This window comes from Candidatus Blochmanniella vafra str. BVAF (assembly GCF_000185985.2).
GTDB classification, from domain to species: Bacteria; Pseudomonadota; Gammaproteobacteria; order Enterobacterales; family Enterobacteriaceae; genus Blochmanniella; species Blochmanniella vafra.
Window position 1 is genome coordinate 634,386 of sequence record NC_014909.2, and the last position, 57,671, is coordinate 692,056.

At 29.5% G+C, this 57,671-nt stretch carries 46 protein-coding genes and 7 tRNA genes (2 of these 53 cut by a window edge); 7 read left to right on the plus strand and 46 right to left on the minus strand.

Features of this window, described 5'->3' with window-relative positions; translation table 11 throughout:
- The 17 genes from rpoC to aroK form a co-directional block, all read right to left on the minus strand.
- On the minus strand, positions 1-3,565 hold the 5' portion of the coding sequence (rpoC, locus tag BVAF_RS02765; RefSeq protein ID WP_013516861.1) for a DNA-directed RNA polymerase subunit beta'. 686 nt of this gene lie to the left of the window's left edge; 3,565 of the gene's 4,251 nt are visible here — the first part of the coding sequence; its start codon is at positions 3,563-3,565; its stop codon lies off the left edge, out of view.
- A 114-nt stretch (positions 3,566-3,679) separates the two neighbouring features.
- Positions 3,680-7,717: a DNA-directed RNA polymerase subunit beta gene (gene rpoB / locus BVAF_RS02770; protein WP_013516862.1), complete on the minus strand. Its 4,038-nt coding sequence runs from the start codon at positions 7,715-7,717 to the stop codon at positions 3,680-3,682.
- Positions 7,718-7,924: 207 nt separating this feature from the next.
- A complete protein-coding gene (rplL, locus tag BVAF_RS02775; RefSeq protein ID WP_013516863.1) occupies positions 7,925-8,305 on the minus strand; it encodes a 50S ribosomal protein L7/L12 in 381 nt (126 codons plus the stop codon).
- A gap of 97 nt (positions 8,306-8,402) precedes the next feature.
- A complete protein-coding gene (rplJ, locus tag BVAF_RS02780) occupies positions 8,403-8,891 on the minus strand; it encodes a 50S ribosomal protein L10 (protein WP_236608343.1) in 489 nt (162 codons plus the stop codon).
- Positions 8,892-9,239: 348 nt separating this feature from the next.
- On the minus strand, positions 9,240-9,953 hold the full coding sequence (gene rplA / locus BVAF_RS02785; protein WP_013516865.1) for a 50S ribosomal protein L1: 714 nt from the start codon (positions 9,951-9,953) through the stop codon (positions 9,240-9,242).
- Complete coding sequence (gene rplK, locus BVAF_RS02790; protein ID WP_044026220.1) at positions 9,950-10,387, minus strand: 50S ribosomal protein L11; 438 nt, start codon at positions 10,385-10,387, stop codon at positions 9,950-9,952. The genes rplA and rplK overlap by 4 nt, the downstream gene beginning before the upstream one ends.
- A 133-nt stretch (positions 10,388-10,520) precedes the next feature.
- On the minus strand, positions 10,521-11,063 hold the full coding sequence (nusG, locus tag BVAF_RS02795; protein WP_013516867.1) for a transcription termination/antitermination protein NusG: 543 nt from the start codon (positions 11,061-11,063) through the stop codon (positions 10,521-10,523).
- Positions 11,064-11,074: 11 nt separating this feature from the next.
- Positions 11,075-11,449 carry a preprotein translocase subunit SecE gene (gene secE / locus BVAF_RS02800; protein ID WP_013516868.1) on the minus strand — a complete coding sequence of 125 codons (375 nt, stop codon included), beginning with the start codon at positions 11,447-11,449 and terminating at the stop codon, positions 11,075-11,077.
- 130 nt (positions 11,450-11,579) lie between these two features.
- Positions 11,580-12,764 carry an elongation factor Tu gene (gene tuf / locus BVAF_RS02805; protein WP_013516869.1) on the minus strand — a complete coding sequence of 395 codons (1,185 nt, stop codon included), beginning with the start codon at positions 12,762-12,764 and terminating at the stop codon, positions 11,580-11,582.
- A gap of 108 nt (positions 12,765-12,872) precedes the next feature.
- On the minus strand, positions 12,873-15,002 hold the full coding sequence (gene fusA / locus BVAF_RS02810) for an elongation factor G (protein WP_013516870.1): 2,130 nt from the start codon (positions 15,000-15,002) through the stop codon (positions 12,873-12,875).
- 163 nt (positions 15,003-15,165) lie between these two features.
- A complete protein-coding gene (gene rpsG / locus BVAF_RS02815) occupies positions 15,166-15,636 on the minus strand; it encodes a 30S ribosomal protein S7 (protein ID WP_013516871.1) in 471 nt (156 codons plus the stop codon).
- A gap of 123 nt (positions 15,637-15,759) precedes the next feature.
- Entirely contained in the window at positions 15,760-16,131 is a 372-nt protein-coding gene (gene rpsL / locus BVAF_RS02820; RefSeq protein ID WP_013516872.1) for a 30S ribosomal protein S12, read from the minus strand.
- Positions 16,132-16,943: 812 nt separating this feature from the next.
- Complete coding sequence (locus BVAF_RS02825; RefSeq protein WP_013516873.1) at positions 16,944-17,528, minus strand: anthranilate synthase component II; 585 nt, start codon at positions 17,526-17,528, stop codon at positions 16,944-16,946.
- 205 nt (positions 17,529-17,733) lie between these two features.
- Entirely contained in the window at positions 17,734-18,732 is a 999-nt protein-coding gene (trpS, locus tag BVAF_RS02830) for a tryptophan--tRNA ligase (RefSeq protein ID WP_013516874.1), read from the minus strand.
- 283 nt (positions 18,733-19,015) lie between these two features.
- Complete coding sequence (gene rpe, locus BVAF_RS02835) at positions 19,016-19,684, minus strand: ribulose-phosphate 3-epimerase (protein ID WP_044026140.1); 669 nt, start codon at positions 19,682-19,684, stop codon at positions 19,016-19,018.
- A 280-nt stretch (positions 19,685-19,964) separates the two neighbouring features.
- Positions 19,965-21,062 carry a 3-dehydroquinate synthase gene (gene aroB / locus BVAF_RS02840; RefSeq protein WP_044026222.1) on the minus strand — a complete coding sequence of 366 codons (1,098 nt, stop codon included), beginning with the start codon at positions 21,060-21,062 and terminating at the stop codon, positions 19,965-19,967.
- Between the two features lie 55 nt (positions 21,063-21,117).
- Positions 21,118-21,678 carry a shikimate kinase AroK gene (gene aroK / locus BVAF_RS02845; protein WP_013516877.1) on the minus strand — a complete coding sequence of 187 codons (561 nt, stop codon included), beginning with the start codon at positions 21,676-21,678 and terminating at the stop codon, positions 21,118-21,120.
- 949 nt (positions 21,679-22,627) lie between these two features.
- On the opposite strand from aroK, the gene BVAF_RS02850 reads away from it, so the two are divergent.
- Positions 22,628-23,245: an NfuA family Fe-S biogenesis protein gene (locus BVAF_RS02850; RefSeq protein ID WP_320408528.1), complete on the plus strand. Its 618-nt coding sequence runs from the start codon at positions 22,628-22,630 to the stop codon at positions 23,243-23,245.
- Between the two features lie 168 nt (positions 23,246-23,413).
- Here BVAF_RS02850 and asd read toward each other — a convergent pair whose 3' ends face one another.
- A complete protein-coding gene (gene asd, locus BVAF_RS02855) occupies positions 23,414-24,529 on the minus strand; it encodes an aspartate-semialdehyde dehydrogenase (RefSeq protein ID WP_013516879.1) in 1,116 nt (371 codons plus the stop codon).
- A gap of 224 nt (positions 24,530-24,753) precedes the next feature.
- Here asd and BVAF_RS02860 point away from each other — a divergent pair, with 224 nt between their 5' ends.
- A complete protein-coding gene (locus BVAF_RS02860; RefSeq protein WP_013516880.1) occupies positions 24,754-25,347 on the plus strand; it encodes a YhgN family NAAT transporter in 594 nt (197 codons plus the stop codon).
- Between the two features lie 384 nt (positions 25,348-25,731).
- Here BVAF_RS02860 and BVAF_RS02865 read toward each other — a convergent pair whose 3' ends face one another.
- The 4 genes from BVAF_RS02865 to dapF form a co-directional block, all read right to left on the minus strand.
- Entirely contained in the window at positions 25,732-26,538 is an 807-nt protein-coding gene (locus tag BVAF_RS02865; RefSeq protein WP_013516881.1) for a Cof-type HAD-IIB family hydrolase, read from the minus strand.
- 170 nt (positions 26,539-26,708) lie between these two features.
- Positions 26,709-27,650, minus strand: coding sequence for a magnesium/cobalt transporter CorA (gene corA / locus BVAF_RS02870; protein WP_013516882.1), 942 nt, complete (start codon positions 27,648-27,650; stop codon positions 26,709-26,711).
- A 1,022-nt stretch (positions 27,651-28,672) separates the two neighbouring features.
- Entirely contained in the window at positions 28,673-29,389 is a 717-nt protein-coding gene (gene yigB, locus BVAF_RS02875; protein WP_013516883.1) for a 5-amino-6-(5-phospho-D-ribitylamino)uracil phosphatase YigB, read from the minus strand.
- 37 nt (positions 29,390-29,426) lie between these two features.
- Complete coding sequence (gene dapF, locus BVAF_RS02880; RefSeq protein WP_013516884.1) at positions 29,427-30,260, minus strand: diaminopimelate epimerase; 834 nt, start codon at positions 30,258-30,260, stop codon at positions 29,427-29,429.
- Positions 30,261-30,824: 564 nt separating this feature from the next.
- On the opposite strand from dapF, the gene hemC reads away from it, so the two are divergent.
- Both hemC and hemD read left to right on the plus strand, forming a co-directional pair.
- Positions 30,825-31,757, plus strand: a complete 933-nt coding sequence (gene hemC, locus BVAF_RS02885) for a hydroxymethylbilane synthase (protein WP_013516885.1) — start codon at positions 30,825-30,827, stop codon at positions 31,755-31,757.
- Positions 31,758-31,787: 30 nt separating this feature from the next.
- The gene (gene hemD, locus BVAF_RS02890; RefSeq protein ID WP_013516886.1) at positions 31,788-32,537 is read left to right on the plus strand and encodes a uroporphyrinogen-III synthase; all 750 of its coding nucleotides are present in this window, start codon (positions 31,788-31,790) and stop codon (positions 32,535-32,537) included.
- 120 nt (positions 32,538-32,657) lie between these two features.
- Here the strand turns inward: hemD and BVAF_RS02895 are convergent.
- The 19 genes from BVAF_RS02895 to rpmE all read right to left on the minus strand — a co-directional run bounded on the left by BVAF_RS02895 (position 32,658) and on the right by rpmE (position 49,323).
- A tRNA-Pro gene (locus BVAF_RS02895) sits at positions 32,658-32,731 on the minus strand.
- Between the two features lie 94 nt (positions 32,732-32,825).
- Positions 32,826-32,911, minus strand: a tRNA-Leu gene (locus tag BVAF_RS02900).
- A gap of 76 nt (positions 32,912-32,987) precedes the next feature.
- Positions 32,988-33,060 (minus strand) — tRNA-His (locus BVAF_RS02905).
- Between the two features lie 105 nt (positions 33,061-33,165).
- Positions 33,166-33,239, minus strand: a tRNA-Arg gene (locus BVAF_RS02910).
- A gap of 210 nt (positions 33,240-33,449) precedes the next feature.
- On the minus strand, positions 33,450-34,709 hold the full coding sequence (gene rho / locus BVAF_RS02915) for a transcription termination factor Rho (protein WP_013516887.1): 1,260 nt from the start codon (positions 34,707-34,709) through the stop codon (positions 33,450-33,452).
- A gap of 421 nt (positions 34,710-35,130) precedes the next feature.
- Entirely contained in the window at positions 35,131-35,475 is a 345-nt protein-coding gene (trxA, locus tag BVAF_RS02920) for a thioredoxin (protein WP_013516888.1), read from the minus strand.
- Between the two features lie 227 nt (positions 35,476-35,702).
- The gene (gene ilvC, locus BVAF_RS02925; protein WP_013516889.1) at positions 35,703-37,199 is read right to left on the minus strand and encodes a ketol-acid reductoisomerase; all 1,497 of its coding nucleotides are present in this window, start codon (positions 37,197-37,199) and stop codon (positions 35,703-35,705) included.
- 51 nt (positions 37,200-37,250) lie between these two features.
- Positions 37,251-38,783 carry a threonine ammonia-lyase, biosynthetic gene (gene ilvA / locus BVAF_RS02930; protein ID WP_013516890.1) on the minus strand — a complete coding sequence of 511 codons (1,533 nt, stop codon included), beginning with the start codon at positions 38,781-38,783 and terminating at the stop codon, positions 37,251-37,253.
- 55 nt (positions 38,784-38,838) lie between these two features.
- The gene (gene ilvD / locus BVAF_RS02935; RefSeq protein ID WP_013516891.1) at positions 38,839-40,701 is read right to left on the minus strand and encodes a dihydroxy-acid dehydratase; all 1,863 of its coding nucleotides are present in this window, start codon (positions 40,699-40,701) and stop codon (positions 38,839-38,841) included.
- Between the two features lie 93 nt (positions 40,702-40,794).
- Positions 40,795-41,718: a branched-chain amino acid transaminase gene (locus tag BVAF_RS02940; protein ID WP_013516892.1), complete on the minus strand. Its 924-nt coding sequence runs from the start codon at positions 41,716-41,718 to the stop codon at positions 40,795-40,797.
- A gap of 72 nt (positions 41,719-41,790) precedes the next feature.
- Positions 41,791-42,030 (minus strand): acetolactate synthase 2 small subunit, encoded by a 240-nt coding sequence (gene ilvM / locus BVAF_RS02945; RefSeq protein WP_013516893.1) that lies wholly within the window; start codon positions 42,028-42,030, stop codon positions 41,791-41,793.
- 41 nt (positions 42,031-42,071) lie between these two features.
- Positions 42,072-43,754 carry an acetolactate synthase 2 catalytic subunit gene (ilvG, locus tag BVAF_RS02950; protein ID WP_013516894.1) on the minus strand — a complete coding sequence of 561 codons (1,683 nt, stop codon included), beginning with the start codon at positions 43,752-43,754 and terminating at the stop codon, positions 42,072-42,074.
- Positions 43,755-44,597: 843 nt separating this feature from the next.
- Positions 44,598-44,670: transfer RNA gene (locus tag BVAF_RS02955), tRNA-Trp, on the minus strand.
- A 42-nt stretch (positions 44,671-44,712) separates the two neighbouring features.
- Positions 44,713-44,786 (minus strand) — tRNA-Asp (locus BVAF_RS02960).
- Positions 44,787-44,987: 201 nt separating this feature from the next.
- Positions 44,988-45,060, minus strand: a tRNA-Ala gene (locus BVAF_RS02965).
- A gap of 248 nt (positions 45,061-45,308) precedes the next feature.
- Complete coding sequence (gene murI / locus BVAF_RS02970; RefSeq protein WP_013516895.1) at positions 45,309-46,154, minus strand: glutamate racemase; 846 nt, start codon at positions 46,152-46,154, stop codon at positions 45,309-45,311.
- A 326-nt stretch (positions 46,155-46,480) separates the two neighbouring features.
- Complete coding sequence (metF, locus tag BVAF_RS02975; protein ID WP_013516896.1) at positions 46,481-47,377, minus strand: methylenetetrahydrofolate reductase; 897 nt, start codon at positions 47,375-47,377, stop codon at positions 46,481-46,483.
- A 390-nt stretch (positions 47,378-47,767) separates the two neighbouring features.
- On the minus strand, positions 47,768-48,925 hold the full coding sequence (gene metB, locus BVAF_RS02980; RefSeq protein WP_013516897.1) for a cystathionine gamma-synthase: 1,158 nt from the start codon (positions 48,923-48,925) through the stop codon (positions 47,768-47,770).
- 155 nt (positions 48,926-49,080) lie between these two features.
- Complete coding sequence (gene rpmE / locus BVAF_RS02985; RefSeq protein ID WP_013516898.1) at positions 49,081-49,323, minus strand: 50S ribosomal protein L31; 243 nt, start codon at positions 49,321-49,323, stop codon at positions 49,081-49,083.
- Positions 49,324-49,808: 485 nt separating this feature from the next.
- Here rpmE and BVAF_RS02990 point away from each other — a divergent pair, with 485 nt between their 5' ends.
- Both BVAF_RS02990 and tpiA read left to right on the plus strand, forming a co-directional pair.
- On the plus strand, positions 49,809-50,564 hold the full coding sequence (locus tag BVAF_RS02990) for a ferredoxin--NADP(+) reductase (RefSeq protein WP_013516899.1): 756 nt from the start codon (positions 49,809-49,811) through the stop codon (positions 50,562-50,564).
- Between the two features lie 272 nt (positions 50,565-50,836).
- On the plus strand, positions 50,837-51,652 hold the full coding sequence (gene tpiA, locus BVAF_RS02995) for a triose-phosphate isomerase (RefSeq protein ID WP_013516900.1): 816 nt from the start codon (positions 50,837-50,839) through the stop codon (positions 51,650-51,652).
- A gap of 41 nt (positions 51,653-51,693) precedes the next feature.
- Here tpiA and pfkA read toward each other — a convergent pair whose 3' ends face one another.
- The 5 genes from pfkA to BVAF_RS03165 all read right to left on the minus strand — a co-directional run bounded on the left by pfkA (position 51,694) and on the right by BVAF_RS03165 (position 55,797).
- Complete coding sequence (gene pfkA / locus BVAF_RS03000) at positions 51,694-52,659, minus strand: 6-phosphofructokinase (RefSeq protein WP_013516901.1); 966 nt, start codon at positions 52,657-52,659, stop codon at positions 51,694-51,696.
- Between the two features lie 324 nt (positions 52,660-52,983).
- Complete coding sequence (gene cysE, locus BVAF_RS03005) at positions 52,984-53,721, minus strand: serine O-acetyltransferase (protein ID WP_013516902.1); 738 nt, start codon at positions 53,719-53,721, stop codon at positions 52,984-52,986.
- A 32-nt stretch (positions 53,722-53,753) separates the two neighbouring features.
- A complete protein-coding gene (gpsA, locus tag BVAF_RS03010; RefSeq protein WP_013516903.1) occupies positions 53,754-54,791 on the minus strand; it encodes an NAD(P)H-dependent glycerol-3-phosphate dehydrogenase in 1,038 nt (345 codons plus the stop codon).
- Positions 54,792-55,042: 251 nt separating this feature from the next.
- Positions 55,043-55,309 carry a glutaredoxin 3 gene (gene grxC / locus BVAF_RS03015; protein ID WP_013516904.1) on the minus strand — a complete coding sequence of 89 codons (267 nt, stop codon included), beginning with the start codon at positions 55,307-55,309 and terminating at the stop codon, positions 55,043-55,045.
- A 5-nt stretch (positions 55,310-55,314) separates the two neighbouring features.
- Positions 55,315-55,797 (minus strand): rhodanese-like domain-containing protein, encoded by a 483-nt coding sequence (locus BVAF_RS03165; RefSeq protein WP_013516905.1) that lies wholly within the window; start codon positions 55,795-55,797, stop codon positions 55,315-55,317.
- Positions 55,798-56,869: 1,072 nt separating this feature from the next.
- Between BVAF_RS03165 and rfaD the strand changes: the two genes are divergently transcribed.
- A protein-coding gene (gene rfaD, locus BVAF_RS03025) for an ADP-glyceromanno-heptose 6-epimerase (protein ID WP_013516906.1) crosses the window boundary here: on the plus strand, positions 56,870-57,671 show its 5' portion. Its footprint extends 173 nt past the window's final position; the window shows 802 of its 975 coding nt (coding positions 1-802); the start codon lies at positions 56,870-56,872; the stop codon falls past the right edge of the window.

The following is a 57,671-nucleotide window of genomic DNA, read 5'->3' on the forward strand; positions in this document are numbered from 1 at the left end:
AAGCATCTCCATCTGCAGATGAAATCATTAACCGACGTTTTCCTTTCGTTTCCCTTCCAAAAGAAATTACTCCACTAACTTCTGCTAAAATAGCCGAATCCTTTGGCCGACGCGCTTCAAAAAGATCAGCAACTCGAGGCAATCCACCAGTAATATCTCTAGTTCCGCTAGTTTCATGCGGTAATCTAGCCAATACATCTCCAGATATAATTCTGGATCCATCAACTAACTGTACTACACTTCTTCCAGGTAAAAAATATTGCGCTGAAATATCTGTTCCTGTAATAAGAATATCATACCCATTAATATCCACTATTTTTATAGCAGGTCTTAAATCTTTAGCACTACTTACTCGTTCAGATGTATCTAACACTACAATAGAAGTCAAACCAGTAAGCTCATCAGTTTGATTAACAACACTTTGACCATCTAACATATCAATAAATTTAACAAATCCACTTACCTCTGCAATTACTGGCATAGTATGAGGATCCCAATAAGCTACTACTTCTCCGCTAATTACTAGCTCTCCATCTTGTTTTATTACCGTAGATCCATACGGAATCTTATAACTTTCTTTAGTTCTATCAAACTTATCTACAACATTTAATTCAGCATGCCTGGAAGTGATAATCAATTTACCTTGAGTATTTAAAACAAACTTAACATGCTTTAATCTAATAGTTCCTTTATGTTTAACTTGAATACTCGATTCCGATGCTACTCGAGAAGCCGCTCCACCAATGTGAAAGGTACGCATAGTCAGCTGAGTTCCTGGCTCTCCTATAGACTGAGCAGCTATAACCCCTATAGCTTCACCTTTATTAACTAATTGTCCTCTTGCTAAATCTCGACCATAACAACTTGCGCATACTCCAAAATCGGCATCACATGTCACAACAGACCGCACTTTCACTATATCAATAGAATGTTGATCTAGGACATCACACCAAAATTCATCTAATAAAGTATTTCGGGTAATTAAAACTTTATTATTATCATTCGATTCAAATACATTATCTAATAATACCCTACCTAAAACACGCTCTCTTAAAGATTCTTTTACATCCCCTCCCTCAATTATAGAACTCATAGTAATTCCAGAAAAAGTATTACAATCATCCTGAGTCACTACTAAATCTTGAGCAACATCTACCAACCGACGAGTTAAATAACCAGAATTTGCAGTTTTTAAAGCCGTATCAGCTAACCCTTTTCTCGCCCCATGTGTAGAAATGAAATACTGTAACACATTTAATCCTTCTCGAAAGTTCGCAGTAATAGGAGTTTCGATAATTGAACCATCCGGCTTAGCCATTAATCCCCTCATTCCCGCAAGCTGTCTAATTTGAGCTGCTGACCCTCTTGCTCCAGAATCAGCCATCATAAAAATATTATTAAAAGACGCTTGCGTTTCTTTTATCCCATCACTATTTATCACGGTTTCAGTTGCCAAATTATCCATCATAGCTTTAGACACTTGTTCATTAGCCGAAGCCCAAATATCAATCACTTTATTATACCGTTCCCCAGCAGTAACTAACCCTGTTTGAAATTGGTCTTGAATTTCTGACACTTCAGATTCTGCTGCTTCAACTATATCAACTTTCTTAACAGGGATAATCATATCATCAATTCCTACAGACGCTCCAGAACGAGCAGCATATAAAAATCCAGTATACATAATTTGATCAGCAAAAGTTACGGTTGATTTTAACCCTAAAACTCGATAGCAATGATTTAACAAAATAGATATAGATTTCTTCCCTAATACCTGGTTAACTAAAGAAAAAGGTAAACCTTTTGGAACTATCATCCAAAAAATAGATCGTCCTATGGTGCTATCAACCACACTTGTTTTACTTACCCAAATTCCATGTTCTTGTAAATCATATTCAGTAATACGAATTTTAATTTTAGCGTGTAATTCTGCTATTCCTAAACTATATAACCGTTCTGCCTCTTTTTCACTAGATAGCACCATTCCTTCTCCTTTAGCATTAATACGCTCTCTTGTCATGTAATACAAACCTAACACCACATCTTGAGATGGAACAATAATAGGTTCACCATTAGCCGGAGATAAAATATTATTAGTAGACATCATTAAAGCTCTAGCTTCTAATTGCGCCTCTAAGGTCAACGGCACATGTACTGCCATCTGATCTCCATCAAAATCTGCATTATAAGCTGCGCAAACTAATGGATGTAATTGAATAGCCTTTCCTTCTATTAAAATTGGTTCAAATGCTTGAATACCTAACCTATGTAATGTAGGAGCCCTGTTTAACATAATAGGATGCTCTCTAATTACATCTTCAAGAATATCCCATACTACCGATTCTTCTCTATCTACCATTTTTTTTGCAGATTTTATAGTACTAGCTAATCCTTTTGATTCCAATTGTCCATAAATAAACGGTTTAAATAATTCTAAAGCCATTTTTTTAGGTAATCCACATTGATGCAATTTTAAATATGGACCAACAGTAATCACTGATCTTCCAGAATAATCAACACGTTTACCTAATAAATTTTGACGAAAACGACCTTGCTTTCCTTTAATCATATCTGCCAAAGATTTTAAAGGCCGTTTATTTGCCCCAGTAATAGCTCTTCCTCTACGTCCATTATCTAACAAGGCATCAACTGCTTCCTGTAACATTCGTTTTTCATTACGCACTATAATTTCTGGAGCAGATAAATCTAATAAACGTTTTAATCGATTATTACGATTAATCACTCTTCGATATAAATCATTCAAATCAGAAGTAGCAAAACGTCCACCATCCAATGGAACTAATGGTCTCAAATCAGGAGGAAGAACTGGTAATACACTCAATACCATCCATTCTGGTTTGTTATCAGAATATAAAAATGACTCAATTAACTTTATCCGTTTAGATATTTTTTTTCTCTTAGTTTCTGAATTATTATCTGCTAATAATTCTCTTAAATATTCACATTCATTTTTTAAATTTATATTTTTTAATAAAATTTGAATTGCTTCCGCCCCCATTTTAGCCTCAAATTCATCACCAAATTCTTCTAAAGCATCCAAATATTCTTCTTCAGTTAAAACTTGACGACATTCAAGACTAGTCATTCCTCCTTCAACGACTACATATGATTCAAAATATAAAACACGTTCAATATCACGTAATGGCATATCTAATAATAAACCTATACGAGAAGGTAGTGATTTTAAAAACCAAATATGTGCAGTGGGTGATGCTAATTCTATATGACCCATACGTTCTCGACGAACTTTACTTTGAGTCACTTCTACTCCACATTTTTCACAAATCACTCCCCGATGTTTTAAACGTTTATATTTACCACACAAACATTCATAATCTTTAATAGGACCAAAAATACGAGCACAGAACAAACCATCCCGTTCAGGCTTAAAGGTTCTATAATTAATAGTTTCTGGTTTCTTCACCTCTCCAAATGACCACGATCTAATCATGTCTGGAGAAGCGAGTTCAATCTTAATCGCATTAAATTCTTCTATTTTATTGCTATTATGTATCTTATTGAAAAAACCAAATAAATCTTTCACAAACGATCCCTTATCTCGAAACCACCCCATCCTTACTGTATATATACTACAGTAAGATATATAATTTATTTAATATACAATAAATATATGATGCATATCAACATACATTTAGATCTATTCTTCCAACTCAATATTAATTGCCAAAGAACGAATCTCTTTCAACAAAACATTAAAAGATTCGGGCATTCCCGGTTCCATTGAATGATTACCATCTATAATATTTTTATACATTTTAGTTCTACCATTTACATCATCTGATTTTACTGTTAACATTTCCTGTAAGGTATATGAAGCCCCATAAGCTTCTAATGCCCAAACTTCCATCTCTCCAAAACGTTGGCCTCCAAATTGAGCTTTTCCTCCTAATGGCTGTTGAGTTACTAAACTATAAGACCCAGTAGAACGAGCATGCATTTTATCATCTACTAAATGATTTAATTTTAGCATATACATGTAACCTACAGTCACTTGTCTTTCAAATACTTCTCCAGTACATCCATCAAACAACGTAATCTGACCAGATTCTGGTAATCCAGATAATTTCAATAAATCTTTTATTTCTTGTTCTGTAGCGCCATCAAAAACTGGAGTAGCAATAGGCATACCTTTCTTCAAATTTTTGGCTAATTCCAGAATCTCTACATCTGAAAAATTATCAAGATTAACATTCTGCCTCAACCCTTTACCTAAATCATAAGCCTTTTGAATAAATTCTCTTAGTCGATAAACTTCTTTATGTTGTTGTAATAAATAATTAATTTTATCGCCTATACCTTTTGCTGCCATTCCTAAATGAGTTTCCAAAATTTGACCAATATTCATCCTAGATGGAACTCCAAGAGGATTTAATACTATATCAACCGGAACTCCGTATTCATCATACGGCATATCTTCTACAGGATTAATTTTAGAAATAACCCCTTTATTGCCATGACGCCCTGCCATTTTATCCCCAGGTTGTATATGACGCTTTACCGCTAAATATACTTTGACTACTTTTAATATCCCTGGAGCTAATTCATCTCCTTGAGTGACTTTTTGATACTGAGCCTCAATTTTTTTTTCAAACAAACTCTTCAAATCTAAATATTGATTATATAACTGAAACAATTGATTGCGATTTACTAAATCATTCAATTCCAATTTTAACCAAAACCTACGTTCCATTTTTAATAATCGTTCTTCCTCTACTTCACCGCTATTAAGTAATAACTCATAAACACGATCAAATAAAGCAGACTCAAATATCTTAAACTCTTCTTCTAAATCCTTTTTAACTTGATTCAATTTCATTGATTCAATTTGTAAAGCACGTTTATCTTTATTCACTCCATCTCTAGTAAATATCTGTACATCAATAACCGTACCACATACTCCATTAGGAACTCGTAAAGACGAATCTTTAACATCAGAAGCTTTTTCTCCAAAAATAGCACGTAGTAACTTTTCTTCTGGTGTTAATTGTGTTTCTCCTTTAGGAGTAATCTTGCCTACTAAAATTTCTCCCCCTATCACTTCTGCTCCTATATATACAATACCAGACTCATCCAATTTAGACAAAGCTGTTTCCCCCACATTAGGAATATCAGCTGTAATCTCCTCAGAGCCTAATTTCGTATCCCTAGATATACAAATTAATTCTTGAATATGTATACTGGTAAATCTGTCTTCTTGCACAACCCTCTCTGAAACTAACATAGAATCTTCAAAATTATATCCGTTCCAAGGCATGAAGGCTATACGCATATTCTGCCCTAATGATAATTCTCCTAAATCAGTAGATGGACCATCCGCTATCACATCTCCAATACTAACTCTTTCTCCTAAAGAAACACAAGGTCTTTGATTAATGCAAGTATTTTGATTAGACCTAATATATTTTGTTAAACTATAAATATCAATGCCTGATTCTTCAGAATTTAATTCACCTAAATTAACATGTATTATAATCCTAGATGAATCCACATATTTTACAACACCTCCACGATTAGCTACTACAGTGACTCCAGAATCTACCGCTACAGCACGTTCCATACCAGTGCCAACTAAAGGTTTCTCACTTCTAATCAAAGGAACAGCTTGACGTTGCATATTTGCTCCCATCAAAGCTCTATTTGCATCATCATGTTCAAGAAAAGGAATTAACGAAGCAGCAACTGACACTATTTGTTGCGTAGAAACATCCATATAATCGATTTGATCTTTTCTAAATAATCCTGATTCTCCTTTATTACGACAAATAATAAAATCATCAATAAATTGACCTTGAAAATTAAGATTAGTATTTGCTTGAGCAATAATAAAATCACCTTCTTCAATTGCAGATAAATAATGAATATTATTACCAACCACTCCATTATTTACTTTACGATAAGGAGTTTCTAAAAAACCATATTCATTAGCTCTAGCATACACAGATAAAGAATTAATCAAACCTATATTCGGTCCTTCTGGAGTTTCAATAGGACACACTCTTCCGTAATGGGTAGGATGCACATCACGTACTTCAAATCCAGCTCGTTCTCGAGTTAATCCTCCAGGACCTAATGCAGAAATACGTCGCTTATGTGTAATTTCAGATAATGGATTATTTTGATCCATAAATTGAGATAATTGACTAGAATTAAAAAATTCTCTAACTGCTGCAGAAATTGGCTTAGCATTAATTAAATCCTGAGGTGATAACATATGTACATCTCCTAAAGATAATCTTTCTTTTACTGCTCGTTCTACCCGTACTAACCCAATTCTAAATTGATTTTCTGCCATTTCTCCAACAGATCGTATTCTTCTATTTCCTAAATGATCAATATCATCCACGTCCCCTTTTCCATTTCTAATATCAATTAATTTTTTTATTACATCAACAATATCTTTCTTTGTTAAAACACCCAAACCTTCAATACTGTTACGTTGTAATGAACGATTAAACTTCATCCGACCAACATTAGACAAATCATAACGTTCTTCTGAAAAAAATAAACTAGAAAACAAATATTCAGCCGCATCTTTAGTAGGAGGCTCACCAGGACGCATAACTCGATAAATTTCTACTAATGCATCAAATCGAGTAATAGTAGTATCAATACGTAAAGTTTCAGAAATATAATTTCCACAATCTAAATCGTTGCTAAATAAAACTTCAATGAAATTAAACCCCGATTTTATTAAGTTGTTCAATATTTCATAAGAAATTTCTGTATTGGCAGACACTATTAATGCCCCAGTACTACTATTAATATAATCTTTTATAAGCACCTTACCTAATAAATACTCAACAGGAATCTCAATTTTTGAAATATTATCAAATTTTAATTTATTAATATGCTGAGTCGTAATACGACGTCCTTTGTCTACGTATACTGTATCATTTACTCTAACTTCAAACAATGCTGTTTCACCCCGCAACCTATCAGGTATTAAATGCATATACCATCTATTTCCAACAACTTCATATACTACTACATCAAAAAATATATTTAAAATCTGATCATTAGTATAACTTAATGCTTTTAAAAGCACCGTCACTGGTAATTTACGTCTACGATCAATTCTAACAAATAAATTATCTTTTAAATCAAACTCAAAATCTAACCAAGATCCTCTATACGGAATAATACGAGCAGTATATAATACCTTTCCAGATGAATGAGTTTTACCTTTGTCACTATCAAAAAATACACCTGGGCTTCTATGTAATTGAGATACAACAACGCGCTCGATTCCATTAATAATAAAAGTACCATTATTAGTCATTAATGGGATTTCTCCCATATACACTTCTTGTTCCTGAATTTTTTTTGCTATGACGTTACACGACCCTGATCCATCTTTTTCATAAACAACTAAACATAACTGCACTCGCAATGAAGCAGAAAAAGTAACTCCACGAGCTTGACATTCTTTTACATCAAATACAGGTTCGCCCAATGTATAATCAATGTACTGTAATTCAGAATTACCATTATAACTCTTAATAGGAAAAACAGACTTAAATGCAGCATCTAATCCATACTGACCATTTAAATCTTTATTAATAAATTTTTCAAAAGAATCTAATTGAATAGAAAGTAGATATGGAATATCTAAAACTTTAGGTCTTTTTCCAAAATCTTTACGAACCCTTTTTTTTTCGGTATAAGAATACACCATATGTTCCTCAATTAATAAAAGTTACTACTATTACAATTACTTATAAAAATTAAAATACAAAATTAATTTAAATTAAAATACAACAATCTTTTTTTACATAACAAAAAACATAAATTAATTTTTTATTCTTATGTAAAATTAATTAAATTTTAATTATAAGTAACCTGTTTTATTTAAAACATTAAATACCTCAAAACAAATATACAATCACTTAATTTCAATTTTTGCACCAATTTCCTCTAACTGTTTCTTTAAATCTTCTGCATCAGTTTTACTCATTGATTCTTTTAATGTTACTGGTGCAGATTCTACTAATTCTTTAGATTCTTTCAAACCCAATCCAGTAATACTACGTACCATTTTAATAACAGGAATTTTATTATTTCCAACAACACTTAAAATCACAGTAAACTCAGTTTGTTCTGGCTCTGTTGGTTGTGATGATTCCGTTATTTTAGTTTCATTATTAGTTATGAATGGACCAGAAACAACCCCAAATTTCTTTTCTATCATAGAAACTAACTGCATTATATCCATAACAGACATTTCTGAAATACCATCTAAAATTTCTTCTTTTTTAAGAGACATAAATATTCCTAATATAAAAATACAAAATAAAAATAAAAAAAACATAGTAAATAAGTATTATTTATCATATTTACATATGATTAATACTGATATTTAATTATGACTTTAATTTTTTTTGACTAGATAATCTTTTTAAGATATTAATCAAATTTCCTATACTAATTCTTCTTAAAATTAATATTAATCGTAATAAAGAATCTTTATGATCAGGTAAATTAGATAATAAATCAATCTGCTCTGAACCTATAAAATTACCTTCAAAAGCCGCTCCTGCTATTTTAAAACATTCCCTCTCTTTAAAAAATTTTACTAAAATATGACCAGCATCTCTTGGATGTTTAGTAGAAAAAGCCACAACATTACTCCCCACAAAAACCTTAGATAAACATTCAAAAGATGTATCGACAACAGCTTTCTTTAATAAGGAATTAGGAACAACTTTTATATACACCCCTAAATCCCGAGATTCTTTTCTTAATTCATTCATAATACAGGCCGTTACTCCATGAAGAGATGCCACTACCACAGACAAAGCAGATTTAAAATTTTCTTTAATTCTATATACAATTTCCTCTTTTTTTTTCATACTTAAAACCATGTATTATACCTATTTTCAATTATTAAAAATTTCCCTTCTTTTACTCATCTTGATCAAAAAATACCTATACTATTACTAAATAATTCATTATGCACTATACAATGTGTTATATTTACCTTACTTATCCTATCATGCTAATACCTAATTTTTTATTTTTTCTACTCAAAATTAAACTAACAACTACCTTATTTACTACATATATGCTAAATTAAGTGTATTGTACAACTTATTATTCATTTTATCACCTATAAATAAAAAATCATTTACTTATAAACAAACAACTCAACCAGCCAAATAATACAAAATACAGAAAACAATTATCACAATTGTACAAAACTAATATATCACCATACTAAAACTATTTTTATCTAAAATTACTGATTTACCCATAGTAGTAGAAATAGATATTTTTTTGATATATGTTCCCTTAAATTGAACTGGCTTAACTTGTTGTATAGAAGCAATTAAGGTTTCTAAATTTTCTTTAAGATCTATAATACTAAAATCAATTTTTCCAAAAATTGCATGAACAATACCATTTTTATCATTTTTATACCGAACTTGCCCTAATTTAACATTCTTTATAGATTCCTGAATATCTGAAGATATAGTGCCCATTTTAGGATTAGGCATTAACCCCCTAGGCCCTAAAATTGATCCTAATTTACTAACTATATGCATCACATCAGGAGAAGCAAGAACTACATCAAAACCTACACACCCATCTGCTTTAATTTTATCATATAAATCTTCTAATCCTACTAATTCTGCCCCTGCATCTTTTGCTAACTTAATCTTATCTTTTCCCTGAGTAAAAACAGCAACCCTTACACTTTTTCCGATTCCATGTGGCAATATAACATTACTACGTATACTTTGATCAGATTTACGCGCATCAATACCTAAATTAATTGCGGCTTCTACACTTTCTATAAACTTAGCTTTTACAGTATTTTTTAACAATTTCAGTCCATCTACAATACTATACTGCACTCTCGTCCCATTACGACGAGATAAAGTTCTTTTAATTCCATCTCCTATTTGTTTCATAAATTCTCTTCCACTACTTCTAATCCCATAGATCTAGCTGTTCCTATAATAGATTTAGATACTGCTTCTAAATCTACCCCAGTCATATCAACAAATTTAATTTTAGCAATATCATTTATTTGAGCACGTGATATTTTTCCAGGATTTAAAATCTTAGCATTTCCCGAACTTGATTGCATACCAACAGCTCGTTTTAATAAAAAAGCTGTTGGAGGGGTCTTTACAATAAATGAAAAAGAACGATCTGAATATACAGTAACAACTACAGGAACAATTAAATCAGTCTCCAATTTAATTGTCTTGGCATTAAATTCCTTGCAAAATTGAATAATATTTACTCCTTGTTGGCCTAATGCTGGACCAATAGGAGGACTGGGATTTGCTGAACCAGCAAAAATCTGCAATTTAATAAATGCTTGTACTTTCTTTGAAATCATAACAATATACTACTTACCTAAATCTAACAATCTTTTTTTATAATTATCAAAACTCATCTTTAGAAAACAGAACAAAACCCTGTATTTATTCAGTTATAAATAAATTCATAATTTTTATATTCAAAACAAATCAAGATTTTTCCACTTGAGAAAAATCTAAATCTACAGGAGTAGCACGACCAAAAATAGAAACCGACACTTTTAATCTATTTTTTTCATAATCTACTTCTTCTACTACTGCATTAAAATCTGAAAAAGGCCCATCACTAACACGAATTAACTCTCCAGGTTCAAATAAGGTTTTAGGTCTAGGCTTATCTCCTATTTGTTGCAACCTATATATAATATTATCAATCTCTTTATCACCAATAGGAGCTGGTTTATCACAAGTCCCCCCTACAAACCCCATAACCTTTGGAATACTCCTAACTAAATGCCAACTAGCATCATTCATAACCATTTGAACAAGAACATACCCCGGAAAAAATTTCCGTTCACTTTTTCTCCTTTGTCCAGCTCTCATTTCAACCACTTCCTCTGTAGGAACCATTATATCCCCAAACATAGAACCCATATTCTTTAATTTAATATATTCATTTAACGAATGAACAACTCTATTTTCAAATCCAGAAAAAGCCTGAACAACATACCAACGTTTCTTTACACTATCCATTACATTATGCATTATAACCTCAATCCAAATGATATCACATGTAATAAAACAGTATCTAACCCCCACAATACTAAAGATACAATTACAGTGACTACAACAACAATTAAAGTAGTATTTAAACTATCCTGATAAGTCGGCCAAACCACTTTCCGTAATTCAATACTAGACTCTTTTAAAAATATAATTAACAACTTCCCTATCTTTGTGATTAAAAAAATACCAATTGCCACCGCTAAACAAAAAAATACCATCATTTTTTTTATGTAAAAATTGTAATCATAAAAAAAATAACTTGCAATACAAGATAAACACAATAAAGAAACAATCCCAATCCATTTAATTATTTCTATAAATTCTATTTTTTTCTTTAATCCCTGAATATTCATTTTTATTGCTATACTCAATTTAATCAAATATCTATCCAAAAACTAGCTTACTATAGACTTACTGTACATCAAAATATTTCAACAAACATACACATAAATAAATAAAAACCTTCCATCTCTCCACACAAAATTAAGCCATCACTTTAGATACTATTCCTGCTCCTACAGTACGACCTCCCTCTCTAATTGCAAAACGCAATCCATCACCCATAGCTATAGGAACAATCAAATTTACAACCATCTTTACACTATCACCAGGCATAACCATTTCAACTTCCTTAGGCAATTCAATAGTTCCAGTCACATCAGTAGTACGAAAATAAAATTGAGGCCTATATCCTTTAAAAAAAGGAGTATGCCTTCCCCCTTCATCTTTGTTTAAAATATACACTTCCGATTCAAAATGAGAATGAGGTTTTATACAACCAGGTTTAGATAATACCTGCCCCCTTTCTACTTCGTCTCGTTTAGTTCCACGTAAAAGAACCCCTACATTTTCCCCTGCTCGACCCTCATCTAACAACTTTCTAAACATTTCTATTCCAGTGCACGTAGTTTTCACGGTATCTCTGATTCCTACTATTTCTACCTCTTCTCCCACCTTAATAATTCCACTTTCAACACGACCAGTTACCACTGTTCCCCTTCCAGAAATTGAGAAAACATCCTCTATTGGTAATAAAAATGGTTTATCTATTAATCTCTTAGGTTCAGGAATATAACTATCAAGAGCATTAGCTAAATCTAATATTTTCTTAGTCCATACCTCTTCACCTTCTAATGCTTTTAAAGCTGATCCTTGAATAATTGATGCATTATCCCCAGGAAAATCATACCTAGACAATAATTCTCTAACCTCCATCTCAACCAATTCTAACAATTCTATATCATCTACCATATCACACTTATTTAAAAATACCACAATATGTGGTACCCCTACTTGACGGGCTAATAATATGTGTTCACGAGTTTGAGGCATAGGGCCATCAGTAGCAGCCACAACCAAAATAGCTCCATCCATTTGTGCTGCTCCAGTAATCATATTTTTTACATAATCCGCATGACCAGGACAATCAACATGAGCGTAATGTCGAAGTCCAGTATCATATTCAACATGAGACGTATTAATAGTAATACCCCTAGCCTTTTCTTCAGGAGCATTATCTATTTGATCAAAAGCTCTAGCACACCCTCCATATTTTTTTGCTAAAACAGTTGTTATAGCTGCAGTTAAAGTAGTTTTACCATGATCAACATGGCCAATTGTACCTACATTAATATGAGGTTTGATACGTTGAAATTTTTCTTTGGACACCTCTACACTCCTTAATCTCTATTTATTTATACAATACCCATCTTACCAAAAATATTATATCTACATAACTAATTCACTAATTAATTTAAATATATAATATAATCCTCACTATCTAATTCTACGAGTTTCTATAATTGATTGAGCTACATTATAAGGTACCTCATTATATTTAAAAAACTCCATAGAATGAGAAGCACGTCCTTGCGTTTTAGAACGTAACGTAGTAGCATACCCAAACATTTCAGATAATGGAACATGAGCGCATATGATCCTACCTATAACAGTAACACTCTCTAAATTAATTATCATCCCTCTTCGACGATTTAAATCAGAAATAACGTCCCCTACATAATCCTCTGGGGTCTCAATTTCTACCTTCATAATAGGTTCTAACAAAACAGGATTAGCCTTCATAAACCCCTCTTTAAAAGCCATAGATCCTGCTATTTTAAATGCTATTTCTGAAGAGTCAACTTCGTGATAAGATCCGTCAAAAACAGTCACACAAACTCCTACAATAGGGTAACCCGCTAAAACACCATTACTTATTTGTTCCTGCACACCCTTATCTATAGCCGGTATAAATTCTTTAGGAATAACCCCCCCTACAATTTCACTAGAAAATTTATAAATAGCGTCTCCTCCTCCTATTATATTAGGATTAATAGGTTCTATACGTAACCACACATGGCCAAACTGACCTCTACCCCCGGATTGACGAATAAACTTTCCTTCTTGCTGTATTGCAGCACGAATTGTTTCTCTATAAGCAACCTGAGGCCTTCCTACATGAGCCTCTATATTAAATTCTCTTTTCATTCGTTCTACTAAAATTTCTAAATGTAACTCACCCATACCTGCAATAATAGTTTGTCCTGAATCCTGATCTATCCATACTCGAAACGATGGATCCTCTTGGGATAAACGATTCAAAGCTGTCCCCATCTTTTCCTGATCTAATTTAGTTTTAGCTTCAACCATTACAGAGATTACAGGTTCTGGAAACTCCATACGTTCCAAAATAATAGGATTATTTACATCACATAATGTATCTCCGGTAGACACATCTTTTAATCCAATAGCTGCAGCTATATCTCCTGCATATACAACTCTAATTTCTTCTCTTTTGTTTGCATGCATTTGAACAATTCTTCCAAACCTTTCTCTTTTATCCTTAACTGAATTAAAAATATTATCTCCAGAATTAACTATTCCTGAATAAACACGGAAAAAAGTTAAATTACCCACAAATGGGTCATTAGATACTTTAAATGCTAATGCTGAAAACGGTTCATCATCTCTAGAATAACGTTCTACTACAGTAGAACCATCTTTTAAAACCCCCTTTACTGATCTTATATCAGTGGGAGATGGTAAATACTCTACCACAGCATCCAACATCGATTGCACACCTTTATTCTTAAAAGCAGAACCACAAGTGACTAACAACACTTCATTTTTTAACACTCTCCTTCGCAATGCTACTTTTATTTCACTTTCAGTTATTGTGCCACAACCAGATAAATACTTATCTAATAACTCTTCTGACTCTTCAACAGCAGATTCTATCAAATTCTTACGCCAAACATTTGTTAGTTCAAACAAATGTTTAGGAACATCTTCATAAACAAAAGTAACTCCTTGATCAGTATCATTCCATTTAATTGATTTCATCTTTATTAAATCAATAATCCCAGTAAATTGATCTTCTGCTCCTAAAGCTAATTGTATAGGAACAGGATTAGCGCACAATTTAGTTCGTAATTCCGATACTACACGTAAATAATCAGCACCCATACGATCCATTTTATTTATAAACGCTATTCTAGGTACTTTATACTTATTAGCTTGACGCCATACAGTTTCTGATTGAGGCTGAACTCCTCCAACAGCACAATACACCATCACAACACCATCTAAAACACGCATTGATCGTTCTACTTCAACAGTAAAATCAACATGCCCAGGAGTATCGATAATATTAATTCTATGTAAAGGAAATTCGTTTGACATTCCAGACCAAAAACATGTAGTAGCTGCTGAAGTAATAGTAATTCCACGTTCTTGTTCTTGTTCCATCCAATCCATAGTAGCAGATCCAGTGTGAACTTCTCCAATCTTATGATTGACACCAGTATAAAATAAAATCCTCTCAGTAGTAGTGGTTTTTCCAGCATCAATATGAGCACTAATACCAATATTACGATAATACTCAATTGGAGTTATTCGATTATTCATTCTATCCTCAAAAATATATCTTATCTCAAATACTAACTGACATCACACTAAAATAATACATCCTTCAGCATATCAAAACCAAAATACTATCACAATAAAAAAAATACAACACATACTCAAAAAACTTCTCTTATACGGTATATAATAAGTATACTACTGCAAATTACCATCGATAATGTGCAAATGCTTTATTAGATTCAGCTATACGATGCACCTCTTCTCGTTTTTTTACTGCATTTCCCTTACCCTCTGAAGCATCTAATAATTCGTTCGCTAAACGAATTTCCATAGATTTGTCTTGTCTTTTTCTAGCCGATTCAATAATCCATCTCATTGCTAAAGTATTTCTACGCACTAGCCTCACTTCTACTGGAACTTGATATGTTGATCCTCCTACCCGTCTTGATTTCACCTCTACCACAGGACGAACATTATCTAAAGCTCTCTCAAATGATTCAATACAATCCTTACCTGATCTATGTTTTACAATATCCAAAGCGGAATATACTATAAATTCAGCTACAGACTTCTTGCCATTCAACATCAAGATATTAATAAACTTTGCTAAAAGACTTGATTGAAATTTTGAGTCAGTTAAAATCATCCGTTTTTTAGCAATACGACGACGAGACATAAAATACCATTCCTATAATATTAACACAGTACCAACTCTATTTAATTAACCCTTTGACAAACGACATCCCCCTAACAATAAAATAAACAAAAATAAAACGTATATTCTCTTCTTATTGCATTATTATTTCGGCTTTTTTGTTCCATACTTGGATCTGCCTTTTTTCCTATCTTTAACCCCAGCACAGTCTAAAGCACCTCTAATAACATGATACCGTACCCCTGGCAAATCCTTAACTCGACCTCCTCTAATTAAAATAGAAGCATGTTCTTGCAAATTATGACCTTCTCCTCCTATATAACAAGTTACCTCTAATCCATTGGGCAACCTCGCTCTACATACCTTTCTAAGAGCTGAATTTGGTTTTTTTGGAGTCGTAGTATATACACGAACACAAACCCCCCTTCTTTGAGGACACCCCCCCAAAGCAGGAACATTGCTTTTTGATATTCTAATAGAACGTGCACTACGAACGAGTTGATTTATAGTAACCATCTATCATTTCTACACATATCTTATTCATAAAACCCTAATATTAATTAGCACTATTACTATGTTTGCAGTATACCTAACTAAATGTGCCCTCTCACTATTTTAAATCATATTCACACCTCATCGACTCCATTTTAATTTAGTCCTAGATTACTATAAAGTCAAGAAAAATTAATATACAATTCTATATATCAATAAATTCTCATAGACCTCACCTGTGAATATTTATTCAAATATTTAAATGATAAATATATATTATTTATACATCTAAATAATTTTTACAAAATCAAGTTTTATTTTACACTCTTACTAACACAAATAATCTTCTTATAAATAAAATTCCCAATACTTTACACTTCCCCAAATTATTAAATAAATTCAAAATATAAATAAAACATATAGTACACATCTATCTATAAAAATAAAAATTTACATTAAAATTAACAAATAATACCAGTTAAAACAATCGAAATAATTGATACAAATAAAATGAACTTAATGAACAATGGTTTCATCTATTTTCCTCTTTATCATCTTTATCAAAAAATAACAAACTATATCAAAAATTCTAAATATACTTTTACAGACTAAAATACTTACTTACCATTAAATACATCATTAATTATTTAAATACAAAATATTAATATTTTTGTATACTCCCCTATACAACAAAATAACCATTCCTTACCTCTACCTATGTAGATTAATAATGTATCATTATTAATCTACAACATCCAACACATCAGAAAAATTCCAACATTTATATACTAAATATATAATATTATATTAATAAAATATATATAATCTTACTTATTTTAATAAAGCATAAAATTAAATAACATCTCATACCCTTGTTCAGTTAATACACTCTCAGGATGAAATTGAACTCCTTCTATCAACAAACTACGATGCCGAATCCCCATTATTTCCCTACCTTGACTACTACTACATGTACTCCAAGCCGTTATCTCTAAACTTACAGGAACACTATTTAAATCAACTACTAAAGAATGATACCTAATCACACGCAAAGATTGCATCAATCCACAAAACACTCCTTTATTATTATGTGAAATAATAGAAGATTTTCCGTGCATTATCGATTGAGCACATTTTAACTTGGCACCAAAAAATTGAGCAATAACTTGATGTCCTAAACAAACTCCAAAAATTGGAATTCTATTACAAAAATAACTGAGGGCTTGTAAAGAAATACCTGAATTGCCTGGAGTACCTGGTCCAGGAGAAATCACCAACCGATCCGGAGTTAAATGATCTAAATCCAAAACACTAATACTGTCATGTCTGCGAACTTCTACCATTCCACCCATTTCTCTAAAATATTGATATAAATTCCAAGTAAAAGAATCATAATTATCTATTATTAAAATCTTATTCATCAAATACTTACTCTATAAATCAATTAACTTCTTTAAACTACATTATTTCGATTATTCCTACCACATCCATGATTATGTATCTATATTATTCTTACACAACATTAAAAACATTAATAATGCATATAATGCCGATTTTCATATACTTACTTATATTAAGTATACATGCAATCAATAACTATAGATCATACATGCACAATACATCACATCATAAACCTATTAATTGATATACCTTCTTTAAAGTTAAATTAGCTTTTTGACGTGCTTTTTTTGCTCCTACGCACAATATATTATTTAACTTATTTTCATTAGAGCGTTCATTAAAATAACGATTTTGTATTTGTTTAAGTACTGTAGATAATGATTGAATTAAATTGCTTTTTAAACAAGAATACGTTTTATTTTTAAAAATCAACTCTAAATTACTTATAGATTCTCCTCCTATTCCTGATAGAATAGCCAATAAATTAGAAACCCCTGGTTTTTCTACAGGATCATAGTAAATTGCTGGAGGTTGATCAGAATCAGTAATAGCACGTTTAACTTTTTTAGATATAAGAGTCGCATCATCTAACAAAGAAATATAATTATTAGAATCTTGATCTGATTTAGACATTTTCTTTAATGGATTTAATAAAGACATAATACGAGATCCAAAATCTGGTACTAATATCTTAGGAATAGTAAAAACCGTTCCAAATTTATTATTAAACCTGCGAGCAATATTGCAAGTAAATTCCAAATGTTGTTTCTGATCATCGCCAACAGGCACAAAATTAGTTTGATATAATAAAATATCAGCAGCCATCAAAATTGGATAATTAAATAACCCAACATTCACACTATCTTGTTTGAATTTAGATTTCTCTTTGAATTGAGTCATACGACTTAATTCTCCATAATATGCACAACAATTCAATAACCAATTCAATTGAGTATGCTCAGGAACATGAGATTGCATGAATATTGTACTAACATTAGGATCTACACCACATGCTAAATATAATGCCAATGTATCTAAAGACATTTTACGAAAAGCATAAACATTAGAGCTGCTTACCGTTGAAATTAAATGTAAATCAGCAATACAATACATACATTCATAATATTTTTGCATTACAATCCAATGACGTATGGCTCCAATATAATTACCTATTGTAAGTTTACCTGATGGTTGTGTGCCACTAAAAACAAGCAATTTATCCATATAAAACAAACCTAACAAAATATAATATTCTAATTATGTTGAAATAATGTTAATCATCATTAACATATAATTCTAAAATTTATCAACATAAAAACTTCTATTCCTTCTTTTAAGCTTATTAACTCAAAACTTACTAATCTCTATATACGTATATATACTTCTACCTAAATTATTTTAGGTGATATACAAAATTTAATAAACATAAACTAACTCATCAATCAATTTTCTTCGATAATTTAAGCAAGATATTAATATATAAATAAATCAAAAATACTAATGCTTATTAATATTGTGGTAACATCGATCGAAATCTACATATAACATCATGATAATTTGTAGAATTAAAAATTGCAGACCCTATAATAAAAATATTAGCTCCAGATTCACGAACTGCATTAAAATTCCCAAAATTAATACCTCCATCAACTGCTAAACTAATAGTATCATCAATAGCATTTATTAATTTTCTCGTCTGACGTATTTTATTTAAAGTTTCAGGTAAAAATACTTGCCCCCCAAATCCTGGATTCACTGACATCAATGTGATTACATCAACCTTATTAATCACGTATTTTAAACACTCAAGAGTTGTGCCAGGATTCAATACTAACCCCACACCACATCCATGTTTTCTAATTAACTGTATCGATCGGTCAATATTCTCTGTCGCTTCTGGATGAAAACTAATACAATGTGCTCCAGCATCAACAAAATCTGATATCAATCCATCTATAGGTTTTATCATTAAATGTACATCAACAGGAACAGTAACACCATAATTCCGTAATGATTTTAACACCATAGGACCAATGCTTAAATTAGGAACATAATGATTATCCATCACATCAAAATGCAACATATCTGCTCCTGCAGATATGACACACAACACCTCCTCCCCTAATTTCGCAAAATCTGCAGACAATATAGACGGAGCTATTAAAAACTTATTCATCATCTATTTTTGTTTATTAAAAATTATTCATACTCATTTTAAAGTGTATCACATTATATAACAACAAAGTTACACGATTTGCAATCAAATAATAATAATCGACATAACAACTATACCTATTACTTAATAGGACAACTAAATATGTTGCACAAACACGTAACCACAATACATTTTATTTAACTACACCCATGCCATTATTTATTTACAATACATATTACACTACCCAATAATTTCATTATAAATGAAAATCAAAATCTAAACATATAAAAACATTATTCATCTATTTAATTAAATTATATTCAATAGAATTTAATATTACATTTTGATCAATATTCAAAAATACTCTTGCTCTACCTATCGATACAGGTAAAACTAAATTAATTTTTCCTAATCTTGATTTCTTATCTCGAGCCATATACCTAAGATAATCTTTCGACTGCATTTCTTGAGGACCATGAACAGGAAGATGAGCTCGCTCTAATAATAATTTAATTCGCATAGCATCTCGCGTACTCAAAAACTTTTGTAAATGTAATGCAGCATTTACTGCCATTACAATTCCAACCGATATTGCCTCACCATGAGACCATCCAGTATAACTAAAATAAGACTCTATAGCATGACCATAAGTATGACCAAGATTTAATAAACTTCTTTTCCCTATTTGAATTTCACGTTCATCTAACGATACTATAGATGCTTTTAATTTACAACAACGATAAACACAATACATCAAAGACTGAGGATGAAACTTTAACAAATCATCTAAATTATTCTCCAGCCAATTAAAAAAACTCGCATCAAAGGCAACAGCATACTTAATTACCTCTGCTAATCCAGCAGAAAATTCTTTCATACTCAAAGTAAATAAACAATCCAAATCAATAATTACTTCAACAGGCTGATAAAAAGCTCCAATCATATTTTTACCAAGAACATGATTAATACCAGTTTTTCCTCCAACAGACGCATCTACTTGAGCTAATAAAGTTGTTGGAACTTGAATCAAACGTATTCCCCGATGATATGTTGCTGCTGCAAATCCAGTTAAATCTCCAATAACACCTCCTCCTAATGCAATAAGTACTATATTTCGATCATAATTTTTATTTAATAATTTAGTAAAAATTTGATCTAATACAGACAAAGACTTACTTTGTTCTCCTACCGGCAAAACTAATCGGTCAGTGATCACACCAAATGAATTTAATGTATTACATATTCTCTTTAAATAAAGAGGGGCAACTTGAATATCTGTAATCAGTACTGCTACATCTCCTTTTTTCAATTTCCAACGAAACTTAGTATCTTTTAATATACCATGGGCTATATAAACAAAATAACTCCTTTCTTGTAATTCAATAAAAATTCTTTTCATCATAAATAAACTATTCAAAAATCACTAAATATACCAATTACATCACTTACACACACTACAAAATATTTTGTTTTTTACACAAAACAAGGATCTTATTTACTACAAATCTAACATTTTGTTCATCAGTTGATACAGTTATATTTGCAATCTCCTCGTACAATGGATTACGTGCTTTAGCTAATAACTCTAATGTCTCTCTAATACTGTCATCATTAGTAGAGAAACCATCATTCAACGATTGCAATAATAACGGTCGTCTTTTATCACGCTTAGTTCTTATTAATTGCTTATCAATAGTTGTTTTTAAATACACTACCAATCCTCTACTAGAAAGATTCTTTCTAGTTATACTAGATAACACTGAACCTCCACCTGTAGCTAACACAATTCCCGTTTTCTTTGTTAATTCATTAATAATCTTCTCTTCACGATCACGAAATCCAGATTCGCCTTCTACATCAAATACCCAACTAATATTTGCTCCTGTACGAATCTCAATTTCCTGATCAGAATCAAAAAATAATAAACTTAATTGTTTGGCTAATTGCCGACCTACAGTACTCTTTCCAGCACCCATAGGACCAATTAAAAAAATATTTCGTCTCTCTACTAACATAGTATTCTTTATATATAAAACATTTTATACTAATATTTTTATTCTCAACATAACATATGCTAACGAATATTTATGAAATTCTCTCGTCTATCAAGAAATCACATTGATTATGACATACGATAAAAAATATGATATATTTAAAAATAAATAAAAACCCACCACATTTATAACAACTTTCTTATATATATTCGCCACATTGTAATATAAATCTTCTATTAAGTACAATTACAAAACCTCATTTTACACTTAGACTAAACCATCAATAATTCGAATTTGTATTTATAAGCTATCTAAGAATAAAATTATGTGTTTTTACTCTAATATTAGTAAATGCTATTTAATCAATTATCACTCATTCTATATAACTTATTATGCACATATTTTATTAACGATTTATATTAAATTTTTTGAAAATAATACAAATGTAATTAAACAACTTTAATTTCATCTTTAATCACATTTACTTATAATTATCTAAATTACTAACTACATAATATTAGAATGCATATCATAAAAATCAATCCATATCACACTAATTTCAATATAATTATCTATCAAATATCATTTGACTTACTCATTTATCTTAAAGTGAATAAATAATTCATTTATCAAAATAACAATTTACTTGACTATGAATTAATTGTTATATTTCTCAAATATCTCTACATCATTATTTAAATTCAAACAATATTTTTATTAAACTTAACAACTCATTTCTTATACTTATATATATTATATGCAAATACACATTAATTATATTTACTTCATATATAAACATATAATGGTATATTTATTTTTTTAAATATCATAATTTTCAATTATGGATATTTATTTTGATTTATAAATATGTATAATAACAATGTTCGTCAGTACAAACGCATATTTCTAAATATTTTATTTCTTCAAAAAAATATTATTGTGACGTATAAATTATTCAATAAAATGAGACATGACACAAATGTTATATATTACTAAAGCGGCCCAACAATATCTTGCCGAACTTTTAAAAAAACAAAACACAAATACTCACATACGACTTTCTGTAACAAACCCAGGAACATTACATGCTCAATGTAATCTCCATTATTATACCCCAAAACAAAACGATTCCTATAATTATTTGAAAATTCAATTTAATCAATTTGCTATATACTTAGAAAAAATAATAGCACCTTTCATTCAAAACACCCAAATAGATATTATTACTGATGATTTAAGAACACAAATTACTATTCAATCCCCTAATCTTACAAACTCTATCGATAATCCTTCTGACAATATAAATAAAAAAATAACAAATAATTCTTCATTAACAGATCGAATAAAATATGTAATAACACAACAAATCAATCCACAATTAGCAATGCATGGTGGAAGTGTATCTTTAATTAAAGTCAATACGGATGGCATGGCAATTCTTCAATTTCATGGCGGTTGTAACGGATGTTCCATGGCCTTGTACACCATCAAAGAAGGCATCGAAAAAACCTTAAAAAAATTTTTTCCAGAATTAAAAGGGGTAATTGATTCCACTTCCCATCAAAGAGGGAAACATTCCTTTTATTAAAAATTTATATATACAAATCCCATTATAAAAAATTTAACATTTCTTATATATGATTATAACTTAATATCCCGTAGAACTATAGTTCTCATCTTTTTAAAAAGAAGAATCTAAATTAATTTTCAATTATTTATTTCAATAATAATTACAACACTAATAATACAACATAGATCATAATAATCGATTTAAAATCCTACGTATAGGTTCTGCAGCTCCCCAAAGTAATTGATCTCCTACAGTAAAAGCAGAAATAAATTCATCTCCTATATTCATTTTACGTAACCGACCAATCGCAATCCTCAGAGTACCAGATACCGATAACGGAGTTAACTGACCTAACGATATATCAGCTTGATTCGAAACAACTTTAACCCAATTATTATGAGATTCGATTAAATTTTCTATTTCTGTTAAACATAAGTTCTTTTTTAATTTAATCATTAATGATTGACTATGACAACGCAATGAACATACTCGAACACATAAACTATCTATAAGAATTAACTTCGATGTATTAAGAATCTTATTAGTCTCTAATTGACCTTTCCATTCTTCACGAGATTGCCCCTTATATTCAACACATTCTTCTCCAATCCATGGAAGAACGTTTCCAATTAATGGTTTCTTAAAACAATCTGTCGAAATAGTATTCGTTTTACTAAATTCGGTAATCACTCGTTCAATCTCTAAAATAGGTATATTTGAATCATCTAATAAGTCAGAAATTGTATTATATACCTGCCCTATTTGTACTAACAACTCTTTTATAGCTTTAGCTCCATAACCAGAAGCTGCTTGATAAGTAGATACAAAAATCCATTCAATCAAATTCTGATTAAACAAACCACCCAATGCCATTAACATTAAACTAACAGTACAATTCCCTCCAACAAACGTTTTAACACCATTATTTATACCTCTTTCTATTACTAATTTATTAACAGGATCAAGCACAATTACAGCATCTTGATGCATTCGTAAATAAGAAGCAGTATCAATCCAATATCCAGTCCACCCACTAGCTCTCAATCTTGGATATATAAATTTAGTGTATGTACTTCCTTGACATGTAACAAGTATATCTAATGATTTTAAATATTCTATATCCCACGCATTTTGTAAAATTAAATTTTGATGATCTTGAATTACAACAGGCGCTTTCTCTCCTGCTTGAGATGTAGAAAAAAAAACTGCATTAAAATGATTAAAATCAGATTCTTCCTTCATACGATTCATTAAGACTGAACCTACCATACCTCGCCACCCAACAAAACCAACTGTTTTCATTATAATTGTCTCTCAATCACATTATTAAATATTGTATAAACATAATTATGTCTATCATAGTAATTAAAACTAAATTTTATTCAAAATAAAAGACATATCTATGATATATATACAATATCATCATTATTAAAATTTAATATAACTATATATTAATATAATTAATAATTTATTTTACATAACAAAAAAAGTACATAAAGTACAAAATAACTTTTAGGAAAATAATAATGAATGACATGATATCGGCTACAATTCTATTATTTTTAATAATGGACCCCATAGGAAATTTACCAATTTTTATGTCAATACTAAAAGATTTATCACCAAAAAGACGTCAAATTATAGTAATCAGAGAAATGTTAATTGCTTTGTTATTAATGTTAAGTTTTCTATTTGTTGGAGAACATATTTTAACCTTTCTTAATTTACATACAGAAACCGTTTCAATTTCTGGTGGAATTGTCTTATTTTTAATTGCCATAAAAATGATTTTTCCTGAACAGGAAGGAAATAACTCTGGATTTTCTAGCGAAGAAGAACCTTTTTTAGTTCCACTTGCGATTCCATTAGTTGCTGGACCATCAGTTTTAGCAACATTGCTACTATTATCCCATCAATATCCCCATCATATAAATCTAATAATCATTGCGCTAATTATTGCCTGGGGGTTATCTATATTAATTCTCATGTTATCTAATTTGCTCTCAAATCTATTAGGTAATAAAGGAATAAACGCATTAGAACGATTGATGGGATTATTATTAATTATGATCTCTACTCAAATGTTGCTTGATGGAATACGTACCTATCTATATCCATAAAATTCCATACGCAATAACAATATTGCACAAAAATTCTTTAAATAAGTATACAATTAACCGTGCTTCTAAATAAAATAATATAATAAGAGCCGGTTAATTGTTAATGACATCCTACCCCAAAATATACACAAAATAACCCTGTACCTTGCATCAATACAAACACACAAACAAATCAATTATTGATTTTGATTCGAAATCAAACACCATTTGTATTAATTTTTTTCTATCGATATAATAATAATGTAAGGTGTATTTATCAATACATGATAAAACAATAAAAATATAAACACATCTTACGTGTATCACAAAAATTTATATATTAATATATACTCAAATAATCATTTATTTATACTCAAACTCAATTTACAATAATCACTACTATATTTAACAAAAATACATATCTTTTAAATAATGAGGCACTGCTTCATCTGCATTGCTTCCAATGACTTCTAAAAGTGGTAAAGAATCTTTCAAACGTTTCTGAGCATTATACATTATACAACCTTTTCCAGTCATAGATAGCATCTCCTGATCATTCATTCCATCTCCAAACGATATACAATCCTTAAGACGATATCCTAACAAATTCACTACTTGTTCTAATGCAAATCCTTTAGATATACCTCCCGGCATTACTTCTAAACACGTCGGAAAAGAAAAACTAACATTAACACGAGCCCCCCATCGCTCAGTTATTCTTTTTTCTAAAAAACATAACTCCTGACAATTTTCGCTAGTAAAATATATTTTACTAACATCACTACAAAAAAATACCTTTTTTTCATATATTTCATTATATGAAACAAAATTTCTAAAAATAGATGTATTATTATATGGATATCTACTCACCACCCACGTTCCATCATGCTTACAAACATTAGTAACTATTTTTAAATCATACTGGGTCATCTGTAATAAATCGTATATAATGTCTAAATCCAAATCATAAGAAGCAATTAACTTACTATCAGAATTATGAATTCTTGATCCATTTGCAGTGATGATATAATCATGAATATCTAAATAATTACGTATTGCTGTAACATTAACATAGTGTCTTCCTGTAGCAAGAATAAAATGCACCCTAAAATTAGAAACTAACAACTTCAAAATTTTTCTAGTAAAATATGTTAATTGATTACTTGGAGTTAATAAAGTTCCATCTAAATCAGATACAACAACACAAAACATACATTCCAAACCTCCATCTATCATTAATAATCTACATTAAAATATAACTCTCTTCTACATTAACATAAATTTAATACAATACCGAAACAACAAATTATCTTCAATCTCTATGAATCAATTACATTCTCTAATATAAATCTAAAAAAATTATTTATCCTAAAACTGATATATCACAACCAATTTTTATACTTAAAATATAAATACGGCACTAATCCAGTTAAGATCATTAAAATTATTGCTATAGGATATCCGAATAACCACTTCAACTCCGGCATAAACTCAAAATTCATCCCATAACTAGATGCTATTAAAGTAGGAGGCAAAAAAACAATTGAAAATATTTTTATTATACGATTCTGCTCTATATTAATTAATCCCATTACTGACTGTGTTAGAAAACTAACTTTTTGAAAAATAGATTCATTATATGACAATAATAAAATTATATCATTTAAAATTTCATTAGCGTATCGTTTTTGAGTCGTAGGTAATTTTGATTGACGTGCTAAAAACTTAATTGCTCTTTCAGTATCTAACAAATTTATTTGAATTTTCCAGCTCATACTTTCTAATTCAGCTAAATCAGATAATATACTATCATATTCATCAATTTGTTGACCTCCCATAACAACAAAACTTAATGTTTCTAAAGTAGAATAAATATTCTCTATTTTATCTGTTAAATCATCAATCTTTACCGAAAACAAACTTAATAATAACTCATATGCATTACCATCACCTAGCCAATGATCACTTAAAGATCGCTGATACGTACAAAATACTGGAAATCTTGATCCACGTAATGTGTATAAACGATCATTATGAATGATAAAAAATACAATTACATTACTTATTTGATTATGATCATCACATGAAAAAAAGAAAGAACTAATATATGTACCATCTTGATTACTACAAAAACGTTTACTTTCTATATCTTTTAATTTAAAAAAATTTACTTTATATTGTTCTAAAATATGTTGCACACAATAATTTTCATTATTATTCAACTTAATTATATCTACCCAAAGAATATCATTAATTGCATTAAACAAATCTTTTTCATCAATACGAAATAAATAATTATTTTTCAATTGAAATACTTTAAGCATATTCATACTATCATTTTTCATCATTATCAACACATATTTGAATTAAACTAAAATAATTAATAATTAAACAATAGGATCACAATGGCAGGTTTGTAATATACACTTATCATATGAAATAAATTAAAAAGCAAAATTACAACAAACACAATTAAAAAATAAAAATTAAAAGTATTACCATGCTAAATTCTACATTTCGTACATAAAATATACTATTAATAACACTCATTCTCTTCAATAAAACACTCTTAAATACTATCTATAATCATATAGTACATTGTATTTTATTTAACTTTCATGTATTAATCAACAATATAAATTTTCTCATATTTTAATAAAATTTAACAAATACAAAATGAACATCTATTTTTTTATTGTATAAAATGCCTATTTAAATTTATTAAATCAAACTCAACTAAACAAAATCAAAACACAAATATAAATACTTATATTAAAATAATCTACTAATCATTTTTATAAATTTTTATCATGTTGACTCAATCAATAATATTATTGTGAAATTTTATTTCAATTTTCTAAATCAAAAAAAATACCCACACATTTATATTCCATAAAATAAATATTTGAACTATATAATTTTATTCTAATAATGATTGCATTATATTTATTGAGACTTAAAATGTATAAAACAAAAATCAACTTTCATCATATCAAATCAATACAACTTATTATTCTTATTCTTAAGATACAGCTCAATCATTGAACTATACAAATTTTAACAAACATTTAAACACAAAAATGTAGCAAAATTAATTGATAAAAACATACAAACAAATACAGCATAATCATCTTAAATCTATACATACATCAAATAATTAACATTATAAAATACAAAAAGTATTCATTTATTAAAAACTTACATATACTTATATTAATTCTTAGTTTTTTTTATTTATCAACCATATCTAATCATATCAATATGAATATCCAAAAAATACATTTTATTTCTTACGTACTTTTATTACATTCATATTCACTCAAAATTTATTTCTTCTATTATTTATTTATAAAAAATATGCCAAAGACGTTAAATCTGAAATTACTAAATGTGGCAATAACTTAGTATTAACAATTATACTACTTAAACTATACCTCTGCATCCAACAGGATTGCATCCCGGATAAAATTGCTCCCTGAATATCAGAATATAAATCATCCCCCACATGCAAAATATATTTACAAGACATACCAAAATACTTTGATGATAGTAAATACATATCCTTATATGGTTTAGCTCTACCATGTATACCTGCTCGTAAAACATCACTAAAATATCTTCTTAATCCACACATTATAAGATTCGAATTTCCATTAGTAATGGCTATTAAAGGCCATTTAGAACTCAATGCTTTTAACGCTTGAATTGTATTAATAGAAACATCTATTTGATTTCTCCAGTATATAATCATCTCCATTGCACAATCAGCCCCTAATTGAGCATCATGCTTAGAAAGACCTGATTTTAATAAAATATTTTCTAAAGATTTCCATCTCCAACTATTAACATCATGATAGATCTCAGGATCTAATGATTTAACCATTTTTTTGGAAAAATAAAAATCTGATTTTCTTACATTATATAAAGCAGGATGATATCTTCTTAAAAAAAAAACTAACTTATCTTCAGCTCTACAAATAATCGGCTTATTATCATATAAAGTATTATCTAAATCCAAAGTAATAGCATAAAAGGGTTTAATCGATCGACAAATCTGAATCAATTTTTCAAAACATTCCTAATTAATAATTAATATTATTTTACAAATGAATACATCCATCATAAACGTATGATGTAGACCCAATCATATACAATGGATATCCTATTCCTTTCCAAGACACAAATAAACTTCCTCCTAATAAATGTACTTGTACCAAACGCTCTTCTCGTATTAATAACCCCTGTTGTATTCCAAAAGCAACAGCTGCACATGCAGCACTACCACACGCTTGAGTTTCTCCTACCCCTCGCTCATATACTCGAAGTTCAATATTTTCTGAATCAATAATTCTCATAAAACTAATATTAGATTTCTTAGGAAAACAATGATGATCTTCCAAAGCAGGCCCTAATATATTTAAAGAAACTGATTCTATTGTTTCAACTAAAACAATGCAATGAGGATTACCAATTGATACTACTCCACACAATATCGTTTGTGTAGGTAAAAATAAAATATAATTTTTTTGATACTGAGGAAAAATAAATGGTATCTTATCAGGCTCAAATATCGGTTCTCCCATATTAACAGATATAAGATCATCGTCTATTATCGATACATACATATTGCCAAAACGCGTACTAATTCTAATATTTTCTTTATTAGTTAATTTTTTTATATATACAAATCTAGCAACACAACGTATACCATTACCACACTGATACACTTCTGACCCATCTGCATTATAAATTCGGCAATGAAAATCAATAGAAGGATCATAAGGAGGTTCTACTATTAATAATTGATTAAACCCAATTCCTCTATATCTATTAGATAACCACTGTATCTTTTCAAAAGTAACATGCACTTTCTGAGTAATAGAATCAACAACCATAAAATCATTTCCCAAGCCATGCATTTTTGAAAATCTCATATTCCCTCGTATAGCATCGACAAGTAAATATAATACAATCTACTAGAAACAATAGTATATAATAAAAACTATTGCTTCTTATATATCTAGAAAGTAATACTCACCACTCTAAATCTAATTATATGTTAGATACACTTCGTTATAAAGATAAAAAACATACATTTCATATCATACATATATTACTACATATTTTTAATATATAAACCATTAGTATAATATACTTATTATAATAAATTATAATAATTTATTATAATAACTACAAATAAAGTTTTATATGCAATATATCCCATCCCCTTATACACACTATATAGCACATGCCCTAATTTATTTTATTACACATATCTTTCTTGATTTAACCAAATATAAAATAATCTAGCTATCTATTCAAATAAATAATTAATTATATTATTACTTTCATATATTATTAATTTTCCTTATACGTATTATTATAAAGCTATATTTTCACAAATAAAATTATAAAAATTAATTCGAATATATTTGTTATTTTACCGATAACTAATGAAAATATAGTATTTTAAAAGTCATTCATAATATAATCTATTTATGAATACTAAATTTTTAAGAATTGCCACAAGAAAAAGTCGATTAGCCATCTGTCAATCAGAATATGTTTGCAATGAATTAAAACGTTTTCATCCAAACATAAAAATCAAGTTAGTACCTATCGTTACAACAGGGGATAAATTTTTTAATTCAACTACAAAAATAAAAATCAAAAAAGGGGCGTTTATTAAAGAATTAGAATATGCGTTAATTGAAAATCGAGCAGACATAGCCGTGCATTCTATGAAAGATATGACCGCATCATTACCTAACGAACTAATACTTCCAATATTATGCAAACGTATCGATCCAAGAGATGCTTTTGTCAGTATAAAATATTCCAATATAGACATGTTACCATCAGGAAGTATAATAGGTACATCTAGCTTAAGAAGACAATGTCAAATTCAAGCCCGACGATCAGATTTAACATTACACAATCTCAGAGGGAATATAGACACAAGAATTAAGAAATTACATCAAGGAAAATATGATGCAATAATTTTAGCAGTAGCTGGATTAAATAGATTACATTTAACCCAATATATTAAAACATACATCAATCCAAAAGATTTATTACCTGCCATGGGACAAGGTGCAATAGCTATAGAATGCCGTAAAAAAGATATTGATACTTTATCTTTACTCTCTCCTTTATATCATCAAGAAACCTCTTTAAGAATTCAATCAGAACGAGCAGTCACTACTTATTTAGAAGGTTACTGTCAATTTCCAATCGCTAGTTATTCTGAAATTCACAATCACCAAATATGGCTAAGAGCTCTCATAGGCTTACCTGATGGTAGTAAAATTATTCGAACCGAAGGTAGAGCACCATTTGATCAAGCAGAAAAATTAGGTTTATTTCTTGCTAAAAAATTATTGAATCAATTTAAAGAAACTACTCAACTTGATATTAATGCAATCAAATAAACTCAATAATAAAAATGGAGCAGTAATTTTATGAACATTTTAGTAACACGTCCTTCACCTAACGGAGAAGAATTAGTACACAAATTACTTGCTATTGGAAAGTTTGCTCATCATTTACCACTAATTTATTTTTCTTCTGGAAAAAACCTACCACTTATAAAAAAATATTTGAATTTACTTGAGTCAGGAGATTTACTATTTTTTTTATCTCAACATGCAGTTAAATATGCCCATTTTCAATTACTAAAAACAGGAGGGCATTGGCCTTCTACAATAACATATTATTCTATTGGATCAAGAACTAGTTTAAAAATGTATATATTATCAGGCATATCATCTAAATATCCATACAACGAAGAAACTAGTGAAAACCTATTGCAATTTCCAGAATTAATACAAAACATATCTGGGCGTCGTGCTCTTATTTTAAAAGGAAATAACGGACGTACCCTGTTACAAAACACTCTTCAACAAAGAGGAGCATTAGTATTATCTTTCGAATGTTATACCAGAAATCCTATCAAATATAATGGGCAAGAACAACTTAATTTAATGCTTGCTCTAAATATTACTACTATAGTAGTAACTACTAAAGAAACGCTAAAACAATTATATTATTTAATTCCACAACACTACCGAGACACATGGTTGATACAATGTCAACTAATAGTTGTAAGCATACGTTTATCGAAAATAGCAGAAAATTTAGGATGGAACAAAACAAATATTATTATAGCCAAGTCAGCAAATAACAACGCTATTTTTAATATTTTAAAATAAAATTCAACATTTTTTACTTATATATAAATTTTAAAATAAATAAAATATAACGTTGAATTATAATACCTTTAATACCTATGTATTAATAATACACTTTCCACATATCACACTTTATTATTTTCGGCGAGAGAGGATTTGAACCTCCGACCTACTGGTCCCAAACCAGACGCGCTACCAAACTGCGCTACTCGCCGATCTCTTAAGCTTTAAAATTATTTTATTTTGATACAATCTCTACAATAATATTTTTCTTATTTGCTATTATAAATAATAAATTTTTATTAAAAATGCGAAGGAAGGGATTTGAACCCTTAAGTCTTGCTCAAGACATTAACCTCTGAAGTTAATGCGTCTTCCTATTTCGCCACCTTCGCTCATATTTTAATTTTTAAAAAAATTAATTTATTACTACTTCTTTATTTTTCATCCACTTCATACAAATTTTACATGGGTGACTGATGGGACTCGAACCCACGACTACTGGAACCACAATCCAGGGCTCTACCGACTGAGCTACAATCACCTTCTACTATCTTTATTTTAACGTTTATAATAATGTGTAATTAATAAAAAATATTATAATTCTTTTATTGTATAATCTACCCCCGTTAATGCAATCTAAACAAAATGCGTCCGACAGGATTTGAACCTGAAATCTTTGCCTTCGGAGGGCAATGCTCTATCCACTTAAGCCACGGACGCCTTTCTTAATTTTAAGATTGTCATTTTATCTGTCGTATAAAAATACAAATTGGTAAATAAACACTATAAATATGCTCTTAGTATTTTTAAGACACTACTACGACATTAAAAATATTGATTCATAACCTATATAATACCTAAAATTCATAACTTAATAAAACAATAATGATGGCTATGAACAAATATAAAGAATTTCAACTGCTTAAACTACTAACAACGTTTCATCATGTCAAAAAACTCATCATTAGTTTTAGTCATAGATAACTTATTCATCATAAATTCCATAGCATCAATTTCCCCCATAGGATGAATTATCTTTCGTAAAATCCATATTTTCTGAAGTTCATCATGAGTAGTAAGCAATTCCTCTTTCCTTGTTCCAGATCTATTATAATCAATAGCAGGAAATACGCGTTTTTCTGCAATCTTTCTAGACAAATGTAATTCCATATTTCCTGTTCCCTTAAACTCCTCATAAATTACTTCATCCATTTTAGATCCAGTGTCAATCAAAGCCGTAGCAATAATTGTTAAACTTCCTCCTTCTTCCATATTTCTAGCAGCTCCGAAAAAACGTTTAGGACGATGCAAAGCATTAGCATCAACTCCTCCTGTCAATACTTTTCCAGATGCAGGAACTATAGTATTATAAGCTCGTGCTAATCGAGTAATAGAATCTAATAAAATAATCACATCTTTTCTATGTTCTACTAACCTTTTAGCTTTTTCAATAACCATTTCAGCTACCTGAACATGACGAGAAGCTGGCTCATCAAAAGTTGATGCAATAACTTCTCCATGCACCAAACGTTGCATTTCAGTTACCTCTTCAGGCCGTTCATCTATTAATAGTACTATAAGAACACAATCTGGATAATTATGACTAATACTCTGTGCAATATTTTGTAATAACATAGTTTTCCCAGCTTTAGGAGGAGCTACTATTAACCCCCTTTGCCCTCTTCCAATAGGAGAAGCTAAATCTAATACTCTAGCTGTTAAATCTTCCGTTGACCCATTCCCTCTTTCCATACGAAGTCTGGAATTAGCATGTAAAGGAGTAAGATTTTCAAATAAAATCTTACTCCTAGCATTCTCTGGTTTATCATAATTTACATCATTTACTTTTAACAAAGCAAAATAACGTTCACCCTCTTTTGGGGGGCGTATTTTTCCAGAAATAGTATCTCCAGTTCTTAAATTAAAACGCCTAATTTGACTAGGAGAAACATAAATATCATCTGGTCCTGCTAAATATGAACTATCGCTAGAACGAAGAAACCCAAATCCATCTTGTAAAATTTCTAATACTCCATCTCCAAAAATATCTTCTCCAGTTTTAGCATGTTGCTTAAAAATCGCAAAAATAATATCTTGTTTTCTCATACGAGCCAAATTTTCTAGACCCATACCCTCTCCGAGCTTAACTAACTCAGACACTGGTATATTTTTCAACTTAGTAAGATTCATAATCGTGGATTCTTAATTTAAGATAATGTTACTATTGATTTTAGATATGAATATCATACAATTTACACAAGTAATACTATTAATTTTAACATTACTTATTACATATTTTACTAAATTCATTTTTATTTTATTATGAAATACGCGTCAAAAACCGCATTAAATGTGAACTCATCAACACACCTAGTGAACAAATTAAATTTTTACAAACACTAAGATCGCTACCAACCACACTCAAATACCTATATACTCAATCATTATTATACACAATCAAGCTATATTTTACTTTTATCACCTACCATACATGACATGTATATACAATTTAATACTGTACAGTACACTATAAAACATTTTATCTTAATCTTCAATACACATCTATCATACTTGTAATAATTTTATCTAAAAATTAGAAATATAAATCAAATTAATTAACGTACGTATTTATAAAATCACATAATTGTTGTTTAGACATTAAACCTACCTTAGTAGCTACAATTGTGTCATTTTTAATAAGCAATAAAGTAGGAATACTTCTAATATTATATTTTTTAGTAACGATAGGATTACTATCTATATTTAATTTTGCTACCTTTATCTTCCCTCTAAATTCAACAGCTATTTCCTCAAGAATAGGAGCAAGCATCTTACAAGGATTACACCATTCTGCCCAAAAATCAATTAAAAATAAGAAATTATTTTTAACATTAACAGAATCTGAAAAATATTCTGAAAAATTATCATCCGTTAAACACAATATATTTTGACTCATTTAATTTTATCCTATTATTTTATTTATCAACTTTATTACATATAACACTATTACTACATAATATAAATATTCACAATTCTAAACTTCCAGTTATACAAATACAAACTATACACACTATATACCTTACCAATTTTGTTTGGTATCATAATCTACACAGATTTAATTATCGTTAAAATTGATGATACATTCATCACCTATTATACAATTAATCAACCTTCATTCCTGGACTAAAAAGACAAACTTACCATTTTTTTCATATAACTCCTTAAATATACTCCAATTTTTTCAACAGGATGACTACGTATCGTTTCATTCACATCACGTAACACAACATTATCTATAGACATAACCCAATGATTATTATCAACATCATTAACCATAATATTATCTAAATCTCCTTTTTTTAAATTGGGCATGAACTCTTTCTGCAAAATAGGAATCACAGTATTGCTAAATACATAACAACCATATTCTGCAGTATCAGAAATTACCATATTCATTTCATATAATCTCTTTCTAGCAATAGTATTAGCTATCAAAGGCAATTCATGTAACGACTCATAATACGCAGATTCTGGTTTAATTCCAGATTCTATCATAATATCAAAAGATAACTCTATACCTGCTTTTAACATAGCAACCATCAAAACTCCATGATCAAAATATATCTGCTCCGGAATTTTTTTGTCATATACAGGTGCTTGCTCAAACAATAATTTTTTAGTATTTTCACGCCAACTTAATAAATTACAATCTTTATTTGCCCAGTCTGCTATCATTTCTTTAGAAAAAAATCCAGTCAAAATATTTTCCATATGTTTTTCAAAAACTGGCCTCAAAATTTTTTTTAATTGCTTAGATAATTCAAAAGCACGTAATTTCGAAAAATTTGATAATCTATCCATCATTAAAGTTATACCTCCTTGTTTTAGAGCTTCAGTTATTACTTCCCATCCATTCTGAACTAATTTTCCTGCATACGCTACATCTACACCACTCTCAACCATTCTATTAAAACACAAAATTGATCCAACTTGAAGCATGCCACATAAAATAGTTTGCTCTCCCATAAGATCCGATTTTACTTCCGCTACAAATGACGATTCTAATACTCCAGCCTTATGACTACCTAAAGCAAAGGCCCAAGCTTTTGCTAATTCTATACCTGAACCACTTAAATTATTCTCTTCATGTACAGCAATTAAACTAGGAACCCCAAAACCTCTTTCATATTCCCGTCGAACTTCTGTTCCTGGGCATTTTGGAGCTACCATAATCACTGTAATATCTCTGCGAATTTTTTTACCTATTTCTACAATATGAAATCCATGTGAATAACCTAACACCGATTTATATTTCATCAAAGGTTCTATTTGATTAATAACAAAATCATGATTTTTATCCGGTGTTAGATTGATAACTAAATCTGCTTCAGGAACAAGCTCAGTATAAGTACCTACAACAAAACCATGCCGCACCGCATTAATATAAGATTCTGTTTTATTAATAATAGACTCATAACGTAAGGCATACGCAACCTGCAATCCAGAATCACGCATATTTAAACCTTGATTTAATCCTTGAGACCCACAACCAATTATCACTATTTTTTTAAATTTCAATAATTGAATACCCTTGGAAAATTCATTTGTACTTATCAACCGACATTTTCCTAAATGCTTTAATTTCTGTATAAAACTTAATTTATTAAAATAATTACTCATAACAATATAAACCTCTATTAAGAATTCATCAAATTTATCATTAACTCTACTCTAGTTAATTCTTATAAACTGAAATACTGGATTAGTTGTAACATCACGGCAAACATATCCCAATTGCGATACATACTGATCAAATTTAGATTCTTGATTAGATAATTCAAAACCCGCTAAAACATGACCATAATCAGTACCATGATTACGATAATGAAACAAAGAAATATTCCAATGAGTGCCTAAAGTATTTAAAAATTTTAATAAAGCTCCAGGAGACTCTGGAAATTCAAAACTAAAAATTCGTTCATGTACAGAATGTAATGCACGAACCCCTATCATATATCTTGCATGTAATTTAGCCATTTCATTATCAGATACATCTATCACAGAAAACCCATGACTAAGTATATTTCTTACTATACAATTTCTTTCATAACGTCCATGTTTTAAACGAACTCCTATAAAAATACAAACCTCATTAGTTCCGCTATAACGATAATTAAATTCTGTCACTGATCTATTTTCCAAAATTTTAAAAAATTCTAAAAAACTACCTTTCTTTTCTGGAATAGTAACTACCATTAACGCTTCTCTTTCTTCTCCTAACTCACAACGCTCTGAAATATATCTTAATTCATGAAAATTAATATTAGCACCTGATAAAATATGAGCTAATCTTTCTCCATGTATTTCATGTTGTTGAATATATTTTTTCATTCCAGCTAATGCTAATGCTCCTGCAGGTTCAGCAATAGCTCGAACATCCTCAAATAAATCCTTTATAGCTGCACAAATTTCATCATTATCCACAGTAATAACATCATCAAGATAATTTTTACACAAACGAAATGTCTCATTTCCAACACATCGTACTGCCACGCCTTCTGCAAAAGATCCTACTGTATTTAAAGAGACAGGAACTCCAGCTAACAAAGCGGCACTTAAAGAAGCAGACTCCTCCGACTCAACACCTACTACTTTAATTTGAGGCATAAGATATTTAATCAAAACAGCAACTCCAGCAGCTAACCCACCCCCTCCTACAGGCACAAAGATACGATCTAAATGAGCATCCTGTTGCAATAGCTCCATTGCCAAAGTACCTTGTCCAGCGATAACAAGTGAATGATCAAAAGGAGGCACAAAAATTAAATGATTCTTTTTAGATAAACGTAAAGCTTCTATATGAGCTTCATCAAAATTTGAACCGAACAACAAAGGTTCCCCCCCCAAATGACGCACCGCATCAATTTTAATATCAGCAGTATTAATTGGCATTACAATTATAGAATCAATGCCTAAATATTTAGCAGAAAAAGCTACACCTTGTGCATGATTTCCTGCTGATGCTGTAATTACTCCAGCAGACTTCTGTGCTTGTGTTAAACTTGAAATCATCGCATAAGCCCCCCTCAATTTAAAACTATGCACCGGTTGCCTATCCTCACGTTTAACTAAAATCACATTTTTAAATCTTTGAGATAATTTATTCATTATCTGCAACGGAGTAACCTGCACTACTTCGTATACATGAGATCTTAAAGCAGTTTTAAGATACAACAAAGAGCTTCTTTCTCTAGAAGAAAACATTGATATTTATCGTCCATCATTGATCTTTTATTATTATTATATTATTGTAAATACCTTATAATAATTGGGATTTATCACGAACAGCACCTTTATCAGCACTAGTAACTAATTTAGCATATGCTTTTAAAGACATAGACACAACCCGATCTCTGTTTATTGGAGTCCACGATTTAATTCCACGATTAATTTCCAACTCATTTCTCCGGTCTAAAACATACTTCGATACCTCCAATGTAATATTACGTTCATCAATATCAATATTAATTATATCTCCATCATATACCAACCCAATTAAACCTCCGGATGCTGCTTCCGGAGAGATATGTCCAATTGACAAACCTGAAGTTCCTCCTGAAAACCTTCCATCTGTAATTAATGCACAACACATATCTAAATTCATAGACTTCAAAAAAGAAGTAGGATATAACATTTCTTGCATCCCAGGACCTCCTTTTGGACCTTCATATCGAATCACTATTACATCACCTGGGCATATTTTACCCGTTAAAATAGCTTGTACAGATTCTTCTTGACTTTCATACACTTTAGCAGGACCTCGAAACTTTCTTAAACTTATACTAACCCCCGCCGTTTTGACAAGACACCCTCCTTTGGCGATATTACCATACAATACAGCTAAGCCACCATCTTGACTATAAGCATAAGCTCGACTTCTAATACATCCAGAGCAACGATCTATATCTAACGCACTCCATCTTTTATTTTGACTAAATGCCTTAGTCGTACGTATCCCGGCAGGAGCTGCAGCATACATTTTTTTTATTTTAAAATCATTACATGACAATATATCATATTGTAGTAATGTTTCTAATAAAGATTTATTAAGTATATTATTGACATTTGTATTCAATAAACCACAACTATTCAATTCTCCAAGAATACCCATCACTCCTCCAGCTTTATGAAAGTCTTCTACATAATACTGTTTAGAATTTGGAGCTATTTTACATAAATAAGGTACTTTTTTAGATAATTGATCTATATCTTTCATAGTAAACTCTATTTCTCCTTCTTGAGCAGCGGCTAATAAATGCAACACAGTATTAGTAGATCCTCCCATAGCAATATCCAACATCATTGCATTCTCAAACGCCAACCTATTTGCTATATTACGGGGTAAAACAGAATAATTATCCTCTTCATAGTATAAGTTAGCTAATTTCATAATATTCCTACCAGCATCTATAAACATTGTTCTACGATCACAATGTGTTGCTAATAATGACCCATTACCTGGTTGAGCTAATCCTAATGCTTCTGTTAAACAATTCATAGAATTTGCAGTAAACATTCCTGAACAAGAACCACATGTAGGACATGCCGCTAATTCAATACGTTCTTTATCCTCTGTAGTAACTTTCGGATCAGCTGAAGAAACTATAACATCAACTAAACTCAATTTATTAATAGTATTATGACCATTACTCTCAGATAACCTAATTGATCCTGATTCCATTGGTCCTCCAGATACAAAAATAGTTGGAATATTTAACCTCAATGCTGCCATTAACATTCCAGGAGTAATTTTATCACAATTAGAAATACATACCATGGCATCAACACAATGAGCATTAATTACATATTCCACAGAATCAGCAATTAAATCTCTAGATGGTAAAGAATATAACATTCCACTATGTCCCATAGCAATTCCATCATCAATAGCAATAGTATTAAATTCTTTTGCAACTCCACCATTCATATTAATTTCCTTAGCAACTATTTTCCCTACATCTCTTAAATGAATGTGCCCTGGAACAAATTGAGTAAATGAATTTACTACAGCAACAATAATTTTATTAAAATCCTCAGAAACCATACCCGTAGCGCGCCACAAAGCTCTAGCACCAGCCATATTCTGACCCTGGGTAGTAATAGATGAACGATATTTAGGCATATTTTTCTCTCATTTACAATATTGAACTAATACTTGAAATAAAGCTTTCAAAACTACAATACACATTTATTTATAATAATTAAAGAACTATTACTATACTTCCTCTAACCAATCCCATTCATCCTTCACTTCTCCAGTGAATAAACCAAAAAATAATTCTTGTAACTTCATGGTAATAGGCCCCTTAACTCCTCCTGATCCAATTTTAATCCCATCAATACTACGTACTGGTGTAATTTCAGCAGCAGTACCAACCATAAAAACTTCATCTGCTATATACAAATACTCTCGAGGCAACATACACTCTCGTACTTCTAAGTTAATACTTGCTGCTAATTTAATAATCGAATCTCTTGTAATCCCGAGTAACACAGAAGAACTACATGAAGGAGTTAATATAATACCGTCTTTAATTACAAACAAATTTTCACCAGACCCCTCTGAAATATAACCAAATATATTTAAACCAATACCTTCATGATAACCATGCCTATGAGCTTCATTACTAATCAACATAGATGATAAATAATTACCCCCAGCTTTAGCCATATATGGTATAGTATTTGCCGAAACTCTATTCCAAGAAGATACCATGGCATCTATCCCTAAATTTAAAGAATCTTTCCCTAAATAAGATTCCCAATAAAAAGCAATTATAACAAGATCAGTATCATATTGAATAATAGGATTAATTTCTATTCCCACATCTCCTATAAAAAGTAAAGGACGAATATACGCATCAATTAAATTATTTTTTCGAATAACTATTTTACAAGCTTCTATTAATTCTTGCCTACTCCAAGAAATAGGCATACGATAAATTTTTGCGGAATTAATCAATCTTTGAATATGATCTTTCAGACGAAAAATAACTGCCCCTTTATACGATTGGTAACAACGCATTCCTTCAAATACTGAAGATCCATAATGTAATGCATGAGACAACACATGTATATTCGCCTTATCCCATGGCACCATTTTACCATTAAACCAAATAAAATTAGATTTTTTAATCATATATATAGATCTTCAAAATAAACATCATCATTGAAATTAAACTGATAAACTACTCACTAATATCACTATTATTCATCTAACCTCAATATATTGGATATCTACTAATTTATTTAATTGAGTACATAACAAATATATTGCCTTTTCACTGGAAACCGTTAAAAATAAAGTTATCTGTTTATTATTATCGATATTATACACAATCGTATTTAATGCACACAACTCAAACCCTCGATGTCGAGTAACTCTAAGAATACGTTCCACTACTTCTGAACAAAACCTAGCTTGTATAAACAAAGAATAATAAACAATCATTATAATTTTTAAACTGCCAATTTATACTATACATATCTTAATCATTCATTCCTAATTAACATAGAATCATTTGAAGCACCAGGAGGTACTAATGGCCAAACATTGGCACTCTCATCAATTAAAGCATGCAATAAGAAAGGCCCTGTATTTGAAAATAGCATATCAATCGCATCTAATATTTGAGATCTCTGAGAAATATACACACCGCTAATATTAAATGCTTTAGCTAAAATAAGAAAATCTGGGTTATCATCTAAAATAGTTTCACTGTAACGTTTATCAAAAAATAATTCTTGCCATTGACGCACCATTCCTAATCGTTTATTATCCAATAAAATAATTTTTATGGGTAATTTCCTTCGTTTAATAGTAGCTAGTTCCTGTACATTCATCATAAATGACCCATCACCTGAAACACATATTACCATATCATTAGGACGACCTATTTGCGCTCCAATTGCTGCAGGAGTACCAAACCCCATAGTCCCTAGACCTCCAGAAGTAATAAAATTTTCTGGTCGATTAAATTGCATATGCTGTGCAGCCCACATTTGATGTTGACCAACATCAGTAGTGATAATAGTATCAACAGGAGCATTATCACTAATTGTTTTTAATAAAACTGGAGCAGAAATCTTATCATTCCCAGAATCATAAGACCACTTATATTTCGATTTCAATAATTTTACCTGTTCTTGCCACAATGCAATAGATAACGTTTGAGTTAACTCTAATAACAAATCATTTAAACTGCCCGATATACAAACATGTGCTGTACGCAACTTATTAAACTCTGCTAAATCAATATCTAAATGAATTATTTTTGCTTTTGGAGCAAAAGTATTCAATTCTCCAGTAACTCTATCATCAAACCTTGCTCCGATTACAATTAGTAAATCACATTGTTGTACTGCTAAATTAGCTGCTTGATTACCATGCATTCCTAACATACCTAAATAATAATCCTCAGTATAATCCGGAGCGCCCAATCCTTTTAATGTTACTACAGTAGGTATGCCAGTATTAGCAATAAATTTCCTTAATGATAAAACCGCTCCAGCCATTCCTACTCCACCGCCTACATATATGACAGGACACTTTGATTGAGACATCAACACACGCGCTAAAGCAATATTATCTTTGTTTGTATAAATATGATGATTACAAACACTATGTTTATCGTTTTTTACAGAAGCTTGTGCAAAAGAAAAAATACCTCCTTCTCTACTAGACGACAATTGAATATCCTTAGGTATATCTATAAGCACTGGACCTTGTCTTCCATATAACGCAATTGAAAATGCTTCATCAATAATATCAGGCAATACATCTAAAGAATGCACCAAAAAACTATGTTTAGTGCATGCCAATGATAAACCTAAAACATCTATTTCTTGAAACGCATCGGTTCCAATGAACTTTAATCCAACTTGACCAGTGATAGCTATTATCGGAATTGAATCCAATAACGCATCAGCTAACCCAGTAATTAAATTAGTTGCCCCAGGCCCAGATGTAGCAAAACATACTCCAACTCTACCTGTAGCTCTAGCATATCCAATAGCTGCAATTATTGCGCCCTGTTCATGCCGACACAATAAATGCTTAATTTCAGAATCAAATAAAGCATCATACATTGGCATAATAGCCCCCCCCGGATAACCAAAAATTACATCTACCCCTCGTTGTTGTAACTCTTTAATTACCCACTGAGCCCCATTCATAATAATTGCTTCTCATCATCAATTATATTAAAACTGATATCATACAAAAATAAATAATCATTAATATTTTATTTTTATTTTAATCCGACAATATCATACAGTATGTTATACTTGAGAAAAACAATGGAAATTATATACTGCGCAATAGTTTATGTGAATAAACTATTATTTACATACATCAAAAAAAATTATATACTGTAAAATAATCACTTATATAAAAATTATAAAATCATTATTTTAAATAAACTAATTGATTATAAATGGGCACAACTCATTATATAACACATATTCGTTTATCTAAAACAGTGTATGCATCCACTGTAATTCTTCATTGATAACAAAACAATATATCAAAATCTTCCATTAAAATACCCCCATTACTTCATTATATACAATAATGAGATTATACAAAAAACAACATCTAACCTTTATTATTAATTTAAAACCTAATTCTAAAAAATACCATACATAATTACATCATAAACTACTAAAAATTTTTAAAATTGAATTACATACACTATTTATTCTTACATCTGTATAATAATTTTTATTATTACTTATACTCATTAAAATATATATAAACATTAATTATACTACAAAAATATATTTTTAATAAACCACCCACCCCTAAATTGTATTTACAATAATAAAATTCATAAGATACCATTTACTTAATATATCAATAATTAATACTACTTATTTTTATTCTCTCTTATACATAAAATACATAATCTCACCGAGTCTGATATATATTGATATCTTAAAATACTTCACATAATTTAATTCTGTAAACAACAAAACTATATATTACTGATGAATACATAATTATAAAAACTCAATCAGCAGGGGTGAAGAGACTTGAACTCCCAACCCTCGGTTTTGGAGACCGATATTCTACCAATTGAACTACACCCCTGATACAAATCTTAAAACTAAATTACATTTCCCTACAAACAAACGGTGCGAACGGGATTCGAACCCGCGACCCCCGGCGTGACAAGCCGATATTCTAACCATCTGAACTATCGCACCACTCAATATCTTTTATATATTTATACACTATGCTTGCTATCAACACAACTAAATCGTAATGTATAATACACGTGCCACATACATAACAAACTTATGCAAATACTCAACTACTTTTACAATATGCTGACACTGTATTTACCTCTACTGTAAATACAATGGTGAGGACATAATATTATAAATCAACAATTTTAAAAACTACAATGGAGCTAAGCGGAATTGAACCGCTAACCTTCTGCGTGCAAAACAGACGCTCTGCCAATTGAGCTATAGCCCCCCATACCTACCTCTCTCCCTTTCTCTCTTCTCAAAAGAGAAATAAAATATATACATCATTTAATATGCAACAATACCATTATAAATAACCTTAAAATTATTACAGTAATTCGCAGTAAATTATAACAGTATAATGCTATACCTTTTTTAGTAATAGTCAAATGTTAAATAACAACATTACTATTACATTACACACTATATAATTTATACTATAAATACAAAAACTTCATTATTCAAGCATATACCGATTTATATCGGTAACATTTCTAAAGAAAAAAAATTATAATTGAACAGTAAAATAGACCGTAACTTTACAATATCTGCGGTATGCATAGTATAATATGCTTTATTTTGATATAACAACACATCAAAATAACATTTATTCTTCTTTTTAAGACATCGTGAATTTAACAAATATTTAATATGATTAATAAGTCGATTACTAGAATCTATTAAACAACTATCCACTGGTAGTACTGATTGTAATTCCGACTTCAACCAAGAAAAATGAGTACATCCTAATACTATTGTGTCAGGAATTTTTTTTAAATTCAACCAAGGATTTAGAATATCAATTAACTCCAATTTTGAAACTAAATTACCATAAACTTTCGATTCAGCTAATTCCACTAATCTAGAAGTTCCCAACAAAACTATATTTTTTTTATATGCAAAACGTTTTATTGAATTAAAAATATATTTATTATTTACAGTACGACACGTCCCTAATATTCCTACTACCCCATTTTTAGTACATTGACATGCCAATTGAATTTCAGGAACTACCCCTATAATAGGAAATCTAAAATTAATTTGTAATATACTTAATGCAACTACACTAATAGTATTACATGCAATAACCACTAAATCAAATTTCAAAAATCTACATATCCTTTCTATGATTAAAATCACTCGTTGAATAATAAATTTTTCTGAGCAATTTCCATAAGGAAAACATTTATTATCAATTAAATATAAATAATTAACAAATGGAACTATTCTACGAACTGTTTCATAAAAAAATAAACCTCCTACTCCAGAATCTAAAATTAAAACAGTCGAATACCTGTAAATAATATCTTGATTACTCATCATAAAAATTAAAAAATTCTAAATACATCCAATTATATAATGTAATTTAGCATTATCAAACAATACATATCATTTATCACGCGATCACTTTCTATAAATAAATATAAGATATCTGTCTAATCCCATAGATTTTACAAATAAATACATTAATCCCTTTAATTTAATAGTACATCTATTAAATAAAAATATACACCACTATTAATTATAGTTAATTAAATCTTGTTAAAACACCCCCTAATCATAATTATTTAATCTTCCCTTTCTGTATAAAACCTTATATACTGCAATAATAATATTATATTATATATAAACTATATACATATACAACATTACTTATGCCTTTTATTCTTCACACCTAATGCATGACATACCGCATATGTTAAATCTGATCGATTTAAAGTATAAAAATGAAAATTTCTTACTCCTTCCTTCACTAAAATTTTTACCATATCTATTGCGATAAAAACACCCAACATCTTTTGAGTATCTAAATCCTGATCTAATCCATCAAAGATTATACACATCCAGTTCGGGACTTTCACTTTAGTAAAAGTAATGAAACGTTTTAACTGACTAAAATTGAAAATAGGTAATATTCCAGGAATAATTTCTATTTCAATACCTACTGAAACGCATAAATCTCTAAACCTTAAATACTGCTCAACATCAAAAAAAAATTGTGTAATTACTTTACTTGCACCAGCATCTATTTTTTTTTTTAAATTAATTAAATCTGATTGAGGAGTCTTTGCTTCTGGATGAACTTCTGGATAAGCAGCCACTGCAATATCAAAATCTCCTACTTCCCTTAGTAAGGAAACTAAATCTACAGCATACATAGATGACGAATGTCTTTGTACTACCTGATCTCCTCTTAATGCGACTATATTGCGAATATTATTATTCCAGTATTCCCAAGCAATATTCCGTAAAATTTCAGGTGTTGTATCAATACATGTAAGATGTGGTGCTGCTATCAATCCAGTACGCTCTTTTATATCTTTAATAATCCTATTCGTATATTCTCTTCTTCCAGAATATGCTCCATACGTTACTGAAACAAAATCAGGACCTAATTTACTTAATTTATTTACAGAATGCCATAATACTTTCTCCATTTCTGCATTCTTAGGAGGAAAAAATTCAAACGATACACTAATATTTTCTTTTAATTCAACCAAATAACGATTTAATATTTCTTGTTGAGTAGCATGAAACATGCTCATGTAATTTACCTCATCATTATGATACAATATATATTTGCATATATGATACACAATGCATGATAGAGCTCAAATTTATTTAAATACATGTAATCAAAGATATTTAATATATAAACTTATATATAAGCATTAAATTACATTCCAATACGTTTCTAAGGCATATTTTCATTTTAAATTACATATCTCACCATATTTATAATCATGAATTAATGAATTTAAATAATATATAAATCATCACTATCTTGTATATAAAATATATACCCCAAAATTTAAATAACCACTACTAACTACAACATAGTCTATTACTTTATATTTATATAAAACCAAAAAATATTTATTTCTATATTATTATCGTACAGAATGGATTATCTTATACTTAGTGTAAGATAAATTTTATCGTATTGATCCAAGCGCTTGATTTAAATCATTAATAAGATCTACGCTATCTTCTAATCCTACAGATATACGCAATAACATATTACTAATTCCTGCTTTTTTTCTTGAATCTTGTGACATAGCAGCATGAGTCATAGTAGCAGGATGAGAAATCAAACTCTCAACTCCACCAAAAGATTCTGCTAACGTAAACAATTTTAACGATCTTAAAAATTTAATTAATGTATTTTCAGACCCATGTAATTCAAAACTCAATATTGACCCAAAGCCTCTTTGTTGCGCACAAGCTATTTCATACCCAGTATTACCTGGTAAACCTGGATAATATACAGATTTAATTTCGGCTTGGTTTAAAAGAAAATCTATAATATTCTTAGTGTTCTTCTGTTGTTGATAAATTCTTGGAACCAAGGTTCGAATTCCTCGCAACAGCTGATAGCTATCAAAAGCACTTCCAGTAATACCTAACGTATTTACCCACCAAAACAATCTTTCATAAAATTTAATATTATCAGTAATCACGACTCCTGATATTACATCTGAATGACCATTCAAATATTTACTACAAGAATGTAATACTAAATCTGCTCCTAATTGTAATGGATTTTGTAAAATAGGAGTCATAAAAGTGTTATCCACAACACAAATAACACCATTTTTTTTTAAATTACATATAAAAGCAATATCTGTGACACGAAGCATTGGATTACTTGGAGTTTCAATTAAAATTAACTTAGGACTATACTTACTAACACTCCTTAACACAGATTTCAAATCACACTGATTGATAAATCGAACTCTGCAAATTCCTTTTTGATCTAAAGATTCTAATAAACGATAAGTACCCCCATAACAATCATAAGGAGCAATTAAAAAATCCCCCGGATTTAAAAAAGTCATACATATTAAAGAAATTGCAGACATTCCACTACTTGTGATTATTGCATATTGTCCCTGTTCTAAATCAGCTAAGGCTTTCTGAGCCACATCTCGAGTAGGATTTCTACGTCTAGAATAATCATACATTCTAGGTTCATTAAAACCAGTAAAATTATAAATAGTTGAAAGAGTGATAGGAGAAACTACACATCCATGCTGCTCATCACTGTTTAATCCACTCCTGACACTAATCGTTGATTGATTTATTTTATTCATATAACAGAGTTATCATCATTATATACAACAAACTTATATGTAATAAACACAGCATATTTTAAGATACTATCTAAACAACACCGTAACTATCTACATTTAATTATACATTAATATAATAATAACATAAACATAATAAACATTTATTTAATATCTTATCATTTACTTTTATTAAACTTAGACAAGAAAGCATTATCATTATTTTTATTAAAACGCTTATTAAACAAATTCACTCTCCCTCTTGTATCTATGACACGTTGAGTTCCAGTATAAAAAGGATGACACAAGCTACACACATCTAAATGAATATTATTTTTTAAAGTAGACTTCACATTGATTATATTACCACACGAACAAGTTGCTTGTATTGAATTATACTGCGGATGAATATCTTTTTTCATTTTCTCCTCACTTTACTACTAAACCTTTTATATTAAAAATCTAAATTACAATAATAAAAATAACCTACTATTCTATTATAATTATCCTAACAACTTTAATTTAGTAACACAGTAGCCACATAATAAAAGTGTCAAAATTAATCAATTCTCTACTTTAGCAATACCAATTACACATATAATTAATCTCAATATTACCCCTTATTCGATTATAAAACACACACATCTAGCTTGATACAATAATAATATCTTCAATGTATATCACAAATCAATTTAATATCTCAAAATTTTTAAAAATCACGTAATATACAATATAAATTTAAATGATATCTGCATGCAGATTACAACACTAATTATTTTATCACAAAAAAGCACACTAACATTGATTTAACAATAAAATTTGGTGTATATTGTATACACGATCGATCATATAAGAGTATTATATATGACAATGCGTTATATCTAAAATTTAATCTAGACATAAATATATGCCTACATGGATTGATGGAAAAATTATTTCTATTACACACTGGACAAATAATCTATTTAGTATTGTGATAAATGCTAAAACTGATAAATTTATCGCAGGACAATTCTCTAAGATAGGATTAAAAATTAATAATAAGATAATACAACGCGCATACTCTTATATTAATTCTCCAAACAGTCCAAACTTAGAATTTTATATTAGTAAAGTAATCTCTGGAAAATTAACTACTTTACTATATTCTTTATCTTCTGAAGATACTATACTAATCTCTAAGGAGTCATACGGACAATTTACAATTAATACAATTCCTATTTCTAATAATTATTATTTTCTATGGATGATTGCAACAGGAACAGGAATAAGCCCATATCTATCTATACTTGATAGTTTTGACAATAGACTCAATCATTTTTCAAAAATTATATTAGTTCACGCAACTAAATACTCCAAAAATTTAAATTATTTGCATAAAATGCACACATTAAAAAAACTGTATAAAAAAAAACTAATCATACAAACCATTCTTAGCCAAGAACAAACTTCTCATTCATTATATGGTCGAATACCGATTTTAATAGAGAATAATACTTTAGAAAAAAGCATAGGACTATACTTAAATAATAAAAGTCATATAATGCTTTGCGGAAACCCTCATATGATACTAGATACTAAAACAATACTATACAAAAAGTATGGAATAAAAAACTGCCCCAAAAATAAGATAAAACGCATCACTCAAGAACGATACTGGTAATAATATTTCAATCTTTTATATTCAGCAATATAATATAAATATCAATATTTTCCATCATTCTCAATCTTTAAATAAAATTTAATAATTGCTTCACTTAATCATTTTAATAAAACATAATAAACAAATATACTCTAATTTAAATTAACCCATATCATTCTATTATTAGAAATCACCTTGATTTATAACAATTTTTTTACTATATTTAAATAAGAATATATATACAAAAATAATACGTCTATTTTTTTATTTTAAAGTAAAAAAGAGAAAACTGTATGACATCCCCATTAATAATAGGTAATTGGAAACTAAATGGCACACGACAAAAAATACAAGAATCATTATCTATTTTAACTAAAGAAAAAATAATTCAATATAAAAAACATATTGATGTAGCTATAGCTCCTCCTATAGTATATCTAAGTTTAGTTAATGATTACCTATTAAAAAATTGCACCTACTTTTCTAATCAAACTAAGCACAAATATATTGAATTATGCGCTCAAAATGTCGACATTAATTTATCAGGTGCATTCACTGGAGATATCTCAGCAGCAATGCTAAAAGATTTAGGAGTAAAATATGTCCTTATTGGACATTCTGAACGCAGAAAATATCACAAAGAAAATACTACATATATCGCAAAAAAAATCACTACTGTAAAAAAAATAAAATTAATACCTATTTTATGTATTGGAGAAAACCAACAAGACTACGACTCTGGATCCACACAACTAACATGCGCTTATCAAATTGACTCTGTAATTAACTTAACAGGAATACAGGCATTTAAAAATACAATTATTGCTTACGAGCCTATATGGGCAATCGGTAATGGAATAAATGTATGCCCAAAACATGTACAATCAATTCATGAATTTATACGACAACGCATTGCTCTACATGATACACACATAGCAAAACAAATATTAATACAATACGGCGGTTCCGTAAATTTAAATAATGCTATTCAACTTCTTGAACAAAAAGACGTCAATGGATTATTAATTGGAGCTGCTTCTTTAAACATGAACACTTTTATTCAAATTATACAAACTATTGAACAATATCTTCAAAATAAACTTTACTAATCTACTATCATAATTTAAATTGTGAACTATTTCCTATGTGATTAAAATAATCTTTTTGCTGTCCTAAAAAAATCTTGTCGAAATGGTCGATGAACACATTGTTGTATAATACTACTAATATCATTATATACTAATTTTTCATTTTGAATTCCAATACAACACCCACTACATCCCTGTAATAACAATTCAACAGAATACACCCCCATTCTAGATCCTAAAATACGATCATACGCAACTGGTTTTCCCCCACGTTGAATATATCCTAAAACAGTGGCTCGAGTTTCCTTTCCGGTTTTTTTCTCAATATACTTTGCTAAATCAAATACATTACAAATATGCTCAGTAATAGCAACTATTGCATGTTTTTTACCCTTAGCAATATCAAATTTGACTTTATTAACTAAATCTTGCACTTCAAATTTTAATTCAGGTACAACAACAAATTCACAACCTCCTGCTATAGCTGCTGCTATAGTTAAATCTCCACAATAACGACCCATAACCTCCACAATAGAAACACGTTGATGTGAAGAAGAAGTATCCCGTAACCGATCAATTGCCTCAATAATTGTTTCTAAAGCTGTAAAATAACCAATAGTATAATCTGTTCCAGAAACATCATTATCAATAGTCCCAGGTAATCCAATACAAGGACATCCCATATCACTTAACTTTTTTGCACCAATATAAGACCCATCCCCACCTATAATCACTAGAGCATCAAGATTACGTTTTTTAATGTTACGCACAACCTTTTCTCTAATAGTATATTTTCTAAAATCCGGAAAACGAGAAGATCCAAGAAACGTACCACCTCTATTAATTATATCTGATACACTACAATGATTTAATAAAATCATACGATTTTGGAATAATCCCAAATAACCATCATATATACCATAAACTTCTAAACCTTCAGACAACCCCGTACGAACGACTCCCCGAATAGCTGCATTCATCCCAGGAGAATCTCCACCACTTGTCAATACTCCTATTCTTTTTATCATATATACCAATTTTCAATTAATTATACTCAATCCCACCTTAATCACACTAAAACAATGCTATATATACACATGAATATTTTCAAAAAATAACCTTTACACAAATTTTAATCTTAAAAACTACATATAAATATTATCCATACAATTCTAATAACAAATAAATCTATTCCATTTTCATAAAAAATGAAAAAGTAAAAAATATAACAACATACCCATTCTTTTATTTTTTATAAAATAAGATCAATGCTCTACGTTTAATAATTTACTTTAATAAAATAATTCTCCTTATAGGACATATCTAATTTTATAACTTTCACTGCTTATACACTAACTAACTAATTGAGCAGATTTCCCAGTAACTGTAGAATAAGGAGGGACTGAATGTAACACAATTGAACCAGCACCTATTTTTGCTCCACAACCTATTTCAATATTACCTAAAACAATGGCTCCAGCTCCAATTAATACATCTTGCTTTATTTTTGGATGACGATTCCCCTGAATTTTACCAGTACTACCTAATGTAACCGATTGCATTATAGAAACATTATTTTCTATTACTGCTGTCTCTCCTATCACCACTCCAGTTGCATGATCCAACATAATTCCACGTCCAATCTTAGCAGCAGGATGAATATCAACATTAAAAATAACAGAAATACAATTATAAAAATACATAGCTAACTCTTCACGATTATTATTCCATAACCAATGAATAATGCGATATGCTTGTAATGCATGAAATCCTTTAAAATATAAAAAAGGAGTAATATATTTTGATACAGATGGATCATTCAAACGAATTACATATACATCCCATGCCGCAGAAATAACAATATCATTATCATCTTCATATATATTTTTCAACATACCAATTAAATCATTTTTTTTTATATCTACATTACTTAACTTTGTAGACAACATATAAACTAAGGCATCCTTAAAACTGTTATGTTTTAATAAAAACATATATAAAAAATTCATCAATAAAGGTTCAGAATTCAACAATAATTTAGCTTCAAATATCATATTACTCCAAACCATATCTATTTTATTTACAACCATACACCTCCTTAAAAATAATAAATCAATATAATTTAACTTGAAATTTCTATTTCATCAACATATGTTTGTCTCAACAATTCATAGACCGACTCATAAATATTTTTATTTTCATATAAAATCTGATATATTTGATTGGTAATAGGCATAATAACCTTATGTTTAATAGATAACATGTGTATTGCTTTCGCACTATACACCCCCTCTATTACCTGACCTATTTTTTTTCTAGCTTGATCAATATTTATCCCTTCCCCTAACAAGACACCAAAACGACGATTACGCGATTGATTATCAATACAAGTCAATACCAAATCTCCTAATCCAGCTAATCCTGAAAATACGCTATCAGTAGCACCCATCGCAACTCCTAATCTAGACATTTCAGCTAAACCTCGAGTAATTAAAGCAGTTCTAGCATTAGCCCCAAACCCTAATCCATCAGATATGCCTACGCCAATTGCAATAACATTCTTTACAGCTCCTGCTACCTGAACCCCAACAACATCAGTATTTCTATATACTCGAAGATTTTTAACAGAAAATAATAGTTTTTGAATATCATAACTAAAATCAACATCATTAGATGTCAAAGTTATTGCAGTAGGCAAACCTATAGCAAGTTCTCGAGCAAAAGTTGGACCAGAAATTATAGCAAAAGAAACATTATTCCCCAAAACATCATCAACTACATCCTTTAATAATCGACCAGTATTAGGCTCCAAACCCTTAGAAGCAATAATAACACGAATTTTATCTGTCAAATTTATCTTTATCTTTAACAACACACAACTAAAAACGTAACTAGGAACAGCAATTAGAATGTTCTTAGAAACACTTAAGGCTATCGATAAAGACTTCTCTAAATATAACAAAGGAGGAAAAGGAATATTAGGTAAATTAATTGGATTAGATCGATTACTTTTAAGTATCTCAATATGTTTAGAATTATGTCCCCATAACACAACTGCATTACCACCTTTAGATAAAGCAACAGCTATCGCTGTTCCATATGCTCCAGCTCCAATCACAGTAATAGCAATTGGTTTTTGCGCTAAACTCAGGATACACAATGATCTAACCAACTTATAAAATATGCAACTAATTGTAGTAAACTACCTTTTTTTTAAATAAAAACACTTCATTATAAAACTTCACCATAATCTATCTCAATTTACTAACTCATACTCCACAATACAAAACATTTTAAAAAATAAAAATTCAGACTCTCCCTATTTTAAAATATACAAATTTTTTTTTAATAAAATCTCAAAAAATCTAGCTCAAAACAATCTTATACTAAACATAACAAAAAACATCACTATTATTTTAATACCAAATTCAAAGCCTCCTGATCATCATTAAACTTCAATAAATCATCCGACCCCCCAATATGCTTTCCATTAATAAAAATTTGGGGCACTGTGACACATCCTCCAGACCTAGTACGCATTTCTAAATAAGTAGCATCAGAAGAATCCCTGCCAACAAAAATTTCTTTAAAATTTAAAGACTTACTCTTTAAAAAAGATTTTGCTTTATCACAATAAGGACACCCTTTCCTTATATAAATTTCTATATTATAAGACATTTCTATTATTCCCTTTTCTGATTAGCACCAATTTTATTTGTTTTTAAAAATAAAGGAAAATTCTCTTCCCAACTTAAAATACCCCCTTTCAATAAATACACCTCCATATACCCCAATTTCTTTAAATGCCTTCTCAACGCAAATAATGACCATCCTCTACAAACATCATGTACAATAATTAACGGACTTCTTTTATTTTTAACCCAATCACTCATTGAAAAAACAACACCATACTTTATATCCTCAATTTTTACATTAATACTATTTATAATATGACCAGATAAATATTCATTTGAACTTCTTATATCTAAAACCACTGCATTCCTTTTATTAATCAAAAAAACAACTTTATCACAAGAAATTTCAAAATAACCAAACACATACCCTATAATAAAATTATATACCACGATAAAAAAAAACACACACCACACAGAAACTAAAAATAAATGCCTCTCTGTAAATGCCACCAATTCTCTTAATAACATCATTAACAACAATTAATCATGATTTTCTTACATCAACTCTTTAAAAACAAAAATAATTAAATATTTCCCTTTTTTACCGATTAATCATCCCCTATTCAAATAACAATCAAACTAACACACCTCAAGTTTAAACTCATATACTTTACAAACAACCAACCCATGCATAAGCTTTTATGCACTAAAACAAATTACCTCTCATACAATAGTAACACACATACATATATTACTACCAAAATTATTAAAAGTAAACATTTTCTCTTATCTGATTTTCATACCTAAAATAGATAAAAGAAACAACGTACAATTTTCTATAATTCAATTGACAAACCCCTCCAATTCAAAGATACTACTCAGTATAATGGGAAGAGAGAAGAAAACTAATATATATATAACTATAACATACCACAATCAAATAATATATACACACCTTCGTATGTGGCTGTAGCGTTTGTGTGTGCTACGATTGAGCTGTGGTATGATGAATGAAAAAAAATAGTTTATATTTGTGCCCGGCCTTTATTATTATTGTATGCTACCTTCACTATTTTTAGCGGTTAATGTTCTTTAGAGAAAATCTAAAAAGAAATTTGAAGAATAGATTTCTTGTATAGTTATAAGAAGGGTCGGTAATAAGTCTTGGGAAGTAAAGTTGGACTTTTTAGTGAAAGTAACAGTTATATATAAAATATATCATAGAATTATTGATCAGTAAAAATAAGATATTGTAAAGTGTATTTATTCTTAATGATGAAATTAAAAAATCAATGTTGGGATATACACTTATGGTGGTGTGATGATATTAGTATAGTATATATGTTTTAAAATTATTTTACTTTCCTTATTTATATAATTAAAATGGTAGAAAAGCATGTGGTATTGTTGTGGGGTCAGAAATAAAAAATCCATTAAATAAAGATACAAAGTAATGTATAGAGATGACTTATTGAAAATAAGAAATTGATCCGATATGTTCATTGTGTAAAAAATTAAAAATAATAATTTAATATGCACTAAAGGGCATATATTTAGTATATATCATATATTTTTTATGTAGAAAACTCAGAGATATTGAGACATGATTATAGTTACTGGAGGAGCTGGATTTGTTGGTAGAAATATTATAAAAAAGTTGAATGAGGTAGAGAAAAAAGAAATATTAGTAGTCGATAATCTTAGTAATGGTAAAAAATATAGAAATTTAATGAATTTAGATATTTCAGATTATTTAGATAAAGATTATTTTATAAATAAATTATTAGATAACCCTAGTTATTTTAAAAATATAGAAGTAGTATTCCATGAAGGTGCTTGTTCTAATACAAGGGAATGGAATGGTAAATATTTGATGAAAAATAATTATGAATATTCTAAATTACTTTTATTTTACTGTATAAAATATGAGATTCCTTTTATATATGCCTCTTCTGCTTCAGTGTATGGATCAAATATGTGCAATGTTTATTGTCGTAATAATAAAATTATTAATTCAATTGAGAATCCGGTTACTATGTATGGTTACTCTAAATTTTTATTTGATCGGTATGTACATAATATATTGCCTAAGGTAAAGTCTCAAGTATGTGGTTTACGATATTTTAATATATACGGTCCTCATGAATTTCATAAAGGCCGAATGGCAAGTGTTATTTTAAATATATATAAAAAAGTTAAAAATAAAGAAAGTCCTATTTTATTTGTTGGAAGTAAAAATTTTAAAAGAGATTTTGTATACATAGATGATATAGTGAATGTGAATTTATGGATTTGGTATAATAAAATATCTGGTATTTTTGATTGTGGTACGGGTCACGCTAGGTCTTTTGAATTTGTCACTAGTATTGTATTAAATCTTTTAAATTATAACACAATAAAGTATG

Coding starts and splice junctions, on each gene's coding strand:
- rpoB (WP_013516862.1), bottom strand. CDS start 7,717: ATGGTGTATTCTTATACCGAAAAAAAAAGGGTTCGTAAAGATTTTGGA.
- rplL (WP_013516863.1), bottom strand. CDS start 8,305: ATGTCTCTTAAAAAAGAAGAAATTTTAGATGGTATTTCAGAAATGTCT.
- rplJ (WP_236608343.1), bottom strand. CDS start 8,891: ATGAAAAAAAAAGAGGAAATTGTATATAGAATTAAAGAAAATTTTAAA.
- rplA (WP_013516865.1), bottom strand. CDS start 9,953: ATGAAACAAATAGGAGATGGAATTAAAAGAACTTTATCTCGTCGTAAT.
- nusG (WP_013516867.1), bottom strand. CDS start 11,063: ATGGATAGTGTAAAGAAACGTTGGTATGTTGTTCAGGCTTTTTCTGGA.
- secE (WP_013516868.1), bottom strand. CDS start 11,449: ATGAATATTCAGGGATTAAAGAAAAAAATAGAATTTATAGAAATAATT.
- fusA (WP_013516870.1), bottom strand. CDS start 15,002: ATGAATAATCGAATAACTCCAATTGAGTATTATCGTAATATTGGTATT.
- rpsG (WP_013516871.1), bottom strand. CDS start 15,636: ATGTCTCGTCGTCGTATTGCTAAAAAACGGATGATTTTAACTGACTCA.
- rpsL (WP_013516872.1), bottom strand. CDS start 16,131: ATGGTTACTATAAATCAACTCGTTCGTAGTGCACGTTCTATTAGAATA.
- BVAF_RS02825 (WP_013516873.1), bottom strand. CDS start 17,528: ATGAATAAGATTTTAATAATAGATAATTATGATTCTTTTACTTGGAAT.
- trpS (WP_013516874.1), bottom strand. CDS start 18,732: ATGGATAAATTGCTTGTTTTTAGTGGCACACAACCATCAGGTAAACTT.
- rpe (WP_044026140.1), bottom strand. CDS start 19,684: ATGAATAAGTTTTTAATAGCTCCGTCTATATTGTCTGCAGATTTTGCG.
- aroB (WP_044026222.1), bottom strand. CDS start 21,062: ATGAAAAGAATTTTTATTGAATTACAAGAAAGGAGTTATTTTGTTTAT.
- aroK (WP_013516877.1), bottom strand. CDS start 21,678: ATGTTAGTAGAGAGACGAAATATTTTTTTAATTGGTCCTATGGGTGCT.
- BVAF_RS02850 (WP_320408528.1), top strand. CDS start 22,628: ATGACACAAATGTTATATATTACTAAAGCGGCCCAACAATATCTTGCC.
- asd (WP_013516879.1), bottom strand. CDS start 24,529: ATGAAAACAGTTGGTTTTGTTGGGTGGCGAGGTATGGTAGGTTCAGTC.
- BVAF_RS02860 (WP_013516880.1), top strand. CDS start 24,754: ATGAATGACATGATATCGGCTACAATTCTATTATTTTTAATAATGGAC.
- BVAF_RS02865 (WP_013516881.1), bottom strand. CDS start 26,538: ATGTTTTGTGTTGTTGTATCTGATTTAGATGGAACTTTATTAACTCCA.
- corA (WP_013516882.1), bottom strand. CDS start 27,650: ATGCTTAAAGTATTTCAATTGAAAAATAATTATTTATTTCGTATTGAT.
- dapF (WP_013516884.1), bottom strand. CDS start 30,260: ATGAGATTTTCAAAAATGCATGGCTTGGGAAATGATTTTATGGTTGTT.
- hemC (WP_013516885.1), top strand. CDS start 30,825: ATGAATACTAAATTTTTAAGAATTGCCACAAGAAAAAGTCGATTAGCC.
- hemD (WP_013516886.1), top strand. CDS start 31,788: ATGAACATTTTAGTAACACGTCCTTCACCTAACGGAGAAGAATTAGTA.
- rho (WP_013516887.1), bottom strand. CDS start 34,709: ATGAATCTTACTAAGTTGAAAAATATACCAGTGTCTGAGTTAGTTAAG.
- trxA (WP_013516888.1), bottom strand. CDS start 35,475: ATGAGTCAAAATATATTGTGTTTAACGGATGATAATTTTTCAGAATAT.
- ilvC (WP_013516889.1), bottom strand. CDS start 37,199: ATGAGTAATTATTTTAATAAATTAAGTTTTATACAGAAATTAAAGCAT.
- ilvA (WP_013516890.1), bottom strand. CDS start 38,783: ATGTTTTCTTCTAGAGAAAGAAGCTCTTTGTTGTATCTTAAAACTGCT.
- ilvD (WP_013516891.1), bottom strand. CDS start 40,701: ATGCCTAAATATCGTTCATCTATTACTACCCAGGGTCAGAATATGGCT.
- BVAF_RS02940 (WP_013516892.1), bottom strand. CDS start 41,718: ATGATTAAAAAATCTAATTTTATTTGGTTTAATGGTAAAATGGTGCCA.
- ilvM (WP_013516893.1), bottom strand. CDS start 42,030: ATGATTGTTTATTATTCTTTGTTTATACAAGCTAGGTTTTGTTCAGAA.
- ilvG (WP_013516894.1), bottom strand. CDS start 43,754: ATGAATGGGGCTCAGTGGGTAATTAAAGAGTTACAACAACGAGGGGTA.
- murI (WP_013516895.1), bottom strand. CDS start 46,154: ATGATGAGTAATCAAGATATTATTTACAGGTATTCGACTGTTTTAATT.
- metF (WP_013516896.1), bottom strand. CDS start 47,377: ATGAGCATGTTTCATGCTACTCAACAAGAAATATTAAATCGTTATTTG.
- metB (WP_013516897.1), bottom strand. CDS start 48,925: ATGAATAAAATAAATCAATCAACGATTAGTGTCAGGAGTGGATTAAAC.
- rpmE (WP_013516898.1), bottom strand. CDS start 49,323: ATGAAAAAAGATATTCATCCGCAGTATAATTCAATACAAGCAACTTGT.
- BVAF_RS02990 (WP_013516899.1), top strand. CDS start 49,809: ATGCCTACATGGATTGATGGAAAAATTATTTCTATTACACACTGGACA.
- tpiA (WP_013516900.1), top strand. CDS start 50,837: ATGACATCCCCATTAATAATAGGTAATTGGAAACTAAATGGCACACGA.
- pfkA (WP_013516901.1), bottom strand. CDS start 52,659: ATGATAAAAAGAATAGGAGTATTGACAAGTGGTGGAGATTCTCCTGGG.
- cysE (WP_013516902.1), bottom strand. CDS start 53,721: ATGGTTGTAAATAAAATAGATATGGTTTGGAGTAATATGATATTTGAA.
- grxC (WP_013516904.1), bottom strand. CDS start 55,309: ATGTCTTATAATATAGAAATTTATATAAGGAAAGGGTGTCCTTATTGT.
- BVAF_RS03165 (WP_013516905.1), bottom strand. CDS start 55,797: ATGATGTTATTAAGAGAATTGGTGGCATTTACAGAGAGGCATTTATTT.